The sequence below is a fragment of the Allobosea sp. Root483D1 genome (assembly GCF_001429505.1).
Lineage (GTDB): Bacteria > Pseudomonadota > Alphaproteobacteria > Rhizobiales > Beijerinckiaceae > Allobosea.
On the sequence record NZ_LMJW01000001.1, the window covers coordinates 414,700 to 471,295 of the forward strand.

Below are 56,596 nucleotides of genomic sequence, written 5' to 3' on the forward strand. Positions count from 1 at the left end.
GGGCGACACCATTGTGGACGACGCCCCAGATGTCGCAGAGGCAGAGCTCGTACTGGTCGATGATGGCGGAAACACTGGACAGAAGACGGGTCGAGAACGGCACGAGCTTAACTCCAGCGAACAGGCGCGGCCTGTCTACGCGCCTTCGCCGGCGCAGGCCAGCGCTTCCGTCCTATGGGAATTCTTCAGGCGGTGGCGCGGCGCAGGATATCGCGGAAGGGCACGCGCTTCACTGCCGGCGGCGGCGCCATGGCGGGATGGTCGACCACTTCGGCCAAGGCGGGCGGCGCCGCAATGGCGGCGGGCGCCGGAGCCGGAGCGGTTTCCGGCTGCGGCTCGGCGAAGACTTCGGGCCTCACCGGCCGAGGCGGCGAGAAGATGATGCCCTGGCCGAACGCAATGCCGAGATCGAGCATGTCGGCGACCATCGGGTCGTCCTCGACCTCTTCCGCGACGAGCTGGATCGAGCCGCGGGCGAGCTGGACCGCGATGTCGCCCGCCGCGATATCGGCCAGCGTGCTGCCGCGCGCTTCGGCCAGCAGCAGCGCGGCCGAGACCTTGACGAAGCGCACGCCGCGATCATGCAGCGAGATCGGATCGAAGCGCAGATCGGAAACATGGTCGAGCGCGAAGCGCACGCCATTGGCCGACATGGCGCCGAGCAGGCCGAGGCTCGCCGGCTCCAGCGCCCGGAAGACGCGCTGCGGCACCTCGATGACGAGATTGCCGATATGCTCGTGATACTTTTCCAGGATGCGCGACAGCGCGGCCAGGGCGCGTGACGATCCCCAGGTCGCCGCGCTGAAATTGCAGGAGACGAAGAGCTCTCCCGGCTTGCTGCCGAGATGGCGGGCGATGGCGAGCGCACGCGTCAGGACGAGCGCGTCGAGCGTCGGGCCGAAGCCGCGCTCCTCGACCGTGGTCAGGAATTCGGAGGGCAGCAGCAGCGTCGTCTCGTCGAGCCGCAGCCTGACGAGCGCTTCATAACCACGCGTCCGGCGCTGCGGCAGGCTGACGATTGGCTGGAGATGGACCTCGACCTGGCCCTTCGCCAGAGCTTCGCTGATCAGGACAGCGCGCTCCTCGGCGGCGCGGCGCTGTGCCGCCTCGGCCGGATCGTGCCGGGTCGCGATCAGAGGCTCCGGAGCACGGGGCTCGGTGCGCTCGGGAAGCAACGCGGCGATCCGTGCGGGCTGCGGCGGCGGCGGAGTGGCGAGCCGCCCCTCGATCCGGCTGAGCTGGTCGTCATGCTCGCCCAATGTCGTCGCGACCTGCTGCAGGAGATCCCCGAGCAGGCCAACCTCGGCGGTCAGCTCGTGCAGCATCGCCTTGGCCGGGGCGGCATCGGCCTCGCCCATCGGCGATTGGTCGAGGCGCTTCGCCATCGAATCGACGCGGATGGCGTTGGTGGCGAGGCGAACCTTGACCTCGCCGATCGCCGCGAGCAGTTGCTCGCGCTCGCGCGCCTGGCTCCGACGGGCCAGAGCCGCAGCCCCGGCAAGACCGAGCCCGGCGCTCAGCAGGCCGAGTGCATTGGCGAGGCTTCCCGGCAGAAGCAGGATCGCGACGGCGCCGAGCGAAAAGCCGGCGACGCCGCTGGCGGCCGGGGAGAGAGCGCTGAGGCGGATGCGAGCCAAGGGCTGAAATCGCGCAAGGGGTTGAGGGGCAACGCAACGCTACGAATCAGCTGCGACAAACACAGAATAGCGGCCTGATTCCGCAACTGCGAGGCCTATCGGCAAATCTCGCCGCTTCGCACAGAGAAGATCCGGGGCGCGCGCTATTGCGGCCGCAACCCGGCCTGTCCGATCGCGGCAAGAATGCGATCGCTGACCGACGAGGAGAAGCCCTTGCGGGCCAGATAGAGCCGCGCATCGAGAGCAAAGAGCGGCTCGGCCTGGCCCAGCAGCCGCAAGGCCGCTTCGAGATCGACGCGGTCCCCGCCGGCAGCACTCGCCACGGCGCGCGCGATCAGGGCGAGCGGGGTTTCTTCCGCCTTGAGCAGGGCGGCCTGGGTGTCCGCGAGCTTGGTCGCGCCGGTCAGATAGGCGGCGAAATAGAGAAAGACATCGTACCAGGAGGGACGGCCATTGCTCAGCGCGGCGGCGCGCTGGAGCAGAGGCAGCCCTTCCGCCGCCCGGTCGAGCTGGACATAGCGCGCTCCGAGATCGGCCATGATGTCGGGGTCGAAGGGGTTCCGCGTCAGGGCTTCCCGGCCGGATTTGAGCGCTTCCTCGGTCATGCCGCGCAGGAACTGCGCCTCCATCAATGCCTGGTGCGCCCGTGCGCTCGCGGGCGCCAACCGCACCGCAGTGATCGCAGCTGCGAGGGCCCGGTCGAGCGGCGAGCCGGGCCGGGCGTTCAGGCCGGAGGCGTATTCGTCCGCCGTGAGCAGCGCCAGATGCGACCAGGCCGGATGGAAATCGGGATCGCGCGCGACAAGAGTGTCGAGGCAGTTGCGCGCGGCAAGATGGTCGTCCGCCTTCATATGCCGGCGGACGTTGAGCGCCTGGTAGATGCAGGCGATCCCGGGCGGGAGCGTCGCCAGCCTGAGATCGGCGTGCAGGATGCCGAAGGGCTGGGCCAGCCGGATCGCCACCATTTGCGCCAGCTCGCGCAGCTCCGTGCCGTCGCTGACGGCCTCGAGGCTCCGTGCGCCGGAGGTGGTCCAGACGACGCGCCCGTCCTTCGCAGCGCTCAGCCGCACGAAGCCTTCGACCTTGTCGCCCGCCCGCGAGGTGTTGAGGCTCAGGACGTAATCGGCCCCCTCCTCCGGCCGCAGCGCCGTGCCCGGCGTCTTGACCACGAGCAGGTCGTCGAACCGGGCCATGGTGTCGACGAGATGGCGCATGAACAGCCGGGCGGCGTCATCAACGGCGGGATCGACGATATCCCCGGCGATCACGACGGCAATGACGGGCAGGCTCGCAGGCGCAGCGACCGGCTCGGCGGGTTGCGGCGAAGCGGGCTGATCGGGCGCGACAGCGGCTGCGGGCCGTGGCGCCTGCGTGTCCCCGCTCGACATGGCGATGCCCGGTTCCGGTCCGGTCCCGGTCCAATGCCAGGCGACGAGCGCGATCGCGGCGGTCAGAACCAGCGCGACAGCTGTGTAAGCCCAGACGCGCCAGGACCTTGCAGCGCCCGGAGCAGGCTGTGCCGACTCGGCGGCCAGGACGGCCGCCTCGGGTTCCGGGAAACCGGGCCGCGTGAAGCAAGGCACATAGGCGCCGACGGGAATCGCGATCCGTACGGGATCGCGTACGCCGTCAGCCGCAAAATAGAGATTGAGCGCCTTGCGCAGGCGGCCGGCCTCGACGCGCACGATCGGGTCCGATTGCGGATCGAAATCAGCGGAGCGACCAAACGCCTCGACGGCGATGTTGTAGCCTTTCAGCTCGCCGGCACGGCCGGCCAGCGCCTGCTCGACGACATAGCTCAGGAAGGCGGTCAACTGCGGTGCGCTGCGGAAGATGTCGGATGCGAGCACGCGATCGAGCTGCGCGCGGATTTCCTCCGCCGCGATAGGCGCGTTTCCGTCCGGACCAGCGACATCCTCAGCCATCGGGGCGTAGTCCAGTGTTAACCCCATTGGTTAGCCTACGCCACAAACGACGTTACGTCATCTTGCGCCAGCAGACAGGCTGCCGCTCGCCGGACGCAGGCATGCCCCGAGCCGACGCGGATTTACAGCCCCGACCGCGCTGCTAGGTTGAGGAAGCTTTAAAAAACTAAATGGGACCGGATCATGACCTCTGCGCCGCGCGCCATCAGCTCGCCGAACGATCTCGAAGCCTATTGGATGCCGTTCACGCCGAACCGGTCGTTCAAGCAGAATCCGCGCATGGTCGCCCGGGCCGAGGGCATGTTCTACTACACGCCCGAGGGCAAGCCGGTGATGGACGGCACGGCTGGCCTCTGGTGCTGCAATGCCGGGCATGCCCGTGAGCCGATCATCGAGGCGATCCAGGCGCAGGCGCGCGAGCTCGACTACGCTCCGTCCTTCCAGTACGGCCATCCCAAGGTCTTCGCCGCCGCCGCCCGCATCGCGGCGCTGGCGCCGGGCGATCTCGACCATGTCTTCTTCGCCGGGTCCGGCTCGGAAGCGGCGGATTCGGCGCTGAAGATCGCGCTCGCCTACTGGAATGTTTCGGGCAAGGGCTCGAAGACCCGCCTTATCGGCCGCGAGCGCGGCTATCACGGCGTCGGCTTCGGCGGCATCTCGGTCGGCGGCATGGTCAACAACCGCAAGTTCTTCGGCGGGCTGCTGACCGGCACCGACCACATCTCCCACACCTATGACCGCGAGAAGCAGGCCTTCAGCAAGGGCGAGCCGGACTACGGCGCGCACTTCGCCGATGACCTCGAGCGCGTCGTCGCGTTGCACGACGCCTCGACCATCGCCGCCGTGATCGTCGAGCCGATGGCGGGCTCGACCGGGGCGCTGCCGCCGCCGAAGGGCTATCTCAAGCGCCTGCGCGAGATCTGCGACAAGCACGGCATCCTGCTGATCTTCGACGAGGTCATCACCGGCTTCGGCCGCCTCGGCTTCGCCTTCGCCGCCGAGCGCTACGGCGTCATCCCCGACATGATCACCTTCGCCAAGGGCGTGACCTCGGGCACGGTGCCGATGGGCGGCGTGATCGTGCGCAAGCACATCTACGACGCCTTCATGGGCGGACCGGACAACGTCATCGAGCTGTTCCACGGCTACACCTATTCCGGCCACCCGCTGGCCGCCGCCGCCGCGCTGGCGACGCTCGACATCTATCGCGAGGAGGGCCTGTTCGAGCGCGTCCGGGCGATGGAGGATAGCTGGGCAGATGCGGTGATGAGCCTGAAGGGGGAGCCGAACGTGGTCGATATCCGCACGCTCGGCCTGGTCGGCGCGGTCGACCTCGCACCGCGGGCGGAAGGCGTCGGCAAGCGTGCCTACGAGGCGATGGATCGCCTGTTCCGCGAGGAAGGGCTGATGGTCCGTACCGCCGCCGACACGATCGCCTTCTCGCCGCCGCTGATCATCACGGAAGCCCAAGTCGAGGAGCTGATCGGCAAGCTGCGGCGGGTGATCAGGGCCGTGGCGAACTGACGGCTCCGAGCTATGGCGCGTATCGAAAAACTTGAGATCGGGCCTAGCGAAGGGAGCGTGCATCCCAGCAAAGTGCACGCTCGTGTCAAAGTTTTTGGCGATGAGCCAAACGGGCCAATCGACACCTTTGGTTCGGCCGATCGGGAAATACCTGGCAAGCTGAGCCAAACGACCCAGCTGGCCAAGACTACCGGACAAGAGCTTTTGGCGATTCTGCAGCGCGCTTACGGCTAATGTAACGCACCTTTCAGGGCGCTCACCCGCGCCCTAGCTTGTTGTAGCGGGCGATCAGCCGGTCGCGCTTCAGACGCGACAGGCGGTCGATCCAGAAGACGCCGTCGAGCTGGTCGATCTCGTGCTGATGGCAGACGGCGAGCAGGCCGTCCGCATCCTCGCTCTGCTCCGTCCCGTCGAGATCCTGATAGCGCACGCGGATGCGGGCGTGGCGTTCGAGCTCATCGGTCACGCCCGGCATCGAGACGCTGCCCTCGGTATGACGGATGGTTTCTCGCGAGACCTGGTCCAGCTCCGGATTGACATAGGTACGAACCTCCCCGGGCGTCAGCTCCAGGACGACGAGACGCGAGAGCACGCCGATATGCGGCGCGGTGATGCCGATTCCCGGCGCCGCCCGCATCGTGTCGAGCAAGTCTTCGGCAAGCGCGCGGAGGTCGGCGTCGAAGCGGGTGACCGGTGCCGCAGGTAAGCGCAGGCGCGGATCGGGGAAGCTCAGGATCGGTCGAACGGGCATGATGTCGTGATGGTCCTCGCAGCTCAGTGTTCCGGCCGAAGCACGGCCGCCGCCCGTCAGCGCGCGACGCGCCAGGCGACGAGAACCGCGAGCGCGGCCGGCACCAGGAAGACCACGGCCAGGATGGGCAATTCCTCGCGCACGGAATAGCCGGCCCTCGTGACGCCGACCCACATGTTGACCAGCGCGATCGCGAGCCAGGCCGGCACGAACAGCTTCGCCGCCGTGGCGAAGGCCGGCTCGGCCCCGCCCCAGAGCTTGCCGAAGAGCAGGAACAGGCCGAGCAGGACGCCCCCGCCGCCGATCACCATTGCCATATGCATGCTGTCTCTCCGCGCGGGAAACGCATTCCGTATCGTCTCGATATCCTCGCCAGGGTGAGTGGGAGCTGAACAAACGCACCCGCCCCGGGCGTGGCCGATGGCCGGCCGCCCTCAGCGAGAGCGGCCGGCCGGCTCACTCACTTCGTCGTGTAGCCGCCATTCACCAGGATGGTCTGGCCGGTCATCCACCAGCCGTCCGAGACGAGGAAGCGGATGAAGGGGACGATGTCCTCGATATCGGTCAGGCCGGTCCTGGAGAACTTCGACAGCGCAGCCGCGGTCTTGTGATAGGCGACCGCATCCGCCCCTTCCGCCGGATAGAAGAACGGCGTGTCCATCGGGCCGGGGCCGATCGCGGTGACCGAGATGCCGCGCTCGCCGAACTCCTTGGAGGCGGCGCGGGTGAAATGCTCGACCGGGGCTTTCATCCCGGCATAGGCCGCATAGAACGGGGTGAAGGCGCCGAGCAGCGAAGTCACCAGCGTGCAGATCTTGCCGTCGTCATTGACCGCCTTGCCGGCCTCCTTGAGGAAGAAGAAGGCGGATTTGGAGTTCACCGCGGCCATCTCGTCGTATTCGGCCTCGCTGATCTCGGCCATCGGCTTCTTCAGCACCTTGCCGACAGTGTTGATCGCGATGTCCGGCCGGCCGAGCGCGGCGTCCGCATCGGCAAAGAGCTTCTCGACCGCACCAGCGGTGGTCAGGTCGGCCTGGAAGGCGGCGGCCTCCGCGCCCGCGGCCTTCACCGCGGCGACGGTCGCATCGGCCTCCGCTTTGGTCGCGGCGCTGTTGTAATGAACAGCCACCGCCCTGGCGCCATGGGCGGCGAGGTCGCGGGCCAGAAGACCGCCGAGATTCTTGGCGCCACCGGCGATGATGACGGTCTTGCCCTTGATTGCGTGGTCGGCCATGGCCCTGTCTCCTGCTGTCGCTGCGAACTCTGTTCACCCTGTCAGCAAGGTAGTCGGCCGATTGTCCCGATAAAGCTGGATAAGTTGACATGACTTGTCAGCTGTAGCGAACAATCGCATCGTCCCGGCAATGGACCGGATCGATCTCTTCGCCACCTTCGCCCGCGTCGTCGAATGCGCCAGCTTCACGCGCGCCGCGGCGACGCTCGGCCAACCGCGTTCCTCGGTGTCGGCGGCGATCCGCCTGCTGGAGGACAGGCTCGGGACACGATTGCTCCACCGCACGACCCGCCATGTCGCACCGACGCAGGACGGCCTCGCCTTCTATGAGCGCTGCCTTCGGCTGATCGCCGATGTCGAAGACGCAGAGGCCTTGTTCCGCAGCTCCACCGATGGGCCGGCCGGCAAGCTCCGGATCGACGTGCCGGGCCGGATCGGCCGGCTGATCATCGCGCCGGCCCTGCCCGATTTCCTGGCGCGCTATCCGGATATCGCCATCGAGCTCGGCGTCACCGACCGAGCCGTCAATCTGATCGAGGACAGTGTCGACTGCGTGCTTCGTGTCGGGCCGCTCAGCGATTCCAGCCTGATCGCGCGCAATCTCGGCGAGCTCCGGCTGATCAATGTCGCGAGCCCGGCCTATCTCGCCCGGCATGGGGTTCCGGAGAGCCCGGAGGACCTCTCACGGCACGAGGCGGTGCACTACGCCTCGCCATCGACCGGCGCAGTCGAGGACTGGCAATGGCTGGATGGCGAGCGGCTGCACAGCCGGGCGATGGCCGGCCGCGTCACCGTCAACAGCGCCGAGGCCTATATCGCCTGCTGCCGGGCCGGGCTCGGACTGATCCAGATCCCGGCCTATGACGTCGCCGCGCATCTGGCCGCGGGCGAGCTGGTCGAGGTCATGCCCGACTACAGGGCCGAGCCGATGCCGGTCGCCCTGCTCTATCCGCACCGGCAGCATCTGTCGCGCCGCCTCAAGGTCTTCGCCGACTGGCTGGAGCCGCTCCTGAAGGAGCGGCTCTTCGCCTGATCAGGCCGCGGCCTTCTTCTCGGCGCTGCCGTAGAAGCTCTCGCCGGTCTTGGCCATGCGCTTCAAAAGCCGGTTCGGCTTGAAGCGCTCGCCATGCTTCTTCGCCAGCCCTTCGCAGAGCTTCACGAAGGCAGCCGCACCCATATTGTCGATGTAGCTCAGCGTGCCACCCGAATACGGCGCGAAACCGAAGCCGATGATCGAGCCGACATCGGCCTCGCGCGGATCGGTGACGACGCCTTCCTCATAGGTCCTGGCGGCTTCGAGCGCCTGGGTGACCAGGAGCCGGTGCTTCAGCTCCTCCATGTCGATCAGCTCGGGCTCGAGCTTGTTCTTGGTGAGCTCAGCAAGGCCGGGCCAGAGCCGCTTCGGCCCGGCTTCCGGATAATCGTAGAAGCCCTTCTTGTTCTTGCGGCCGAGGCGGCCATGCTTCTCGACCATCTCGGCAAGGAGCTTCTCCTGCGCCGGATCGACGGAGGCTTCGCCGAGCTGCGCCTTGGTCGCCTTCAATACCTTGTAGGCGAGATCGACCGCGACCTCGTCATTGAGCGAGAGCGGGCCGACCGGCATGCCGGCCTGCTTGCCGGCGGCCTCGATCATCGCCGGCGGCACGCCTTCCATCAGCATGAGGTGGCCCTCACGGATGTAATTGCCGACGCAGCGGTTGGCGTAGAAGCCGCGGGTGTCGTTGACGACGATCGGCGTCTTCTTGATGGCGCGGACGAAGTCGAGCGCCATGGCGAGCGCCTTCTTGCCGGTCTTCTTGGCCATGATGATCTCGACCAGCAGCATCTTCTCGACCGGCGAGAAGAAATGGATGCCGATGAAGTTCTTCGGGCGCTCGCTGTGCTCGGCGAGGCCGGTGATCGGCAGCGTCGAGGTGTTGGAGCCGAAGATGGTCTTGGGGCCGACCACGGCCTCGACCTTGGCGATGACCTCGGCCTTGACCTTGGGGTCCTCGAACACGGCCTCGACGATCAGGTCGCAGCCCTTGAGATCGGCATAATCGGCCGAGGCCTTGATGCGGCCCAGGAGCGCGTCGCGATCGGCGGTCTTGGCGCGGCCCTTGGTGATCTGGTCGGTGATCAGCTTGTGCGAATAGGCCTTGCCCTTCTCGGCCGCCTCGAGATCGCGATCGACGAGGACGACCTCGATGCCGGCATTGGCGGTGACATAGGCGATGCCGGCGCCCATGAAGCCGGCGCCGATGACACCGACCTTCTTCAGCTTCGAAGCCGGGACGTCGGCCGGACGGCGGGCACCCTTGTTCAGCTCCTGCATCGAGACGAAGAGCGAGCGGATCATCGAGGCCGCCTCCTTCGTCCGCAGGATCTTGGCGAAGTAGCGGCTCTCGACCTTGAGGGCGAGGTCGATAGGCAGCTGCAGGCCCTCATAGACCGCGCTCAGGATGGCGCGGGCGGCCGGGTAGTTGTCGTTGGTCTCGCGGCGATAGATCGCGCTGGCTGGCGGCCAGATCTGCATGCCGGCTGGCGAATGCACCTTGTTGGACGGGAGCTTGAACTTCGGGTCGTCCCAAAGCGCCTTGGCCTGCGGATTGGCTTTCAGCCATTCCTTGGCGGCGGCGACGATCTGATCACGCGGCACGACCGCATGGACGAGGCCGGAATTGCGGGCTGGCAGCGCCTTGATCTGCTCGCCCTTGAACATCATCTGCAGCGCGTCGCCGGTCTGCATCAGGCGCGAGACGCGCTGGGTGCCGCCGGCGCCGGGGAACAGTCCAACCTTGATCTCGGGCAGGCCGACGCGGGTCGAGGCATCGTCAGAGACGACGCGGAGCTGGCAGGAGAGCGCGAGCTCGAAGGCACCGCCGAGGCAGACGCCATGGATCGCGGCTGCGAACGGCTTCCCGCAGGTTTCGAGCTTGCGATAGAGCAGCGAGAGTTTGCGGCTCTCGTCGAAGAAGCGCTGCATCGCGATCTGCTCGCCCTGCTCCTTGGCGAGCCTGACGTAGAGGTCGCGCAGGCCCTGCAGCATGGTGAGGTCGGCGCCGCCGGAGAACGAATCCTTGCCGGAGACGATGACGCAACCCTTGATCGCCTCATCCGAGGCGACCTTGTCGACGACCTCATTGAGCTCGGCCATCACCTCGGGGGTGATCACGTTCATCGAGCGGCCGGGCATGTCCCAGGTCAGGGTGGCGATGCCATCGGCGTCGGTTTCGAAGCGGAAGCTGGTGAGGTTCATGGTGTCTCTCCTCAAACCCGTTCGATGATGGTGGCAACGCCCATGCCGACGGCGACGCAGAGGGTGACCAGCGCGACCTGCTTGTTCGTCCGCTCGAGCTCGTCGAGCACGGTGCCCAGGATCATCGCGCCGGTGGCGCCGAGCGGATGGCCCATGGCGATGGCGCCACCGTTGACGTTGAGCACCGCGTCGTCGATGTCGAAGGCCTGCTGGTAGCGCAGCACGACCGAGGAGAAAGCCTCGTTCAGCTCGAACAGGTCGATGTCCTTCACGCTCATCCCGGCCTTTTTCAGCACGAGCTCAGTGACGTCGACCGGGCCGGTCAGCATCAGCCCGAGATCGGAGCCGGTGGTGGCGAAGGCGCGTATACGGGCGCGGGGCTTCAGGCCCGACGCCTTGCCGGCCTTCTTCGAGCCGACGAGCACGGCCGCGGCGCCGTCGACGATGCCGGAGGAATTGCCGGCGTGATGGACGTGATTGACGAACTCGACATCCGGGTGAGCGGCTGTCGCGACCGCATCGAAGCCGCCCATCTCGCCCATCTGGACGAAGGAGGCCTTGAGCGAGGCGAGCGTCTGCATGTCGGTGTTCGGGCGAATGGTCTCGTCGCGGTCGAGCAGGATCAAGCCGTTGACGTCGGTGACCGGGATCACCGAGTTCTTGAAGCGGCCGTCAGCCCAGGCAGCGGCGGCGCGCTTGTGCGAGCGCACGGCATAGGCGTCGACGTCGTCGCGCGAGAAGCCGTATTTGGTCGCGATCAGGTCGGCCGAGACGCCCTGCGGCATGAAATAGGTGTCGATCGCGACGGACGGGTCGACCGCGATGCCGAAGCCCGAGGCGCCCATACCGATGCGGGACATGCTCTCGACGCCGCCGCCGATCGCCATCTCCTTCTGGCCGGACATGACCTGCGCCGCGGCAAGGTTCACCGCATCGAGGCCGGATGCGCAGAAGCGGTTGATCTGCACGCCCGGCACTTCCTTGCCGTAGCCGGCTTTCAGCGCGACGGTGCGGGCGATATCGGCACCGGCCTCGCCGACCGGATCGACGCAGCCAAAGACGACGTCCTCGACCAGCTTGGTGTCGAGATTGTTGCGCTCCTTGATGGCGCGCAGCGTCTGCGTGCCCAGTTCGATCGCGGTGACTTCGTGGAGCGAACCGTCGGCCTTGCCCTTGCCGCGCGGCGTCCGGACGTGATCGTAGATGAAGGCGTCAGCCATCAAGGCCTCCCATGTGGACTTTTGCGTTGAGCCTAGCCGTCATTGCGAGCGAAGCGAAGCAATCCAGCGGTCTGCGTGAGGCTTCTGGATTGCTTCGTCGGCCTTGCGGCCTTCTCGCAATGACGGTCGGTCAGAATAGTTCCGGCGCGAGCGCCATGGTCGAATCCGCGCCCGTGGTGATCCGCGCCAGATGGGCGGCGGTCTCGGGCAGCGAGCGCTCCATGAAGAAGCGGGCAGTGACGAGCTTGGCATTCATGCGCTCGGCCTGGCCATTGGCGCCGGCCTTGAGCTTGTCCTGCGCGACCTTGGCCATCTTCGCCCACATATAGCCGAGCGAGACCAGGCCGAGAAGGTGCATGTAGTCATGCGCGCCGGCGCCGGCATTGTCCGGCTTGGCCAGCGCGTTCTGCATGAACCACATCGTCGCCTGCTGGAGATGGCCGAGCGAGGTTGCGAGCGAAACCAGGAGCGGCTTCAGCGCCTCGTCAGCCTCGTTCTCCTTCACGAAAGCGCCGACCTCGTTGAAGAAGGCCATGATGGCGCGGCCACCGTCGCGGCCGAGCTTGCGGCCAACCAGGTCCATCGCCTGCACGCCATTGGCGCCCTCGTAGATCATGGCGATGCGGGCATCGCGGACGAACTGCTCCATGCCCCATTCGGCGATGTAGCCATGGCCGCCATACATCTGCTGGGCCTTCACCGCATTGTCGAAGCCGACATCGGTGAGCACGCCCTTGAGCACCGGCGTCATCAGGCCGAGCTGGTCGTCGGCGGCCTGGCGTTCGGCGGCGTCGGTCGAGCGGTGGGCGACGTCCGACTTGATCGCATTCCAGAGCACGAAGGCGCGTGCCGCCTCGTTGAAGGCCTTGATCGACATCAGCGTGCGGCGCACGTCCGGATGGACGATAATCGGGTCGGCGGCCTTGTCGGGGTTCTTGGCGCCGGTCAGCGCGCGGCCCTGCAGGCGGTCCTTGGCGTAGACGACGGCGTTCTGGTAGGCGACCTCGGACTGGGCCAGCCCCTGGATCGCGACGCCGAGGCGGGCCTCGTTCATCATCACGAACATGGCGTTGAGACCCTTGTTCTCGGTCCCGACCAGCCAGCCCTTCGCCCCGTCATAGTTCATGACGCAGGTCGAATTGGCGTGGATGCCCATCTTGTGCTCGATCGAGCCACAGGAGACCTTGTTGTTCTCTCCGACAGCACCGTCCGCGCCGATCGCATTGCGCGGCACGACGAAGAGCGAGATGCCCTTGACGCCCTGGGGCGCGCCCTCGATGCGGGCGAGCACAAGGTGGATGATGTTCTCGGTGATGTCCTGCTCGCCGGCCGAGATGAAGATCTTGGTGCCGGTGATGGAGTAGGAGCCGTCGCCGTTCGGCACGGCCTTGGTCTTGATCAGGCCGAGATCGGTGCCGCAATGCGGCTCGGTCAGGTTCATCGTGCCCGACCAGGTGCCTTCGGCCATCTTCGGCAGATAGGTGCGCTTCACCTCGTCGGAGCCATGGACATAGAGCGCAGCCATCGCACCCATGGTCAGGCCCGGATACATCGAGAAGGCCATGTTCGCCGACGATGAGAACTCGTTCATGATGGCGCCGAGCGTATAGGGCAGGCCCTGGCCGCCATATTCGGGATCCATGGCGAGCCCGACCCAACCGCCGGCGGCATAGGCCTCATAGGCTTGCTTGAAGCCCTTCGGCGTCGTCACCGAGCCGTCGTCGTTGCGCTTGCAGCCTTCCTTGTCACCGGAATGGTTGAGCGGCTGCAGCACCTCCTCGCAGAGCTTGGCGCCCTCACCGAGCACGGCCTCGACCAGGTCCGGCGTCGCCTCGGCGAAACCCGGGAGGTTGTTGTAGCGCTCGAACTGGAAGACGTCGTTGAGCAGGAACAGCGTGTCTTCGACGGGTGCCTTGTAGACCGGCATCGCATCCCTCCCTGGCGTTTCGTGCAGCCATCATGGCGAAGCTTGCCGGCTTGATATGACAGCGGCGCTTCGAGATAGTTCACATATAAACTATCTGGTCGCGACTTGCCAAGGGGCCACGTCAACTTTTTCGCCTGGACAGCGTCGTTGCGAGAGATTGGCGCGGCACACGCGGTGCTTGCAAACGAAAAATGCCCTGAACCGGAGAGGGTTCAGGGCATCGTGATTTTCCAAGGACGCCGGTCGGGCGACCGGGCCGTATCAGGCGTCGAGGCGCGCCAGGGTCGCCTCGAGCTCGGCGATGGCGGCTTCGATCTCGGCGCGCTGGCTGCGCAGCAAATCGAGCTGCTCGGCGATCTGGCTGCGGCTGAGCTGGAGGCCGCCGACCGAGGCGGACGGTTCCTTGCCCTTGATCTCCTTGCCTTCCTCGTTGGCGAGCATGGCGCGGATTTCGACCAGCGTGAAGCCGAGCTGCTTGCCCTTGAGGATGAGAGCGAGGCGGGCGCGGTCGCGGCTGGAATAGATCCGGGTCAGACCAGAGCGAGCCGGAGCGAGCAGGCCACGCGATTCATAGAAGCGCAGCGTGCGCAGCGTGACGCCGAATTCGCGGGCGAGATCGCTGATGGTGAAGCCATCGGCTTCGCTGGCATTCGTCGTCAGAGGGGAGGCGGAGCGGCCGTCGTGACTTGGTGTGGCCGCCAGAGCCGAGCTTTGGCGCGACATGTTCATTCCTTAGAGGTTGCGGGCGGGGCAGCGACCCGTTGGAGGCACCCCTGCGTTGCCGGCAATGTAGGCGCTGCGGCTCCCTTACGTCACGTCATTCTCCACCGGCCGGGGGTAAGTTACCGTTATGCCCGCCCCGGGCAACCTGCCGCGACAGGTGTTTCCGGAAAATTAACGCCCGGGCGCTCGATCTTAACGCTCTGTTTACCGTGACAGCGAAAAGTCGGTGCCGCGATCTCCAGCGTCAGCCGCATCAACCCGATGTTCATGATTGCCGAGATCGCAAGGGCGCCGCCGCCTGAGGGGGCAGCGAGTGCTCTTTGGTCAAGACTGCCCCTCGAGGCGAGCGTAACATGGCGACCAGCCTGCCCTGGAGCGTCAAGGGCGTCGATCCGCGCACACGTGACGCGGCGAAAACCGCCGCGCGTCGCGCCGGGATGACGCTCGGCGAGTGGCTCGACAGCAAGATTCGTGAAGAGGCAGGGGAGTCCGAGACCGTCACGCACGAGGCCGAGGAGCAGGACATCGTCGCCCTGTCGGAACGCCTCGCCCGCCTTTCCCAAGGCGGGATGCAGACGGCTGCGCCCCCCCAGGCCGCCCGGCCCGATCCGACGCGCGAGCGCATCGACGCCTTCATCACCCAGGCCGCCATGGCCGAGCGCCTGACCCGCGACAGCAACGCCCGCACGGCGAACGCACTCGATTCGATCGCGCAATGGATGGAGCGCACCGAGAGCCGCCTGTCGCAGGGCGAACGCGCCACGGTCGAGCGCCAGGAGCGCACCACCAGCGTGATCGCCGATTCCATCAAGGCGATGGGCGAGCGCCTCAGCGAGATCGAGCGCCGGGCCACGGAGGCCAACCGCCGGCCGGTGGTGCAGCCGGCGCGCCCGGCCTTGAGCCGTGATGGCCTCGCCGCTGCGGTTTCCGACATCCGCTCGCGCCAGCGCGCCCTGGACGAGGGGCCGAGGACGCCGGCTATCGAGCGTTCGAGCCACGCGCCGACGCTGGCGAACCTGCGCGACGATCTGCGCCAGCTGAGCGACCGGATCGCCCCGGCCCAGCCGGCGATGCGGGCCGAGGAGCAGCGCGCCGCCTACAAGCCGCTCGAACGGGCGATCGGCGAGATCGGGACCCGGCTCGACCGCCTCGACGGACGCGAACGGCTCGACCCCGTCCTGAAGCCGTTGGCCCGGATCGAGGCCGAGATCGGCCGCCTGTCGGAGACGCGCCCGCAGGAGAGCTACAGCCGCTTCGAGCTGGAGGTCGCCCATCTCGCTGCCAAGGTCGACGCCCTCGCTACGCGCGGCGGCGACCGCCAGGTGATCGCCCCGATCCTGAACGAGCTGGCCGAGCTGCGCGAGATCGTCTCCGCCCCGGACGGCCGGCGCTTCGACGATCTGTCGCTGCAGCTCAATGCCCTGACCTCGGATGTCGGCCGCCTGCGCGACGACACGCGCGACCTGCGCAGCCTGTCCCTGGCGATCGAGGACGTGCGCGAGAGCCTGCACAGCGACCGCGAGCGCTCCAGCGAAAGCGGGCCCATGCTCGCTTTGTCGCGCCAGGTCGAGTCGCTCGCCCATAAGATCGACTCGCTGCCGTCGATGAAGACGTCGGTCATCGATGGGCAGGTCGACCAGCTGGTCGCCCGCATCAGTGAGCTCGACGCCATCGGCCGCCCCGCCTCCAACGAACTCGCCGGGCGCATCGAAGCGCTGGTGATCAAGCTCGAGCATCTGGCCGAGCGGCCACCGAGCCGGCTCGAGGACCGGATCGAGGTCCTGACCGACCGCGTCGAGCAACTCGCAGCCTCGAGCACTCTCGCCCAGATGGTCGACGATGGCGGGGCTCCCCTCGCGCGGGTCGACATGCGCCCGGTCGAGGACATGCTGCGCGGCCTCGCCGCGAAGATCGACGAAGCCGGCCGGCCCGGCGCCGGCTCCGAGTCCTTCGACGCGCTCGAGCGCCAGATCGAGGGCCTGACCCAGCGGCTCGACCAGCAGGCCGCGACGCGCTCGGCCGAGCACGGCATCGAGCGGACGCTGCAGGACCTGGTCGTCCACCTCCAGAGCATGCGCGAGGACACCACCGCCGCCGCGGAACGCGCAGCGCGCGCCGCCATGGCCGACCTGCCCTCGTCGCGCGGCGCGAGCCTGTCCGAGCTCAGCGACCTGATGAGCGGCCTGCGCGAGAGCCATGTCTCGACCGGGCGCGAGACCCAGGATGCGATCGGCGCCGTGCATCGGACGCTGGAGACCATCATCGGCCGTCTCGGCGATCTCGAAGCCGAGCTGGGCGGCGAGCGCGAGCGCTACAGTGCCGAACCCGCCCCCGCACCGCGTGTCAGGGCGCCCGCCCCGGCCGAAGAGATCAAGGTGGCGACTCCCGCCATGCCGATGGCCGAGCGCTTCGCGGCCGAGCAGCGCCCGCCACGGATCGGCGGGCNGACATGCCGCTGGAGCCCGGCTCCGGCCGGCCGCGTCCCGATGCCCCGGCCCCGCAGGGCAACGATCCCCAGGCCGTGCGCCAGAGCCTGATCGCTGCGGCGCGCCGCTCGGCCAAGGCCGCCAGCGAGGCCGCCGCCGCCAACCCGGCCGCAGCGTCCGAGACTGCCAAGCCCGGCAAGCCCGCCTCCGGCGGACGCCTCAAGGCGATCCTCGAAAAGCGCCGGCGGCCGCTGCTGCTCGGCCTCGCCGCGCTGGTTCTCGCGATCGGCGCCGCGCAGGTGTTCTCCGGCGGCCAGAAGGGCAGCGCCGAGAAGCAGGTGGCGAACGAGAGCAGCGGGGCCAAGCCGACCGCTGCTGCTCCCGTCGAGGCCCCTGCGGCCAAGCCGGCGCCGCAGAGCGCCCCGGCCGAGCCGGCGACCCCGCCGGCCAAGGACCAAAGCTCGGCGCTGCAGATCGGCACGACACCGGCGCAGGCCGCCGCGCCCGCCCCGGCCCAGGCGGCGAGCGCCGAGCTCCCGCCGATCGCCTCGGTGCCATCGATGGTCGCCTCGCTGCCGCTGCAGAGCCCGTCCGAGGCGGTCGAGAGCGTCACCGGAATCGGCGAGTTGCCGGGCACTGCCGGCAGTGCCGGCATGCGCAAGGCGGCGCTCGCGGGCGATGCCCGCGCCGTCTACCAGATCGCCGCCCAGGCGGCCGACGGCCCGGGCAACCGCGATCCGAAGCTGGCGCTTCGCCTGTTCGAGCGCGCCGCCGTCGCCGGCCTTACGCCGGCGCAGTTCCGGCTCGGCAACATGTTCGAGAAGGGCATCGGCACCAATCGCGACCCGGCGCTCGCCAAGGTCTGGTACGGGCGCGCCGCCGAACGCGGCAACGCCAAGGCGATGCACAATCTCGCCGTGCTCTACGCCGAAGGCGCCGGCGGCAAGCCGGACTATACGACGGCGACCGAATGGTTCCGCCGCGCCGCCGAGCATGGCGTGCGCGACAGCCAGTACAATCTCGCCATCCTGCTCGGCCGAGGCCTCGGCGCGCCGGCCGATCTTAGCCAATCCTATCGCTGGTTCGCGATCGCTGCCGCCCAGGGCGACGAGGATGCGGGCCGCAAGCGCGACGAAGTGGCGGGCCGGCTTTCCGCGAGTGATCTCGCAGCGGCCAAGGCGACAGCGGAGAGCTGGAAGCCGAAGGCACTCGAGGCGAACGCCAACGAGGTCACGCCGCCGGCCAAGGGCTGGGACGAGGCGCCGGTTGCCGCCAAGAAGCCAGCCAAGCCCGGCCGCGGCTGAGCCCGACGGTGCAGGCCGAGGCCTGTACCCGAGATCGGTTCAAAGCTGCACAAATTGAAAAGGTTTCCGCTGTAGCGTCACGGCTACGGCGCGTTTTTCGTTCGGCCGGCTCCGGCCGAGCCAGAAATTCATGCCGGCTCAGCCGGTTGGGCATGTTCTCGTCGCAAAAGTCGTATCCACTTTTGCGAGACCATGCCCGACATGGGAAGGCACCGACGGCCGACGGGGTTTTGGAAGAGTGCAGATCTATCTCCCGATCGCGGAACTGCCGATCAGCATTTTCCTCGTCCTCGGGCTGAGCGGCGCGGTCGGCTTCATCTCGGGCCTGTTCGGCGTCGGCGGCGGCTTCCTGCTGACGCCGCTGCTGATCTTCCTCGACATTCCCCCCGCCGTCGCGGTCGCGACCGTCGCTGCGCAGGTCGCCGGCTCGTCGATGACCGGCGTGCTGACCTATTGGCGACGCAACGCGCTCGACTTCAAGCTCGGCGGCATCCTGGTCTCGGGCGGCATCTTCGGCACGATCATGGGCGTGCTGTTCTTCAACTCGATGCGGCGCCTCGGCCAGCTCGAGCTGGTCATCACCCTCTCTTACGTCACGCTCTTCACCTTGATCGGTGGGCTGATGCTGTTCGACGCGGTGCGCGCCGCGCTGCGCGACCGCCGCGGCAAGCCGGCCCGCCGGCTGCGCGAGGCCGGCTCGCACCCGCCCTGGATGGGCCTGCCGCTGCGCATGCGCTTCCCGCGTTCACAACTCTATGCCAGCGTGATCCCGATCGTCGGCCTTGCCGTCATCATCGGCTTCATCGGCGCGGTACTTGGCGTCGGCGGCGGCTTCATGCTCGTGCCGGCGCTGATCTACTTCTTCCGGATTCCGCCGGCAGTGGTGGTCGGCACCTCGCTGTTCCAGATCCTGGTCACCATGACCGGCGCGACGGTGCTGCACGCCGTCACCAACCAGTCGGTCGATATCATCCTCGCCATGCTGCTGCTGGTCGGCGGCGTCATCGGCGCGCAATTCGGCGGCCGGGCGGCGCGCAATCTCAACGTCTCATCGTTCCGGCTGCTGCTGGCGCTGCTGATCCTCGCGGTCGGCCTGCGCTTCGCGGTCGAGCTCTTCCTGCCGCCGAACGAGCCCTATTCGGTGGTCGTGCCGGAAGGAGCGCAGCGATGAGACGCGCGGCCCTCGCCCTCGCTGCGACCTGCCTCGCGGCACTCGCCAGCGTTCCGGCGAAGGCCGAGGCGCTGATTGCGGCACTGTCGACCCACCGGATCGCGATCGCCTCCAACTTTACCGGCGACCAGCTCGCCGTGTTCGGCCTGGTCGAGCGCGACGGGCGCTCGGTGGCGCGCGCCGACCCCTACGACATCGTCGTCACGGTGCGCGGGCCGCAGCGCATGCTGATCGTGCGCGAGAAGGAACGCGTCGGTCCGATCTGGATCAACCGCACCCAGCGGCGCTTTCCGGATCGCTCGATCTATCTGTCGGTCGCGACCAATCGGCCGATCAAGGAGATCCTGTCCGAGGAGGCGGCGCGGCGCGACCGCATCGGCCTCGCCAATGCGCAACGGCCGCAGGGGGGCTTCGACTTCGAGTTCGACATCGCCCGCTTCCGCGACGCGCTGATCCGGACGCTCGAAGGCAAGCAGCTCTATACGCTCGACGAGCGTGGCGTCACCTTCCTGTCGCCGGCGCTGTTCAGCTCGCAGATCAAGATCCCGGCGATCGCGCCGACCGGCCCCTATGAGGTCGAGGTGCTGCTCTATGCCGGCGGCTCGATCCTGGCGCGCCAGACCACCAATTTCGAGGTGGTGAAGACCGGCGCGGAACAGCGCATGACCTCGGCCGCGCATGACCGGCCGCTCCTCTACGGCCTGGCGACGGTCGCGGTGGCGCTGCTGCTGGGCTGGCTGGCGACGGTGATCTTCCGGCGCGACTGAGCTTTGGATTGCGCATCAGATTGTTCCGAAAAGTGGATTCCACTTTTCGGTCCGATGCTTCAGCCCGTCAGCATCTCATAAGCGAGGAAGGGCGCGATCGTACCTTCCGCGACGCTGGTCAGCTCGTCGGAGAGCTCGACCAGCCCGTCGGTCTCGGTCAGCGAGGTCAGCACGCCGGCCCCGTCGCGCGGATGCTTTCGCGCCACCGCGATGCCGTCGGGACCGGGCGCCAGCGAGACACGAACATATTCGCGCCGGCCCGCCTTCTTCTTGTAGGCAAAGCCGAGCCTGACGGGCAGCCCGGGCAGCCGCACGGGCTGCGTGCCCGAGAGAAGCGCGATCACGGTGCGGGCGACGAAGGCGAAGGTGACGAAGACCGCGACCGGATTGCCGGGCAGGCCGATGAAGGGGGTGCCAGCGACGAGCCCCATCGCCACCGGTCGGCCGGGCTTGATCGCGACGCGCCAGAAGGCGAGCTCGCCGGCGCGCTCGACCGCGGCCTTGACGTGATCCTCCTCCCCGGTCGAGACGCCGCCGGAGGTCAGGATCAAATCGCAGTCCGCAGCCGCCTCGCGCAGCCTCCGCACGAGGCTCTCGCGCTCATCTTTGAGAATGCCGAGATCGACGACCTCCGCGCCAGCATGGGTCACGAGCGCTCGCAGCAGGCTGCGATTGGCATCGTAGATGCCGGCTGGCGGCAGGGCCGTGCCGGGCTCGTTGAGTTCGTCGCCGGTCGAGAAGATCGCCACCCGGACGCGGCGGCGCACCGCGACCTTCGTCAGGCCGAGCGCAGCGAGCAGCGCCAGGTCCTGCGGACGCAGGCGCCGGCCCGCAGCGAGCGCCGTATCGCCCCGCGGCAGGTCCTCGCCCGCCGGCCGTGCGTTGGCGCCGCGCTTCAGCCCGGCCGGCAGGATGACCGCGCCGGCGTCCAGCCCAACGTCCTCCTGCATGAAGACCGTATCGGCGCCTGCTGGCATCGGCGCGCCGGTGAAGACGCGCACTGCGCGGTTCTCGGTCGTGACGTCGGCCGCATCCGCGCCTGCCGCGACGCGGCCGGAGAGCAGCAGGCGGGTTTCCCCCGCTGCCGCCAGATCGGCGAAGCGGACCGCATAGCCATCGACCGCCGAGTTGGCGAAGGGCGGCAGGTCGACCGGCGCGACGATGTCCGCGGCCAACACGCGCCCGTCCGCCGCGGCAAGCGGCACGGTCTCGGAGCCCGCCACTGCCGTGATGTGCTCGGCGGCGCGCTCGGCCGCCTGCTCGATCGTCAGCATCGGCCCGAAGGCGTCGGCATCCGCGCTGAGCTGCGCCATCGTCAGAAATCTCCTTTCGCCCGGGCCAGCACCGCGTCGAGCGGCTGCGCCTTGGCGAAGAGACAATCGGCGATGGCGGGGACGTCGTCGAGCCCGATCACCGGCCGCCCGGCGTCCGGAAGGGGTGTGTCGCTGGCGATCGCAACGATACTGGGATCATCCGGATGCAAGGGCGGCTTGCCGTTGGCGGCGCGATAGACCTCGAGCTTGGCGTGCCGATCGCGCTTGAAGCCCTCGACGATGACGAGGTCGACCGGCGACAGGCGCGCCAGCAGATCCGGCAGGGCCAATTCGGGCTCGTCGCGCAATTCGTGCAGCAGCGCCCAGCGCTTCGCCGACGAGATCAGCACCTCGGAGGCGCCGGCCTGCCGATGGGCCCATGAATCCTTGCCGGGGGTATCGAGATCGAAGGCGTGATGGGCGTGCTTGATCGTCGAGACCCGGACGCCGCGGCGGTTGAACTCCGGGATCAGCTTTGTGAGGAGGGTCGTCTTGCCGGCCCCGCTCCAGCCCGCCAGTCCGATCACGCGCATCGACAACGACATCCTCAAAAAGACAAAGCCGGGCGCAAGACGCGCCCGGCTGTCATCGTGCAAATGCCGTCAGCGGGTCAAGCGCGGCAAAAATTCACTCCGCCGGCTGCAGCTTGCCGCTCCCGGCATGTCCTTTGCGCATCTCTTCGGCGACCCAGAGCGAATGATGCTCCCTGGCCCAGTTGAGATCGACCTCGCCGCAGCCCATCGCATCGAAGGCGCCCTCCATGCCGATCGTGCCGATATAGATGTGGGCGAGGATGGCGGCGACCATCAGCACGCCGACGATGCCGTGGACCACGTTCCAGAACTGAAGGTTGAGCACACCGCCCGCGGTTGCCGGGAAGAGCAGATAGATGCCGGAGACGCTAAGCGCCGCGCCGCCGAGCACCACCGTCCAGAACACGATCTTCTGGCCGCCATTGAAGCGCTTTGCCGGCGGGTGCCCCTTGCCGACGATGCCGCCGCCGGCCGCGAACCAGCGGACGTCGATCATGCTGGGTATATTGTCCTTGATCCAGACCAGGAACATCAGGGCGATGCCGAGCATGAACGGCCAGGCGAGATAGTTGTGGGCCCATTTCGCCACGATCGAGATATTGGTGAACGCCTCCGGGCCGATCAGCGGCAGCAGCAGCGCCTTGCCGAAAGTGACGTTGAGCCCGGACAGCGCCAGCACGATGAAGCAGGCGGCGGTGAGCCAGTGCATGAAGCGCTCGAAGCCGTTGAAGCGCGTCAGGGTCTGCCCGGACGGGCCGCTCTCGATCCGGATGCGGCCGCGAATGAGATAGAAGGCGATCAGCACGATCAGCATGCCGAGCACGGAAACCGCGCCGATCTTGGTCATGGTGTTCTGGTGGAAGGCGCGCCACTCGCGCCCTGCCGGCCGCTCCAGCGTCGCCGCCTTGGTGTCGGGAATCGTGATGCGGCCCTGCAGCTCGGCGGAAGGATTGCCCTTCAGCGCGTCGAGGAACTGCTTCTCCTTGACCGAGTCAGCCGTCGGGTTGATCTGCTGAGCCGCGCCGGGCTGGGCGAAGCCGACCGCCGCAGCCAGAAGCAGGGCCGTGACCAGGAGATGGAGATGGGCGCGGAGCGACATGGCGGCATCCTTTCGCGAAGGCGTAGCGATCCGGGGAGGAACGCACCCGACCCTTTCGAGCCGTGATGCGCCCCCCTCCCCCAGCTCAGATCGTGATGGTTTCCCGGTAGGCCGTCTGCCAGCCCCAGGCTCCCGAGCCGTAGCCGCGCTTGACCACCCGTTCCTTGTAGATCTGCGCGATCACCTCGCCGTCGCCGGCGAGGAGCGACTTGGTCGAGCACATCTCGGCGCAGAGCGGCAGCTTGCCCTCGGCCAGGCGGTTCGAGCCGTATTTCTGGTACTCGGCCGGCGAGAGATCGACTTCCGGGCCGCCGGAGCAGTAGGTGCACTTGTCCATCTTGCCGCGCGAACCGAAGTTGCTGACCTTCGGATATTGCGGGGCGCCGAACGGGCAGGCGTAGAAGCAGTAGCCGCAGCCGATGCAGAGGTCCTTGCTGTGCAGCACCACGGCATCCGCCGTGGTGTAGAAGCAGTCGACCGGGCAGACCGCGGCGCAGGGCGCGTCGGTGCAATGCATGCAGGCCATCGAGACCGAGCGCTCGCCGGGCTTGCCGTCATTGATGGTGACGACGCGCCGGCGGTTGATGCCCCAGGGTACGTCGTTCTCGTTCTTGCAGGCAGTGACGCAGGCGTTGCACTCGATGCAGCGGTCGGCGTCGCAGAGGAATTTCATCCGGGCCATGATTCAGCTCCTCCTCACGCCGCTGCGATCTGGCAAAGCGTGGCCTTGCCTTCGTGCATGGCCGTCACCGGGTCGTAGCCATAGGTGGTTATGGTGTTGACGGACTCGCCGAGCACGATCGGATCCAGCCCCTTGGGGTAGTTGCCGCGCTGGTCGACGCCCTGGAAGACGCCGCCAAAATGGAAGGGCATGAAGGCCGCGCCCTTGCCGACGCGGTCGGTGACCAGCGCCTTCACCCTGGCCTTCGAGTTGTTCTCCGGGCCGGTGACCCAGACCATGGCTCCGTCCCTGATGCCGCGCTCGGCCGCGTCCGCCGTGTTGATCTCGACGAACATGTCCTGCTGCAGTTCGGCCAGCCACTTGTTCGAGCGCGTCTCCTCGCCACCGCCCTCGTACTCGACGAGACGGCCGGAGGTCAGGACGATCGGGAACGACTTGGCGATGCCCTTCTCGACCGCCGCCTTCTGCACGGAGGTGTGCAGGTTCGGGATGCGCAGCGTGCGCTCGTCGGGCCGGGCCGGCCATTTCGCCACGAGGTCGACGCGCGGCGAGTAGATCGGCTCGCGATGGACCGGCACCGGGTCCGGCAGGTTCCAGGCATTCGCCCTGGCCTTGCCATTGCCATAGGGCACGCAGCCATGATCCATCGCGACGCGCTGGATGCCGCCCGACAGGTCGGTCGACCAGGAGACGTTGTCGATCGTGTTGCCGCCGATCCAGGAGATGGTGGCCAGTTCCGCCGGCGTCAGGTCCTTGTCCCAGCCGAGCTTCTTCAGCACGCCCATGGTGAACTCGGGATAGCCGTCCTTGATGTCCGAGTTCAGCGAGTAGGAGCCGCCCTCGGCGAGCAGGGTATCCTCGACCTTGCTGCCGTCGGGCAGCGTGCGCTCGCGGGTCAGGCCGAAGCGCGGCCGGAACGTGCCGCCGCCATCCTTCGCGGCGAGCGAGGTGTTGTAGAGGATGTGCGTGCCGGGGTGCTTGTATTCGGGCGTGCCCCAGCACGGCCAAGGCAGCCCGTAGAAGTCGTTCTCGACCGGCGAGCCCTTGGCGCCGCGCAGCGTCACGATGTCGAACTTGTCCTGGTTCGCCATGTGCAGCTTCAGGCGCTCGGGCGACTGGCCGGTATAGCCGGTCGACCAGCCGCCGCGGTTGATCTCCTTGAGGATCGATTCCGCCGTCGGCTCCAGGCCGATCTTGCCCTGGACCATCTCGTAGGGCCGGAACATCTCGGTGGCGAAGCCGAGCTTCTGCGAGAATTTGTAGATGGCCGCGTAGTCGCTGGCGGATTCGAAGATCGGCTCGACGACCTTCTCGCCCCATTGCACCGAGCGGTTCGAGCAGGTGCGCGAGCCTGAGGTCTCGAACTGGGTGCAGATCGGCAGGATATAAGTGCCGTTCTTGCGCCCGCCGAGCGAGACGAAGTTGGTCGGGTGCGGATCGCAGACGACGAGCAGCTCGAGCTTCTCGAGGCCCTTCACGGCATCGGGCATGCGCGGGATGGTGTTGCCGCCATGGCCCATGACGAACATGGCCTTGAGGTTGTCCTTCTGGTCGACCTGCTCGGCCGGCAGGTTCGCCGCGTCGAACCAGCGGGTCGAGGTGTGGCCCGAGGTCTCCATGTTCTGCTTGCGGGTGCGGGCGGCGCGGCCGCCCTTGGCCGGGACTTCGTCGAAGCGCGAGACGAAATAGTCGTAGTCGACGCCCCAGACGCGGGCCCAATGGCGCCAGGCGCCTTCGACCAGGCCGTAATAGCAAGGCAGGTTCGAGATATCCAAGCCGAAGTCGGTCGCGCCCTGGACGTTGCAGTGGCCGCGGAAGATGTTGGCGCCGGTGCCGCGTGCGCCGACATTGCCGGTCGCCAGCAGCAAAGTGCAGATGGCGCGGACGTTCGCCGTGCCGACCGAGTGCTGGGTCACGCCCATGCACCAGACGAAGGTCGCCGGCTTCACCGTGGCGAAGGTCTGGGCGACGCGCTTCATCTGCTCGCCGGGGACGCCGGTGATGTCCTCGACCGTCTTGGGATCGTATTTCTCGACCTCCTTGCGGACGTCGTCCATGCCGTGGACGCGCGCGGCGATAAAGGCCTTGTCCTCCCAGCCGTTCTTGAAGATGTGCCACATCAGGCCCCAGATCACCGCGATGTCGGTGCCGGAACGGAAGCGGACATAGTCGGTAGCGTGCGCCGCAGTGCGGGTCAGGCGCGGATCGAAGACGATGACGTTGGCGCGCTGCTCCTCCTTGCCCGTCAGGATGTGTTGCATCGAGACCGGGTGCGCCTCAGCCGCGTTCGAGCCCATGAACAGCACGGTCTTCGAATTGCGGATGTCGTTGTAGGAATTGGTCATGGCGCCGTAGCCCCAGACGTTCGCGACGCCCGCGACCGTGGTCGAGTGGCAGATGCGCGCCTGGTGGTCGACGTTGTTGGTGCCCCAGAAGGCCGCGAACTTGCGGAACAGATAGGAGCCTTCGTTGGAGAACTTGGCCGAGCCGAGCAGGTAGACCGAATCCGCGCCGGACTTGGCCCGGATCTCCATCATCTTGTCGCCGATCTCGTTGACCGCCTGGTCCCAGGACAGGCGCTGCCACTGCCCGTCGACCAGCTTCATCGGATACTTGATGCGGCGATCGCCGTGGACGAGTTCGCGAACCGAGGCGCCCTTGGCGCAATGGCTGCCACGGTTGATCGGGCTCTCCCACGCCGGCTCCTGGCCGACCCAGACGCCGTTGTTGACCTCGGCGCGGACCGTGCAGCCCACCGAGCAGTGCGTGCAGATGTTCTTGATGACCTTGGTGCCGGTGGCCGGCCCGAAATCGGCGGCCTCGGCCTTGCGGACGGCGCCGATCTGCAGGGCGCCGGCGGCCGCGACGCCACCGGCGACGAGGCCAGAGCGGCGCAGGAAGGAGCGGCGGTCCATCACACCGGAGGCGAGGCCCCCGAGGGCACTCTGCAGGCGGCCGCGCTGGACGTCGGCGGATTTGCGCTTGATCAGCATGACGCCGGCCTCCTCAGTAACGGTTGACGCGGTAGAAGTCCTTGACGTGCTCGCTCTCGCGATAGCGCGCCTTCGTCTCCTCCTTGCCGGGGTCGACGGCGGCGGCAGGCGAGATCGCGACGGGGGCGACGGCCACGGTCGCGCCGGCGCCGAGCGCCTTGAAGAAGTTGCGGCGGTCGAGCCCCGCATCCTTGCTCTTTTGCGACATCGTCGTCTCCTCCGTGCCGGACATCATGCGGGCAGGCTCGCGGCCTGCGTCTCGATCGAAAGGTAAAGGCTGCCGACCCGTCCGACGGCGCGATAGAAGCGCGCCGCCTCGGCGGTTTCGAGATCGGCGAAGAAGCGGTCTGCCCAGGGCCGGATATGGCGGGCGAAGAAGGAGGCCTCGTCGACGCCCTCGCCTGAAACTTCGCCGCGGATCAGCTTCGCCTCGATATCCATCAGCACAGCGATGTGGTCCTCGGGCTCGCCGACGCGCTCGGCCCGGGCGAGAGCGAGCTTGCCCATGTCCTCGCGCACCAGAGCGAGCGGGCGCTCATGCAGGAAGCCGGTGAGATAATAGGAGGCGTAAGGCAGGAGCTCGCCGCGGCCGACGCCGATGAAGAGCTGGAAGAATTCGTCGCGGACCTGCTCGGGGCTCGCCTCGGCGGCCGCTTCCGCCAGCGCCAGATGGGCCATACCGAGCGGCGAGGCATCGCCGCGCAGGCCTTGCAGCGCGGCCAGCGTCTCGGCTGTCGGAGCGCGCCAGAGCAAGGCGCCGATCAGCTCGAACTCCTCGGCGCGGGCAGCGTCGATCTCGTCGATCGCGGGCGCGGCAGCCTCGACGATGATCGGCTCTTGCGGGTAGAGGTCGGGCCGCAGATCGCCACGCGAGACACCGGTCAAGGCTTCCACCGACAGGACGCGATCAGCCGGGACGCGCTTCCAGGTCGAGATCGCCGGCTGCGAGACACCGACCGCCCGCGCCAGCGCACGCACGCCGCCGGCCGCTTCGATCGCCCTTTCCAGAGCCTGGTCCCGCATGAACGAAGGCGTCTCCTAATTCCGCACCCGCGCACTCGAACGCGCCGGGGCACGCGGTGATAATGAGGCCTTATCGCCCTAGATTGCAATTGTTCTGAACTGGAACTCAGAGCGGCGTCGCGCCACCGCCGCGTCGCCTCTGGCGTGGGATTTCGGTGCGATTTTGCGGCGCAGCGGAAGACGCCTGGAGCAAAGACGCGGTTTCAGCGGCAATTTCGCTGGATTTTGCCGAGGCTTCCCGCCCACTCAGGCGGACCGGCGACGCCTCGGCCGCAACCTCCCGCTGCGGTGCAGCAGGATCATCATCCTCCGTCTCATTAGACGAAGGTTGAACAACTGCGACGTCGTTACGCACCGCCTCGGTCGGCTCGGCGGCCGGTTCCGGCGGCTTGCCGAAGATATTGGCCAGCATCTCCTCGACATTGTCCGACTCGCTGAGCGGCCCGTAGCCCGGCGCACCGCCCGGCGTGTTCCAGTCGAGCGCGTAATCGCGGGCGGGATCGAGATAGCCCGAGATCGCCGGATCGCTCTCCCAGGCGCGGCGCAGCGCCTTGAGCTTCCACTCCTCCGGCACGTTCTGCTTCAGCCAGTGGGCGAGGTCGAAATCCTTGTCGATGAGATCGAGCGAAGGCGGCTCGACCATCTCGGGTTCTGGTTGGGCGGGGGAGCCCTCCCCCCCTGTGGGCGAGGGTTGGGAGGGGGGTATCGCACCCGCAGTCCCCTCCGTGCCCGGCGCAACCTCTGTCGAGGGTGGCATACCCCCCTCTCCAACTCTCCCCCGCAAGGGGTGAGAGAGCAGGTCGTGGTTCTGAGCCTCTTTCTTGCGGCGCGCCCAGCGGCCGAGGAAGCCTTCGTCACGATCCTCGTCGTCGGAGCGCGACATCAGTCTTCTCCGCGATCGACGCCCGGCCGCGGCCGCAGCCCGCCCTTGCGCGGATCATGCTCGGTGCGCTTGCGCTTGATGAATTCGCGCTCGACATGGTGCGTCTCGAAGAAGGCGAGCACGGCCTCGGCGATCGCTGCCGGCATCGGCACGGCCTCGACGATGTCGTCGACATTCTCCAGGAAGACCTCGCCCTCGGACGGGTCGGCGGTGACGCCGACGAGCTCCAGCGCCGGCTCGATCCCGGTCGGCCTGACGGAGACCCAGAGCCTGGCCCGGCCGGTCGCAAAATTCTCGCGGAAATGGGCGGTGTCGACCGAGTGCAGCGTCAGCACGACCGAGCCGAGATAGAACTGTTCGCGCCTGTCATCGCCAGCGAGCCTGCTCCAGGGCGCCAGCGGCGGTGGCTCGGGGAGGACAGCGATCGGCATCCAGGCATGGTCGGCCCAGGGCGAATCGAGCTTGCGCCGCTCGACCACGACACCGACCTCGTGATGCTGCTGGGCCATCGCGCGGCTCCTCCTAGTTCGCCATCTCATGCGTCGCGAGGGGCAGGCCGGTCACCAGATTCTGCGGCTTCATTCTGACCAGCCGGTCGCCATCCATCGCCAGCATCAGATAGATAGGTGCTCCCTTGGCCGCCGGTAGCACCGGCACCTCCGGCGGCAGCGTCAGCCGATAAAGCGCGATCAGCTGCGAGGCCTTGTCCGCGTCGAGCGTCTCGCCCTTCCAGAGCGCATTGCCGATTGCCGTCGCCCGCGCGTCGAGGCCGACGAACCAGCGCCAATCGGCATCGCGCACGTTCTCGACGGCTTCGATCTCGGCCGAAAAGCCGTGAACCTGCCGGATCCAATGGGCAATCGCCTTGCCGAGTGCGGCACGGCCCGAGGGCTTGCCGCCGAGATCGAGCACCATGTCGAAGGCATCCGAGCGCTGCCAGTAGCGGTCGGCATCGGCGGGCTTGAGGATGTCGAGCGAGGTTACGGCCGGGCCGCCGAGCATGGCGAGCAAAGGCGAGGCATGCCGATCGGCCTCGTGCCCCTCGATCATCTCGGCATCGGCGAGCAGGGTCGTGTTCTCGTGCAGGGTTACGCGCTGCGGCCGGAACAGGCACTCGGCGGCGCGCACCACGAAGGGGTCGCTCTCCTCGTCGAGCCCGGCGCGCAGGATGACGTGGACGAGCTGGTCGAGGAAGACAGGCGGGATGCCGGAGACGCCGCCGCGGATGATGCCGGCATAGGCGCCCTGCAAGGTCGGCGCGCCCAGAAGCCGCTCGCGCCAGCCGAGCAGGAAACGCCAGTTCTCGCGCGCATCGGCATCGGCAATGGCCGCGATCTCGCGATCGGCGACCTCAGCCTGCGGCTCTGCCATCAGCTTCGCGTGCAGCGCCCTTTCGGCCGCGCAGGCCTCCTCCGGCGGCAGCACTTCCGGCCGCGCCAGATAGGCCTTCAGGAAATCGTCTGTGACGACGAGGCCGCCGCCCGGCTCGCGGTCGAGCAGGAGATGGCCGGAGCTCGCCCAGAAATGGGTCATCGCGGTTCCCTTGCCAGCTTCATCAGGTCGACCTGCTCCTGCGGCTCGTCCTCGCCATCGACCTCGACGAACTCGAAGGCGCGGAAGGCATCCTTCGGCGCGTCGCCGCGCGGCATCAGGCTGCGGAAGCGCTCGCGGATCTCGCCCTCCTCCAGCGTGCGGTGCAGAGCGAGCAAGGTCTGCGCCGGATGATCGCAGAGCGAGGCGGCAAAGGCGATCTCCTCCTCGGCAGCCGCGCGTGCGGCCACGAGATCAGGCGCGCCGAGCTTGTCGACGAGTTGCGCCGCAAGCTGCGCCGCCGCCTGTTCAAGTTCCTCCACCGTCACCTCGGTGACGACTGCGAGCGTGCTCCAGCCGAAGCTGCCGATGCCGAGGAAACCGGAGCGAAAGGCGACGCGCCCCTTGGTATCGAGCTCGGTGACACTCTCCGGCGTGAACAGGAAGGAGCCGGTGACCAGCCATTCGCCGGGTTCCGCGGCCTTGCGGAAGACGAAGCTGTCCGACGGATCGAGCCGGATCGCGCGTGGGAGCTTGGGGGCGCTCACAGCTTCGGCGCTCCGCTCTCCCGGTCGAGCCAGTCGACCTCGGCCAGCGCCTCGACCATGTTCCTGCGCTCGGTGCCGTGCTGCGAGGTCGCGATCAAATCGCCATTCGGCTCGATGCCGTGGCGCACGCCGACGACCTTCTCCAACCGGTCGAGCCAACGCCGCGCCGCCGCCCTGGCGCCCTCCGCCTGCCAGTGGCTGACGCCGAGCATGAGATGGCGGCAGAACGCCTCGATCAGATCGACCGCATCGACCTCCTCGAAGCCCTCCTCTGCCATGCCGACGCCGGTCTGGCCGAGCTCGAAGGGCGACATCGTCGTCGCCCGGACCATCGCGCCGAAGACGAGCCACTCCGGCACCTGGTTCTCCGGGCAATCCGCCGGCCAGCCGAGGCGCCCGCCGCCGATCAGACCGAGATCATAGGTCAGCGCATCCGGCCAGCGGAACAGCACCGGCCGCTCCGGCGGGGAATGCACGGCGAGCGCATCGGCGAGCGCGTTCATGGCGAGATAATGGGCGAGCCGGGCCTCGGCGAGGATCGCGTCGGGCTCGAGTACCACCGCGAACTCGACGATGTCGAAACGTCGCACCCAGACCAAAGTCGCAGCCCCGACTTCGGCAGCGATCGCCTGCGCATGGGCGAAGGCGTCGCCTGATTCGCGCAGGGTGACGAGCGAAAACCCCGGCGGCAGCACCGGCTCGCGCCTGAGATCGTCCTGCCTGACCGGCCCTGCCGCCATCGTCCCTGCCCTGCGCCTCAACTCAACGGAGAGGCTTGCTTCTTTGGAGCCATTCCAATTCCATATAAGATGAGATTATCGCAAGCGCGACCAAAGACGCTGCCGCGATCATGAGGATGCCTGCTCGATGACCGATGTCGCCCGCACGCTGATGGTCTGCTCGTGCGAGGACACGATGCCGCTCGACGGCGCGGCGCTCAGGCGCGGCTGCAGCGGTGCCGAGATCAGCGAGCATCGCCATCTCTGCCGCAGTCAGATCGAGCGCTTCCACGCCATGCTGGCAAAGAGCGAGGCGATCACCGTCGCCTGCACGCAGGAGGCACCGCTGTTCGAGGAGGTCGCCGCCGACCTCGATTATGCGGGTGACCTCACCTTCACCAACATCCGCGAGACGGCCGGCTGGTCGGATGACGCGAAAGCCGCCGGCCCTAAGATGGCCGCCCTGCTCGCCGCCGCGAGCGAGCCGCTGCCGCCGGCCTCCTTCACCACGCTGACCAGCAAGGGCGTCGCGCTGATCTATGGCCGCGACGAGGTCGCGATCTCATTGGCACACCGGCTCGCCGAGCATCTCGACGTCACCGTGCTGCTGTCGCGTCCCGGCGAGATCGCGCCGCCGCGTACCGACGAGTTCCCCGTGCTGAAGGGCACGATCGCGCAGGCGAGCGGCTGGCTCGGCGCTTTCGAGATCACCGTCAACGACTACGCGTCGCCCGCTCCCTCCTCGCGCGGCAAGCTCGTCTTCGATCTCCCGCGCAACGGCGCGGTCTCGCAATGCGATGTCGTCATCGATGTCTCCGGCGGCACGCCGCTCTTCCCGGCCGGCGATCTGCGTGCCGGCTATCTGCGCGCCGATCCGCGCGATGCAGCCGCGGTCGAGCGGCTCGCCTTCCAGGCGAGCGGGCTTATCGGTGAGTTCGACAAGCCGGCCTATGTCGCGCTGAACGAAGGGCTCTGCGCCCATGCGCGTTCCAAAAAGACCGGCTGCACGCGCTGCCTCGAGCTCTGCCCGACCGGCGCGATCACCCCCGCTGGTGACCATGTCGCGATCTCCGCCGAGATCTGCGCCGGCTGCGGCGCCTGCGCCGCCGTCTGCCCGACCGGCGCGGTGACCTACACGCTGCCGCCGGCCGACGCGCTGCTGCGGAAGCTGCGGACCCTGCTCGCCACCTATGCCGAGGCCGGCGGGCGCGAGCCGGTCGTGCTGCTGCACGACGGCGACCATGGCGAACCCCTGATCGAGGCGCTCGCCCGGCACGGCGCCGGCCTGCCGGCGCGGGTGCTGCCTTTGCGCGTCAACGAGATCACGCAGCTCGGCTTGGAAGCCTTCGCGGCCGCACTCGCCTTCGGCGCCTCCGCCATCCGCGTGCTCGGCCGAGCCAAGCCCAAGCACGATATCTCCGGCCTCACGCGCAATCTCGACTATGCAAACGCCCTTGCCGGCGCTCTCGGCTATGGCGAAGCCCGCGCCGCCCTGATCGAGACCGATGATCCCGATCTGCTGGGCGTCGCCCTCGCGAGGGTCGCGCCCGGCACGAGCACTTTGCAGCCCGCCCGCTTCCGGCCGATGGGAAGCGGACGCCCGCTGCTGCGCCAGACGATCGGCGAACTGCACGCCGCCGCACCGGCTCCGGTCGCAGCGATCCCGATGCCGCCGCTCGCGCCCTTCGGCACGGTCCATGTCGACATAGATGGCTGCACGCTTTGCCTCGCCTGCGTCTCGGCCTGCCCGGTCAGCGCGCTCGGCGATAATCCCGAGCGGCCGACGCTCACCTTCCAGGAGGACCTTTGCGTGCAGTGCGGGCTCTGCGCCGCGACCTGCCCGGAGAAGGTGATCACGCTGGAGCCGCGCATCGATTTCGACGCCTGGAACGGTGGTCGGCGGATCGTCAAGCAGGAGGAGCCGTTCCACTGCATTGCCTGCGCCAAGCCCTTCGGCGTCCGCAGCACGATCGAGAAGATCGCGGCCAAGCTCGAGAACAAGCACTGGATGTTCGCCGGCGAAGGGGCAAAGCGCGCCTCGATCCTGCGCATGTGTGAGGATTGCCGGGTCGAGGCCGTGGTCAACGAAAGCTTCGACCCGCACCTCTCGCCGCAGCGCCCACCGGTGCGCACCACCGACGATTATCTGCGCGAGCGGGCGGAGCGGGGCGAGGACCCGTTGGGCTAACCGACAATGGAATAGATGACCGGTATCTGCAGGATTCTCGCTATCGAAGGCGGATCAGACCCGCGTCGGTGGGCGTAAACTTGCAGGCCTCGAAATAGAAATCGCGCAGCTCGCGATCGAAATCCACGTGGAGCCATTCGCAGCCGGAAGGTTTCGCCTGCGTCACAGCCTCTTCTACCAGGCGGGTGGCATGTCCTTGGCGCCGCCAGGGTGTCGCAACCATGGTATCGAGCAGGAAAGCGTGAACGCCGCCATCCCAGGCGACATTGACGAAGCCGGTCAGCTGTCCTGCGACACGCATGCAGACCCAGCCGAGGCTGAAGGTATTGACCTGCTTCCACCAATCGTCGTCGAATAGCCGGTGCTCGAAGCACTCGGCATGCAAAGCGTTCAGTTCGTCGTTCGAGAAGGTCCCGCGCCATTCAAAGCGCGGATCGCCATCAGCTGTCCGGGTCGTCATGACGCTTTGTCAGCTGCGGCAGGGAAGCGGTCAAGGCAGGTTCGGATTCGCGACGCAACCATCGCGCCGGGTCTGTTGCCTCGCGGCCCGCTCAAGCTACCGCGTCACCTTTTCCAGCCAATCAACCAGCGCCTGCCGGTCTTCGGCCGAGCCGATCGTCTGCTCCGGCATCTTGGTGCCGGGCGTGTAGGTGTTCGGGCCGACCTCGAACAGCTTTGCCACGCTCTCCTTGCTCCAGACGATGTCCATGCCCTTGAGCGCGTCGGAATAGGCGTAAGCTGGTGCGGTGGCGATGCGACGGCCGAAGATGCCGTGCAGGGTCGGGCCGGCGCGATTGCCATCCGCCGGTGTCAATGTGTGACAAGCCGCGCAGGCGCGGAAGATCTGAGCGCCCCGCTCGCCCTGGAAGGCGGCAAGCGCATCCTCGCCGGCACGCGGCACCACCGCCCCGACATGCTCGCCGGTGACGGCATTCCAGCGCCGCACCAGCCGGTCGGCGCCGCCGGAGAGCAATTGCCTGCCATCCGGGAGGAAGGCGAGCGACCAGACCGGCAGTCCCGGCCCGACCAAAGTGGCGCGGATGGTTCGCGCCTTGCGGTCGACCAGCGCGACCTGGCCGCGCAGCCCGCCGGCGGCGATGGTCGCGCCATCGGGCGAGATGGCGAGTGCGATCAATGGGGTGTCGCCGACCGCAATCTCGGCACGCTGGGTGCCATCCGGCCCGAACAGGCGCAGGCGGCCATCGGCAGCGGCGACCGCGATCTCGCCATCGGGCGCAACGACCACGCCATTGAGCGGCGCAGGCGTGGTGACGATCAGCGGTGCGCCACCATCCGCCGGCCAGAGCCGCAAGGTCGCGTCATAGCCGGAGGAAACGACCATGCCGCCAGGCGCGAAAGCAACGCCGTTGACCGGCCCCTGATGGCCTTCGAGTACCCGCGCCGCGCCATCGGCGAGCGCAGTAACCCGGACCGTCCCGTCCCAGGAGGCGGAGGCGAGGTGTTGTCCTTCCGGCGAGACTGCCAGCCCCGCGACCGGCCCCTTATGGCCCTCCATCACCTTCACCGGCTCTGCCGCATCGCCGCGCCAGAGCGCGATCCTGCCATCCTCGCCGCCCGTGGCGAAGCCGAGGCGATTGACCGCGACGGCGGCGTTGACCGCGCGCTGATGGAAACGCAGGACCCTGATCGCGCTGCCGCGAGAAAGGTCCCAGAGGATCGCCGACTGGTCGAAGGAGCCGGTCAGGGCCACCGCGCCATCGGCCGAGACCGCAGCGGCGCGCACCGGCCCGCCATGGCCGCGCAGTTCCTGGGCAGGGGCAGGCAATGCAGCAACGACGAGCGCCAGAAGCGCAGCGCCTATCCTTCTCCCCTCGAGGGAGAAGGTGGCAGCGCGAAGCGCTGACGGATGAGGGAATGAAAGACGTCGGCGCATGACTTCCCTCATCCGTCGCCTGCGGCGACACCTTCTTCCCCGGGGGGAGAAGGATAGGTGCTGTTGCTCCCGCGTGAAAAGCCATCATATGAAGCGCAACAGTGTTCGATCGGCCTTCGCCTATGACGTCCATCCCGCTCAATCTGCGCGGCCTGAAATGCCCTCTTCCCGCTTTGCGCGTGCGCAAGGCGCTGAAAGGCGCAGCGCCCGGCGCTCTGTTCCTGGTTGAATGCACCGATCCGATGGCGGCGATCGACATCCCGAACCTGATGCGCGAGACCGGCGATGCGATCGAACTCAGCAGCAGCGAGGGCGAGCTGCTGGTCTTCCACATCCGCAAGGCCGCGGCCTAGCGTCGCGCAAACACTGGAACCCAGATCGTGGCCCTTTCGCAAAACGACATCCTGCGCGCGCTCGAGCTGGTGAAGCTGCCGGCGAGCGGGCAATCGCTGGCGGCGTCCGGCCGCATCGGCGACATCCTGATCAACGACGGCAAGGTCATCTTCGCGATCGGCATCGACGCCACTGAAGCCAGCGCGATGGAGCCGGTGCGCAAGGCGGCCGAAAGCGCAGTCGGCGGCATTCCCGGCGTGACCCAGGTGCTGGTCGGCCTCACCGCCGACAAGGCGCCGGGGCGTCCGGCGCCATCGCAAGCGGCGGAGGCACGCCGGCAGGCGCATGGCCAGCCTGGCCCTGGTGGGCCGGTGCCGAAGGCGGCCGGCATTCCCGGCGTCAAGCAGATCATCGCGGTGGCGAGCGGCAAGGGCGGCGTCGGCAAGTCTACCACCACGGCAAACCTCGCCGTGGCCCTCGCGACGCTCGGCCTCAAGGTCGGCGTGCTCGATGCCGACATCTACGGGCCGTCCGTGCCGAAGATCTTCGGCATCACCGGCAAGCCACGGCTGGTCTCGGGTCGCACGCTCGCGCCGATGGAGGCCTATGGCCTCAAGATCATGTCGATCGGCTTCCTGATCGACGAGGAAACGCCGATGATCTGGCGCGGGCCGATGGTGATCTCGGCGATCACCCAGATGCTGCGCGAGGTCGCCTGGGGCGAGCTCGACGTGCTCGTCGTCGACATGCCGCCGGGCACCGGCGACGCCCAGCTCACCATGGCCCAGCAGACGCCGCTCGCCGGCGCCGTCATCGTCTCGACGCCGCAGGACCTGGCCCTGCTCGATGCCCGCCGCGGCGTCGCCATGTTCAGGAAGGTCGAGGTGCCGATCCTCGGCATCGTCGAGAACATGAGCTATTTCATCTGCCCGGAATGCGGCCACCGCTCCGACATCTTCGCCCATGGCGGCGCCAGGCACGAGGCGGAGCGGCAGGGTGTGCCTTTCCTCGGCGAGATCCCGCTCGCCATGACGATCCGCGAGACCTCCGATGGCGGCCGCCCGATCGTGGCGAGCGACCCGGACAGCCCCCATGCCAAGGCCTATGTCGCCCTGGCGCGGCAGGTGAAGGCCGGCCTCGCCGGGCCGGCCCGGGCAGCGCCACGGATCGTGATCGAGTAAGACCAACCGGCTTCGAAGCTAGGCCCGGAGCGCCGAAACACCGGGCCTGTCGGCCTGCGCCACGAACTGGTCGGAAGACGCTCTCTCCGCTTCCGTCTGTCGCTCCGTCAGCATCCAGATATGGCCGAACGGATCGAAGAGCGAGGCGACCCGCCTGCCTTCGGTGTCGGTCTGGACGCGGTCACGCAGCGCGGCGCCAGCAACGATCGCTTGCGCGAAACAGGTCTCGATATCGGGAACCGTCAGCAGGATCGTCATGCTGACCGCCCCCGCCGCCTTGGGAAAGAACGGGCCACCATAGGACGGCTCCTCCTCGCGGCGCGGATTGGAACCGGCGACGGAAACACGGGTTCCACCGATGAGCATCTCGACCCCGGCAAGCTCGCCGTCGATCCTGTGTGTCTTGAATTGCCGCGCCTCGAAGGCCTCGCTGTAGAAATCCGCGGCCTGCTGCTCACGCCCGTGCTGCACGAAAATCGCCAGGCCCAAGCCGATGGTCTGCTTCATGTCGAATCTCCTGATCCGTCGCCGCTGGAATAGAGGGCGGGCGAAACCGGCGGATTCTTGATCGATCCGCGGCGAGCTCGCGCACGGCCCATCACCGATCCGCGATGACAAAGAATTTTGTTCATGTTATGTTCTAAGCGAAAATTACGGAGACGCGATCATGCCCGTCCTGCCAGCGCGCCATATCAGCATCTCGATCACCCGGCCGATCGAGGAGGTCTACGGCTTCCTCGCCGAACCCATGAACTTCCCGAAATGGGCGGAGGGACTTGGCGGCGAGTTCAGCCATGTCGAGGGCATGACCTATCGCGCCATGACCCCGATGGGGCCGATGCGCGTGATGTTCAGCGAGCCTAACCCCTACGGGATCCTCGACCACGCCGTCGTGCCCGACAGCGGCGCCACCATGCACAACCCGATGCGTGCGCTCGTAAATGGTAGCGGCAGCGAGGTGGTGTTCACGCTGTTCAGGCGGCCGGGAATGACCGACGACGATTTCGCCCGCGACGCCGAATGGGTCGCGACCGATCTTGCTCGCCTGAAGACGCTGCTGGAGGGCTAGAGCCGCACGCTGCTGGTCGCATAGGCGACGTCGACCGGGCGCTGATAGGTCGCCAGCACCAGGCTCGCCCCGTAGGCGGCAATGGCGGCGAAGGCGACGGCGATGGCAAAGGACTTCATGCGGCTTCCCCCAGGCAGGCGAATAAGCTTCGCTTATCAGCCCGAATCTAGGGGCGGCGCGGCGGCCGATCAAGCGTCGCCGAGCGCGGCATGGAGCCGCTCGGCCTCGGCGAGATCGTCCGGCCGGTTGGCGTTGAAGAAGGGATCGACCGGCACCGCCGGCCATTCGACCGAAACGACGCCATGGCGTGCCGTCCAGCGGTCGATCTTGCGCTCGTCCTCGACGGTGAGGGCATGGCGCAATTCCTCGCGTAGCGCGACCGGCCAGAGCCCGATCACCGGATGCGTCCAGCCGCCCGAGGCGGCGCAGGCGAGCGGGACATTCGCCGCCACACGCGCATCATGCAGCCGCGCCACCAGATCGCGCGGGATGAAGGGCGTGTCGGCAGCGACGCTGACCAGCCATTGCGCGCCCGGCCGGTTCGCGGCGAGCCAGTCGAGCCCGGCGAGGATGCCGGCGAGCGGCCCGGCGAAATTCGGGACACTGTCGGCGACGACCGGCAGACCATAGTCGGCGAAGCGTGCGGGATCGCCATTGGCGTTGAGCAGGAGCCCGTCGCATTGGGGGCTGAGCCGCTCGATCACATGGGCGAGGATGGTCCGACCGGCGATGGTGCGCAGCGGCTTGTCGCCGCCTCCCATGCGGCGAGCGAGCCCGCCGGCGAGCAGGAGACCGAGGGTTGCCGGACTGATATCAGTCATCGCCGCCCGATCCCTTGCGGCGATGCTTGCCGCCCTCGTCCTCGACACTGTCCGGGTCCTGGTCGAAGACGATGCGATCCTCGCCGGCGAGCGCCAGGAAGCGCTTGCCGCGGGCGCGGCCGATCAAAGTGAGCCCCGCCTTGCGGGCGAGCTCGACGCCCCATTCGGTAAAGCCCGAACGCGAGACCAGGATCGGAATGCCCATGCGCACCGTCTTGATCACCATCTCCGAGGTCAGCCGGCCGGTGGTGTAGAAGATCATCTTGCCGGGATCGACTTCGTGGCGGAAGAGCCAGCCGGCGACCTTGTCGACGGCGTTGTGGCGGCCGACATCCTCCATATAGACCAAGGGCTTGTCGCGCTCGCAGAGCACGCAGCCATGGATCGCGCCGGCCTCCAGATAAAGCGAGGGCGTGGTGTTGATCTTGCGGGTCAGCGCATAGAGCCAGCTCGTCCGCAACTCAGCCCTGGGCAGGACGATCTCGTCGATCGCCTCCATCAGGTCGCCGAAGGCGGTGCCTTGCGCGCATCCCGAGGTCAGCGTCTTCTTCTTCAGCTTCTGCTCGAAATCGGTGCGCTCGGGCGTGCGGACGACCACGACCTCGAGCTCCTCGTCATAATCGACCGCCTCGACCGGGTCGCCACGCCTGAGCATGTTCTGGTTGAGCAGATAACCGAGTGCGAGGTACTCGGGATGGTCGCCGATCGTCATCATCGTGACGATCTCCTGGCTGTTCAGATAGAGCGTCAACGCCCGCTCGGTGACGACGCGGGTCTCGACGCGGGCGCCGCTATGGTCGATGCCGGCGACGGTCGCGCCGAGCCGCGCGGCAGCCGGATCGGGCCGGACCAGATAGTCGTCGAGAAAATCACTGCCAACAGGCACGGAACGACTCCTTGCGGGCGTCAGGCCGGCTGGCGCAAAGCCGCCATCGCCCAGCCCGTCACCGCGGCGGGTTCGGGCGGCAGGCGCTGCCAGTCCTCGCCAGCGAACTCCGACCAGGCGGCGAGCATGTCGTCGCGCACCGCCGTCAGCAGCGGCAAGCCGGCGACGACGCCGGCGGCGATCTCGGCCCGCAGGCCCTGGCCGAGGACCTCCTGCTTGCCGAACTTGTTGACGATGACGAGATCGACCGGGCCGGAGAGCGCGCCGGAGACAGCGGCTCCGGCCGCGGCGAGCCCGGCTGCGTCGAGGCGGCAGCCGGCCGAGCCGGCACCGCGATCCTCGCTGATCGGAAAGAGCTGGCCGGAGGCCAGGTCCTCGAGCGCCATGCTGGCGCAGCCGCTCATGCAGTCGCCATTATTGTGCTGGACGACGCCGCCAAGCCGAACAGCCTCACGCTTCAGCGTATCGGCGACCTCCGCCATCAGTTCGTCGATGGGGAAGCCCGAAGAATAGACGATCGCGGCGAGCGGAGCAGTCATTGCCCTTTCATCTCACGGAACGGTCGGCGCAGCCAGTGAACTTTAGGTGTTCCAAACTGCATGAGATGCTTTGCCAGTGTTGCAGCGCACCTACAGTCGAAGCCTGCAACGAGCGCTAGGGTGAAATGGGCTGTTCCCGGCATCCCGGCCGGGCGTGGCTCGCCGAGTCCCTGCTTGCCCATGATCCGTCCGAACTCTCAGACGCCCCTCGATCCCGCGACCGACGCCGCGCTGCTCCTGCGCCGCATCGGTTTCGCGACGCTGGCACTCGCCTTGCCGCTGGCCTCGCTGGTCTCGCGCCGCGCCGCCGTCGTGCTGGTGCCGATCGGTGTGATCCTTCTTGCTATCGCCGCGCTGATCGAGGCGCCGCGCTGGTTCGCCGGCAATATCCGGGCTTCGATCTTCAGCCGCGCCGGGCTGACGCTGTGGGCGCTGGTCGGCTGGGCCGTGCTCTCGCTGGTCTGGAGTCCCTATACCGGCTCCGCCACCGAGAAGGCGGCCAATCTCTTCCTCGCCGTGGCGCTGGGCTTTGCCGGCGCGGCCGCGCTGCCCGAGCGCATGCGCGCCTCGAACCTCAACCTTGCGGCGCTCGGCGCCGGCATCGCCGCGATCTTCGCGCTGGGCCTGCTGCTGACCGAGGCGCTCGGCCCGGTCGATTCGCGCGCCGCCGATGCCGCCGGCAGTGTCGAGCGCGGCGTCAGCGTCGTGCTGATCATGGCCTGGCCGGCGCTCGCCTGGCTGCTCTCGCGCGAGCGTGGACTGACGGCGCTGGGGCTGGCGCTCGTCGTCGGCCTGCTCGCCCTCTCGCGCATCGAGGATGGCGAGGCGATGGCGATGCTCTGCGGCGCGATCGCTTTCGGCGCGGTCAGTGCCAACCGCATCGTCGGCGCCAGACTGATGGGCGGGATCATGGCGGGGCTGATGCTGCTCGCCCCGCTGCTGCCTTTCCTGCTGCTGCCCTTCTTCCGGCTCTCGCCGGCGGTGTTCAGCACGGTCGGCGCCGGTCTCGACATCTGGGCCGACATCATCTCCAGCCGCCCGCTGCAGCTCATCACCGGCCATGGGCTCGACACCGTGCTGCGCGGGCGTACCACCGGGGCACTGCCGATCGAGGTGCCGACCACCATCCTGTTCGAGACCTGGTACGAGCTCGGCCTGGTCGGCGCGGCGACGGCGGGGCTCTGCCTCTATTTCGCGGTCAGCGCCGCCGGCCGCATGCCGGGCGCGCTCGCGGCCGGCGGCGTCGCGGCCTATGTCACAGCCTTCGCGCTGGCGGCGCTCGGCTTCGCCTCGTTCCAGACCTGGTGGCTGATGACGCTGACCGCGGTCGCGCTGCTGTTCACCGCGATCGCGCGCGGCCAATACCGCACCGAACGGCCGGTGGCGCCGCTCGGCCGGCGACCGAAGGCGCCGAGCCTGCCAGCCGGGAAGTAGCGAGCGGCATCCGTCATGCTCGGGCTTGCCCCGAGCATCTCCGGCCAAAAGAGCCTCCGATCGGCGCCTTCTCGTCGGGAGATTCTCGGGTCTGCACTTCGCTTCGCCCGAGAATGACGCCGGTGGCTACGCTGCTACCCGACCCGCATTCACCGCGTGGCAGGCGACGCCGTCGACCACCGGCGGATTCTCGACGCGGCAACGATCGAAGACCAGCGGGCAGCGCGGGTGGAAGGTGCAGCCCGAGGGCGGATTGATCGGGTTCGGGATCTCGCCCTTCACGCCCTCGTGCGCCTTGCCGACCATGGCGAGGTCGGGCACCGCATCGAGCAGCATCCTGGTATAGGGATGGCGCGGGGCGGCGAAGAGCTGCTTGCCGTCGGAGACCTCGACGAGCCGGCCGAGGTACATCACGCCGATGCGCGTCGCCATGTGCCGGACGACCGCGAGATTGTGGCTGATGAAGAGATAGGTCAGCCCGAATTTCTGCTGCAGGTCGCGCATCAGGTTGAGGATCTGCGCCTGCACGGAGACGTCGAGCGCCGAGGTCGGCTCGTCGCAGACGATGAACTCGGCATTGGAGGCGAGCGCGCGGGCGATGGCGATGCGCTGGCGCTGGCCGCCGGAGAATTCGTGCGGGAACTTCTTGCCGTCATCCGGATGCAGGCCGACCAACGAGAGCAGTTCGCCGACGCGCTCCGTGATCGCTGCATCGCCCTGGATGATGCTGAAGGCACGGATCGGCTCGGCGATGATCCGCCCGACGCGCCAGCGCGGATTGAGCGAGGCGTAAGGGTCCTGGAAGATCATCTGGATGCGCCGGCGCAGGCGCTGGCGCTCCGCGGAAGCCGCCTGATCGGACATCGAGACGCCGTCGATCGAGACCGTGCCGCCGGAGGGATGCAGCAGGCCGACGACCATGCGCGCCACGGTCGACTTGCCCGAGCCGGACTCGCCGACGAGCGCGAAGGTCTCGCCCTTGCGGATGTCGAAGGAGACGCCGTCGACGGCCTTGAGATATTGCTTCGGGGCGCTCTCCAGCACCCGGTTGAGCCAGGGCTTGGAGACGTCGAAGACGCGCTTCAGGTCACGGACCTGGACGAAGGCTTTCTCGCTCACGCCGCGATCTCCGTCTTGCCGCTCGGCACCTTCGCCTGATCGTAGAGATGGCAGGCGACCTGGTGGCCGCCGACATCGATGAGCTCGGGCCGGTCGATATGGCACCGAGCGAAGACCTTGGAACAGCGCGGGTTGAAGGCGCAGCCCCTGGGGATGCTGGAGAGCCGCGGCATCGAGCCCGGGATCTGCACGAGACGCTCGGCATCGCCAGTGATCGAGGGGATCGCGCCCATCAGCCCCTGGGTGTAAGGGTGGAGCGGCTGCTTGATGACCTCGCGCACCGGGCCGATCTCGGCGACGCGCCCGGCATACATCACCGCGACGCGGTCGGCCGTCTCGGCGATCACACCCATATCGTGCGTGACCAGCATCACCGACGTCCCGCGCTCCTTGCAGAGCCGCTTGATCAGGCTGATGATCTGCGCTTGCACGGAGACGTCGAGCGCGGTCGTCGGCTCGTCGGCGATGATGAATTCCGGCTCGGCACAGAGCGCGAGCGCGATGACGACGCGCTGGCGCATGCCGCCGGAGAATTCGTGCGGATAGCCGTCGATGCGCCGATCAGGTGCGGGAATGCCGACCTCGTCGAGCAAAGCGATGGCGCGCTTGCGGGCATCCGCCGCGTTGAGATCGGTATGGGTCTGGATCGTCTCGATCAGCTGCTCGCCGACCCGGTAGAGCGGGTTGAGGCTGGTCAGCGGGTCCTGGAAGATCATGCCGATGCGCTTGCCGCGGACGCGGCGCATCTCCTCGGGCGAAAGGTTGTCGACGCGCTCGCCCGAGAGCACGACCTTGCCGCCCGCGATGCGGCCCGGCGGATCGATCAGGCCGATGATGGCCGAGCCGGTGACCGACTTGCCGGCACCGGATTCGCCGACGACGCCGAGCACCTCGCCGCGGGCGATGTCGAAGGAAATCTTGTCGAGCGCGCGCAGCGTGGCACGCCGCGTGACGAACTCGACGGTGAGGTCCTGAACCGAGAGGACGGGTTGGGTCATCGCAGCTCCACGGACACGAATGAAGACGAGAAACGTATCATCGTCACCTCAATTTCGGATTGAGCGCATCGCGCAGCCAGTCGCCGAACAGATTGATCGAGAGCGCGAACAGGATCAGCACGAGCGAAGGGAAGAGCAGGATCCACCACTCGCCGGAGAACAGGTATTGCTGGCCGAAGCGGATCAGCGTGCCGAGCGAAGGCTGGGTCGGTGGCATGCCGACGCCGAGGAAGGAAAGCGTTGCCTCCTCGATCACCGCCAGCGCGAGGTTGATCGTGGCGATGACCAGGACGGGACCGGCGACATTGGGCAGGACGTGCTTCAGCATCACCGGCCAGGCCTTGAGGCCGATCAGGCGGGCGGCGTCGACATAGACCTTGTTCTTCTCGACCAGGGTCGAGCCGCGTACGGTGCGGGCATATTGCGCCCAGTTCGACAGGCCGATGGCGATGACGAGGACGAGCAGCGTCATCTGCTCCTGCGCAGCCGGCGGGATCAGCCCGCGCGCCACGCCAAAGACGAGCAGCGCCACCAGGATCGCGGGAAAGGAGAGCTGGATGTCGGCGACGCGCATAATCAGCGCCTCGGTGCGGCCGCCGACATAGCCGGCGACGAGGCCAAGGCCGACGCCGAGCACCAGCGAGAACAGCACCGAGGCCGCGCCGACGATCAGCGAGACGCGCGAGCCGTAGAGGATCGCCGAGAAGATGTCGCGGCCCTGCCCGTCGGAGCCGAGCCAGAAGACCTTGCCGGTGATCTCGTTTGGCTGCATCGGCCGCGAGAAGCCGTCGGACAGATCGAGCGAGGCCGGATCGAACGGATCGTAGGGCGCGATCAGCGGCGCGAAGACGGCAGCCAACACCAGGAGCAGCGCCATGATGCTCGCAACCACCGTGATCGGCGAGGAGCGGAAGGAATAGACGAGATCGGAATCCCAGAGCTGCGCCAGACGGCTCGGCGGCAGGACGGGGAGCGGCTTGTCGGTCATCGCCGCCTCACTTCGCCAGAGCCGGGGTGCCGGTCCGCAGGCGCGGATCGAGCGCGACATAGACCAGATCGACCAGCAGCGAGGTCAGCACGAAGACGAAGGCGACGAAGAGCAGATAGGCCGACATCACGGGAACGTCGACGAACTGCACCGCGTTGACGAAGAGCGCGCCCAGCCCCGGCCACTGGAACACCGTCTCGGTGACGATGGCGAAGGCGATGACGCCGCCGAGCTGGACGCCGGCGATGGTGATCACCGGGATCATGGTGTTGCGCAGGGCATGGCGGAATTCGATCTTGCGCTCGGGAATGCCGCGGGCACGGGCGAAGCGGATGAAGTCGGCGCGCATCACCTCGAGCATCTCCGAGCGGACGAGCCGCATGATCAGGGTGAGCTGCAGGAAGCCGAGCGTCAGCACCGGCATGACCAGCGACTTCAGACCGCTCACAGTCAGCAGCCCGGTCGACCACCAGCCGATCTGCACGGTGTCGCCGCGCCCGAAGGAGGGCAGCCAGCGCAATTCGACGGCGAAGATGTAGATCAGCCCGATGCCGATCAGGAAGGTCGGCAGGCTGACCCCGATCAGGGAGACCGACATGACGAGATTGGCGATCCAGCCGTCGCGGCGGATCGCGGCGTAGACGCCGAAGGCGATGCCGGTGACGAAGGCGAAGATCGCCGAGAGCACGGCGAGCTCGACCGTCGCCGGCAGGCGCTCGAGAATCAGCGACGAGACCTTGCGGCCCTGGCGATAGGAGATGCCGAAATCGCCCCGCGCCGCATCGGCGACGAAGCGGGCGAACTGCAGCGGCACGGGATCGTTGAGGCCGAGCCGCTGCGTCAGCTCGGCCCGGTCCTGCAGCGTCGCCTCCTGGCCGAGCATGTTGACGACCGGGTCGCCGACGAAGCGGAACATCGAGAAGGCGATGAAGGCGACGGCGAGCATCACCACCAGCCCCTGCATCAGCGAGCGCAGGATATAGGCGAGCATCGCGTCGATAACCCCTCTACACGAACGACGTCGCGGGGCCGTCTTGGCGCGGCCCCTGCGACTGATGCCGGCTCTACGAGCCCTTGAACGAAACCATCTTCAGCTTCGGGTTGTTCGAAACGTCGACAGGTATGTCGAGCGTCGACTTCATGCCGTAGCTGAGGGACTGATGGTGGATCGGCAGGTAGATCGTCTCGTCCTTCACCTTCGCCCAGATCTTGGCGATGGTGGCATCGCGCTTGGCGATGTCGATCTCCTTGGAGAGCGTCTGGATCTGCGCGTCGACATCCTTGTCGGCATAGCCGGTCGCGTTCCAGCTACCCTGCGAGCCGGTGCGGCTGTGGTACATGTAGGAGAAGACGTAATCGCTGTCGAAGGTCGGGACGCCCCAGCCGACGAGGTAGAATTCGGTTTCCGGCGGGTTCTTCTGGATCAGGTTGAAGTGGATCGACTTCGACTGCGAGACCAGGTTCACCTTGACGCCGATCTGCCCGAACATGCCGACCGCCGACTGGCAGATGCCCTCGTCGTTGATGTAGCGGTCGTTCGAGCAGTGCAGCGTCACTGAGAAGCCGTTCTCATAGCCGGCCTCCTTCAGCAGCGCCTTCGCCTTGGCGACATCGACCGCGGGCGCTGCATCGAGCTCCTTGGTCCAGCCATTGGCGAAGGGCGGCAGGATGACGCCGGTCGGGATCGACTCGCCGCGCATCACGACGCGCTTGATGGCGTCGCGGTTGATCGCCATGTTCATCGCCTGGCGGACGCGCTTGTCGGCGAAGGGGTTCTTGCCCTCGACATTGTCGCTCTTCAGGTCCTTGGACGCGACATCCATGCCGAAGAAGATGGTGCGGTTCTCGGGACCGGAGGTGACGCGGAGCTTGGTATCGCCCTTCAGCCGGGCGATGTCCTGCACCGGCACGTCCTGGACGAAATCGACCTCGCCGGAGAGCAGCGCCGCGATACGCGTCGCGTCCTGCTTGATCGGCACATAGGTCAGCTCGGTGATCTCGAGCGGCACCTTCGCCTTGGCCCAGTAATTCTCGTTGCGCTTCATCACCGTCTTCACGTCGGCTTCGCGCGAGACGAGGACGAAGGGGCCGGTGCCGTTGGCATTGCGGACGGCGTAATTCTCTTCCTTGTTCTTGAAGTCCTGCGCCTTGGTGGCGTTGTTCTTCTCCGCCCAGGCCTTGCTCATGATGCGGATGGACGAGGTGTTGTTGACCAGCAGCGGGTTCGGCCCCTTGGTCTTGATCCGGACCGTCAGGTCGTCGGCCTTCGTAACCTTCTCGACCGAGGTCAGATAGCCCTTGAAGTCCGAGGTCGGCTGCATGGCGCGCTCATAGGAGAACACCACGTCGTCTGCAGTGAGGGGCGCGCCGTCATGGAACTTGACGCCCTCCTGCAGCTTGAATTCCCAGGTGGTCGGATCGTCCGGCAGCACCTTCCAGGACGAAGCCAGCAGCGGGTGGAGCTTGCCGGTATGATCGCGCTCGGTCAGGCTCTCATACATGTGCTGGTTGACCGAGGTCGTCAGGCCCTCGTTCTGACCGTGCGGATCGATCGTCAGCGCATCGCCCGCCGAGGCCCATTTCAGCGGCTTCGCCTCGACGGCGCCGAGCGCCAGCACGGAGACGCCGAACAGCGCAGCGGCAAACGCGAGATTACGCGGTTTCATCGGAATTGACCTCCCAGTCGCGGCCCGATTGCGGGCCAGCCGAAGCGCCGGATGTTAGGACCCGCCCCTTTGTCTGTCACGGGTCTAATCTGCGTAAAACACATGACTGCAGCAGGCATTTGCTGCGCAAAAAGGCAGCTTGCGCAGCAAATCCTGCTCATCGCAGCCTCGGATTGAGGGCATCGCGCAGCCAGTCGCCGAGCAGGTTCACCGCCAGCACCAGTATCGCCAGCGTCACGCCCGGGAAGGTGACGATCCACCAGTCACCCGAAAACAGATAGCGGTTGCCGATCGAGATCAGCGTGCCGAGCGAGGGCTGGGTCGCCGGCAGGCCGACCCCAAGAAACGAGAGCGTCGCCTCGGTGATGACGGCGAGCGCGAGATTGATGGTCAGGATGACCAGCACCGGGCCGATCACGTTGGGCAGGACATGGCGCAGCATGATCAGCGGCGCCGGCAGGCCGACGAGTCTGGCCGCCTGGACATAGTCCTTGTTGCGCTCGACCAGGGTCGAGCCGCGGATGGTGCGGGCGTACTGCACCCAGAAGGAAAGCCCGATCGAGATCACCAGCACGTAGAGAGCGGTGTCCTCGCGGTTTGCGCCCTTGAAGACGCCGCGGACGACGCCGTCGATCAGAAGCGCGATCAGGATCGCCGGGAAGGTCAATTGGACGTCGGCGATGCGCATGATCAGCGAATCGACCCTGCCGCCGAGATAGCCGGCGAGCAGGCCGAGCGTGATGCCGATCGTCGCCGCCAGCGCAACGCCGAGCAGACCGACGACCAGCGAGACGCGCAGGCCGTAGAGGATCGCCGAATAGAGGTCGCGGCCCTGGTCGTCGGTGCCGAGGATGAACTTGGGGTCGCCGCCATCCTGCCAGGCCGGCGGGATGTTGGCGTCGGCGAGGAAGACGGTCGCCGGATCGAACGGGTTGGTCGGGGCGATCCACGGCGAGAAGAAGGCGCCGATGAACAGCACCAGCACGATCACGGCCGCGACCATCGTCACCTTCGAGCGCAGGAAGCTCGCCAGGATGTCGCTGTCGAGGATGCGGGCCCAGAGCGAGGGCGGCTTCTTCGAGGGGGAAGCGGGTTGCGCGCTCATGACCGACCTCAATGCGCCCCGATCGTCGCGCGCAGGCGCGGATCGACCAATGCGTAGAGCAGGTCGACGATCAGGTTGATGCTGACGAACAGGAAGGAGATCAACATGAGATAGGCCGCCATGATCGGGATATCGACCTGCTGCACCGCCTTGAGGAAGAGCAGGCCCATGCCCGGCCACTGAAACACCGTCTCGGTGATGATGGCGAAAGCGATGATCGAGCCGAGCTGCAGGCCGGCGATGGTGATGACCGGCACCAGCGTGTTCTTCAGCGCATGACCGAAATGGATGGCGCGCGTCTTGAGGCCGCGGGCACGGGCGAACTTGATGTAGTCGGTGCGCAGCACCTCGAGCATCTCGGCCCGCACGAGGCGCATGATCAGCGTCATCTGGAACAGGCCGAGCGTGATCGACGGCAGGATCAGCGCCTTCCAGCCGGAGGCGGTCAAAAGCCCCGTCGTCCACCAGTTGCCGATCTTGACCACCTCGCCGCGCCCGAAGGAAGGCAGCCAGCCGAGCGTCACCGAGAACAGGTAGATCAGGAGGATGCCGATCAGGAAGGTCGGCAGGCTGATGCCGACGAGCGAGACCGTCTGGAAGATCTTCGCCAGCCAGCTGTCACGGCGAAGCGCCGTGTAGACGCCCATGGGTATGCCGACCAGCAGCGAGAACAGCGCCGACATGAAGGCGAGTTCCAGCGTCGCCGGCGCGCGTTCGCCGAGCAGCGAGATCACCGGCAGGCGGAACTGGTAGGAGACGCCGAATTCGAGCCGCGCCGCGTTGTAGATGTAGCGCGCGAACTGGACGACGACCGGCTCGTCGAGGCCGAGCGTCTGGCGCAGCTGCGCGACCTGCTCCTGCGGCGTGTCGACGCCGACCATCTGGTTCACCGGGTCGCCGACGAAGCGGAACATGGCGAAGGCGATGAGCGCGACCGCGAGCATCACGATCAGCGACTGGAACAGCCGACGCAGAACAAATGCGAGCATGTTCGCCCTTACAAGGAAACCGAAGCCGTCCCGCGCGGAACGGCGTTCTGAGCCGGACCCGATCGGATCGACTCGATCCGATCGATAGGCCCGTCTCTCACTGCAGATAGAGAAAGGGCGCGTGGGCTCGTCGCCCGCGCGCCCTTCAGGCCCTTACTGCTCCTTGGTGGCGTAGTAGAGCAGCACCGAATTGTCGGCGCGCTGGGCGAGCTTCACCTTCTTCGACACTCCCCAGGCCAAGGCCTGCTGATGCAGCGGGATGTAGGAGAACTCGTCGACGGTCATCTTGTAGGCCTCGCCAATCATCGCATTGCGCTTGGCGGTGTCCGACTCGACCAGGATCTTGTCGGTCAGCTCGTCGACCTTCTTGTTGCAGTAATTGCCGAGATTCGACTCACCGCGCGAGGAGCCGGCGACATCGCGGCAGCCGAGGATGTCATAGAGGACATTGTGGCTGTCGAAGGTGCCGGGGGTCCAGCCGAGCAGGTAGAACGAGGTCTTGTAGCCGCCGGGCTTCAGCACCTTGGCGAAGTACTGCGCCTTGGGCTGTGCGTTGAGGTTCACCTTGACGCCGATGCGGGCGAGCATGCCGACCACGGCCTGGCAGATCTGGCCGTCATTGACGTAGCGGTCGTTCGGGCAGTCCATGCCGAGCTCGAAGCCGTTCGGATAGCCGGCCTCGGCGAGCAGCTTCTTGGAGGCCTCGGCGTCGAACTTGGCGCGGGTGAAGCCGGCGGTCGGGAACAGCTCCGGCGCGATCATCAGCGGCGACGGGGTCGACAGCCCGCGCATGACGCGGCTCTTGATCGTCTCGATGTCGACGGCCTGGTAGAAGGCCTGACGGACCTTGACGTCCTTGAAGGGGTTCTTGCCCTTGACGCTCGACTCGAGCAGTTCGTCGCGGGTCTGATCGAAGCCGAGGAAGATGGTACGCAGCTCAGGACCGGTCAGGACCTGGGCGTTGCCCGAGGCGTTGACGCGCTGGATGTCCTGGATCGGAACCGGCTCGATCACGTCGACTTCGCCCGAAAGCAGCGCGGCGACGCGGGTCGCGTCCGAGGAGATCGGCGTGAAGATGATCTCCTTGATATTGCCGTCGATCTTCTTCCAGTAGTTCTCGTTGAACTTGAAGACGGTCTTCACGCCCGGCTGATGGCTCTCGATCTTGTAGGGGCCGGTGCCGTTCGCGTTGAGCGAGGCATGGCTCGGGGAGGTCGCGGCCGCCGGGGTCGGAGCGACGGCGTTGTTCGCCTCCGCCCACTTCTTCGACATGATGTACCAGGTGTCCCACTGCGCGTTCAGGATCGGGTTCGGCGCGGTCAGGACGACATCGACCGTGTGGTCGTCGACCTTGACGAACTTGGCGCTGGTCGGGATGCGGGTGGTGAAGTTCGAGCCCGTGGCGCGAACACGGTCAGCCGAGAAGAGCACGTCATCGGCGGTGAAATCCGAGCCGTCATGGAACTTGACGCCCTTGCGCAGGAAGAAGCGCCATTTCAGGCCGTCGTCGGAAACTTCCCACTTCTCGGCGAGCGCCGGCTCGATCTTGAGGTCCTTGCCGCGCGCCGTCAGGCCTTCATAGGGATGGCCGAGATGGGCGTTCGTGGTGGTTTCGTTGACGGTGTAGGGGTCGAGCGACTTGAGCTCGCCCTGGTTGGCGTATCGCAAGGTCTGGGCTTGCGCAGCCCCGCACATCAAGGCCAGGGCCGCTACGGCTGCCAGGCAATGGGTCTTGAACGACATGTGAGACTGCTCCCGATTGGTTAGAACCACTCCTCCCCAGGAGCGGTGCCGGCTGCCAGCTTATTTTGGCGGCACGCCGACGAAGGCGGCAGATTAATGACGGTTCGAAGCCCGCGTCCAGTGCGGCCGATCGACTTCGTTCCAGATCGAACTTTGTTGCGAATCTTACTAATACGACGCACGAAGCTGCGAAGGGCGGGTAGAAGCCTCGCAAGGAAGCGCCCCGCCCTGCATCCTCAGCGGGCCAGCTCCACGATCAGCGCACGGACGAAGGCCGTGCCGGCATCCAGCTGAGCCACCGTGAGGAACTCATCCGGCTGGTGCGCCTGGGCGATATCGCCGGGGCCGCAGACCACGGTCGACCAGCCTGCCGCCTGGAACAAGCCACCCTCGGTGCCGTAGGCAACGACATGGCTGGCGTTGTCGCCCGTGATACGGCGCGACAGCGTCTCGGCCATGCCCTCTTTCTCCGGCGCCAGCGGCGGCGTCTGCGAGGTGATCTCCATGATGATGCCGGTTTCGGGTGCGATCGCCTTCATCGGCGCCTCCAGCTCGGCGATCTTCGCCCGGTAGCGCGCGACGTAGTCGGTATCGTCGCCGGGCATGACCCGGACCTCGTGGCTGAAGCTGGCATGCTCGGCGGTGATGTTGACCGCCGTGCCGCCGGCGACGACGCCGACATGCAGCGTCGAGTAAGGCGGCTCGAACGCGATGCCGGGCTGCGCCTTCGCCTTGTTCTCCTGCATGACGTCGTCGTGCCAGGCGATCAGCTTGCCGGCGACCATCACGGCGGGAACGCCGATGTCGACGCGGCTCGAATGCACGGCGTGTCCGCGCACCGTCGTCTTCATGCGCGTACCGCCCTTATGGCCGGTGACGACCTGCATCATCGAGGGCTCGCCGACGATCACCGCGGACGGCGTCAATCCAGCCGCCGCCATGGCGTCGATCATGATCGCGGCACCGATGCAGCCGACCTCTTCGTCATAGGAGAGCGCGATGTGGAAGGGACGCTTCAGCCCGGCTTCGAGCATCTCCGGCACCAGAGCCAGTGCGATCGCGTCGAAACCCTTCATGTCGCAGCTGCCGCGGCCATAGAGCTTGCCGTCGCGCTCGGTCAGCGTCCATGGATCGGAACTCCAGTCCTGGCCTTCGACCGGCACCACGTCGGTATGGCCGGAGAGGACGACACCGCCGGCGACCTGCGGGCCGACCGTCGCGTAGAGATTGGCCTTCTCCCCGTCCGGGCTCGGCACGATCGTGCTCGCGACACCATGCGCGGCGAGGTAGTCGCGGCAGAAATTGATCAGCTCGAGATTGCTGCGCCAGGATTCGGTGTTGAACGACACCAGCTTGGCCAGCATCTCTTTCGGGGAATAACGCACGGGTGAAAATCTCCAGAAACTGGCCGACAGGCATGAACCGTGCCGGCAGGCTACGCTGGCATTGCCTGTCGTCAATCGGTTCTCGGCGCTTGACCGGGCTGCGCCCGACGCGCTGTTGTGCCGGCCAAGCACGGAGCCCTGTGAGTCCGCCATGAACTTCGACGTCACCCTCGCCGACATCCAGGCAGCCGCTACCCGCATCGCCGGCAAGGTCCGGCGCACACCGACCTTCATGAGCGCCGGCCTCTCGGCCAGGCTCGGGGTCGAGACCGTGGTCAAGGTCGAGAGCCTGCAGCTCGCCGGCTCTTTCAAGGTCCGCGGCTGCTACAACAAGCTGCTCGGCCTGTCCGAGGCCGAGAGGGCGCGCGGCGTCGTCACCGTCTCCGGCGGCAACCACGCCATCGCCGTCTCGCTGGTCGCCAGCATGCTCGGCATCAAGGCTCTGGTGCTGATGCCGAAGAATGTCGCCCCGCTGAACATCCGCCTGACGCAGGAGGCCGGCGGCGAGGTCGAGCTCTGCGAGGACGCGCTCGCCGCCTTCTCCAAAGCGGAGGAGTATGAGGGCAAGGGCAAGACCCATGTCCACTCCTATGACGATCCGGCGATCATCGCCGGGCACGGCACGGTCGGCCTCGAACTCGCGGCCGATGCCGGCGGGCGGATCGACCACGTCTTCATCTCGATCGGCGGCGGCGGCTTCTCGGCCGGCGTCGGCGCGGCGCTGAAAGGGCTCGATCCGGCCGTGCGCATCCACGGCGTCGAGACCGAGGGCGCCACCACTATGACGCAGGCGCTCGAAGCCGGAAAGCCGGTGCCGATCCGCCCGACCTCGATCGCCCGCACGCTCGGCGCTCCCTTCGCGACCGAGCGCACCATGGCGGCGGCGCGCCAGTTCCTCGAGGAGATCGTGGTCGTGCCCGACGCTGAAGCCGTGCGCGAGCTGGTCTGGGTGCTGCAGAACGGCCGCGTCCTGCTCGAACCGGCCGCCTCCTGCACGGTCGCCGCAGCGATGGCGCGCAAGGACCAGTTCAAGCCAGGCGAGCGCATCGCGCTGGTGCTGTGCGGCTCGAACGTGGCGCTCGACGACATCGAGCGCTGGCGGCAGGAATTCGGGGTCTGAACCGGCCCGAAGGCGCGCCGGCTACCGGCGTGCCTTCGATTTCATACGCCGTCCGGTCTCAAGGAATAACCGCCCCGCGAGCCCGCCCACCGGCAACGCGGCAGGAGCAGCCGGCGCCGAGATCGGACGGGTTGATCAGCTTGCAGGTGCGCACAGGCGTCTGACAATAGTCGCCGATGCCCGAGGACATCGGTGCGGCGTAGTAAGGCTCGGCATAATACTGCCGGCGGGGATAGTAGGGCGCGTCGTAATAGCCGGAGTCGCCGTAATAGTAGGGATACGCCGCCGCCGCGCCGAGGACCGTGCCGGCCGCCAGAGCTCCGGCGCCCCACCCCCAGCCGCCGCCGTAATAGCCGCGCCGCCCGTAATAACCACCACCACCATACCAGCGATTGGGCCGATAGCCCCAAGCCGCGCCGCCGCGATAGAAGCCGCCGCGATAACCATAGCCTCCGAGGCCCGCGCGGTATCCGCCAAAGCTTCGTCCGCCCAGACCGAAGCGATGCCCGCCGCCGAACGCACCGCCACCGGCGCGGATCCCCCCGCCGTGGAAGCCTCTGCCACCAAATCCTTGGGCCGAAGCGTCATTGGCGGCGAAGACGAACAAGGGAACGAGCGAAGCGGCAAGAACAATCAGGCGGCGCATGGCGGCCTCCCATTCGAGGCGAGGATGGTCGACCCTCAACGCGCGAGCGCCGCCGCGGTTCCCAGGCCCTCGCGGTGCGTCTCAGAAATAACGCGCCAGGTTCCGCCGGATGCGCTCCAGGGGCGGAACATCCGCAGCGGGTGGCACGAATGCCTGGCCAGTGATCGTCTCGAACGCCTTGATATAGACCTGCGAGGTCTGCTCGATCAGTTCGTCCGGAATCTCCGGGATCGGCTCGTTATAGGGGTCGCAGCGGGCCGCGACCCAGTTGCGGACGAAATCCTTGTCGAAGCTCTCGGGCTTTTCGCCTTTCGCGAAACGCCCGGGATAGCTGCCGGCGAACCAGTAACGGCTCGAATCGGGGGTGTGGATTTCGTCGGCCAGGATGATCCTGCCCTCGGCATCGGTGCCGAACTCGTATTTGGTGTCGGCGAGGATGAGGCCACGTTCGGTCGCGAGCTTCTGTCCGCGAGCGAACAGCGCCAGCGCATAGGCCGACAGCGTCTCCCACTGCGCCTTGGTCAGCAGGCCCTGCTCCAGGATCTCAGTCGGCGAGAGCGGCTCGTCATGACCCCCGTCGAAAGCCTTGCTGGTCGGCGTGATGATCGCCTGCGGCAAGGCCTCGTTGTCGCGCAACCCGTCAGGGAAGCTTGCGCCGTACATCTGCCGCTGGCCCTGCTTGTACATGGTCAGGATCGAGGTGCCGGTGGTGCCGGCGAGATAGCCGCGCACCACGATCTCGACCGGCAGGATGTCGAGCCGCTGTCCGACCACGACATTCGGGTCGGGATAGTCGAGCACGTGGTTCGGGCAGATGTCCGCCGTCTGCTCGAAGCAGAAGCGCGCCGTCTGCGTCAGCACCTGGCCCTTGAACGGGATGCAGGCGATGGCGCGGTCGAAGGCGCTGAGCCGGTCGGTCGCAATGATGATCCGGCGCCCGTCCGGCAGGTCGTAATTCTCGCGGACCTTGCCACGGTAGTGGTTGGGCAGCTCCGGGATGGTGACATCGCGGATGGTGTTCGCCTCGGACATGGCAGCACTCGTCAGGTCGGAATCGCGTCCGGAGCGACAATCTCCGGTCTTGCGGCTCTTAGCTCTTTCGCTGCGATGTGGACAGCGGTCCATGACGCATTCGCCAGCCTCCCACCCCTCATGCCGCAATCGGCTTGGACAGGACGCGCCCGGCCGCGCTAGCTTGCGGGCTGGCAACCCGTTTCCTGCCAACTAATTTCTGCAAAGCCGCGACCTGTCGAGGACACAATGCCCAAATCCGATCTCATCGCCGCGATCGAACCCGAGATCAGCGCGATCCGCCGCGACTTTCACCGCCATCCCGAGCTGCTCTTCGACGTCGAGCGCACCGCCGGCATCGTTGCCGACAAGCTGAAGGAGTGGGGCGTCGACGAGGTGGTGACCGGGATCGGGCGCACCGGTGTCGTCGGCGTCATCAAGGGCAAGGGCCAGGGTTCGGGCAAGGTCATCGGCCTGCGCGCCGACATGGACGCGCTGCCGATCCACGAGGAGACCAATCTCGAGCACCGCTCGACCGTGCCCGGCAAGATGCACGCCTGCGGCCATGACGGGCACACCGCGATGCTGCTCGGCGCCGCAAAGTATCTGGCCGACACTCGCGACTTCGACGGCACCGCGATCGTGATTTTCCAGCCGGCCGAAGAAGGCGGCGGCGGCGGCAAGGAGATGTGCAAGGACGGGCTGATGGAGCGCTTCGGTGTGCAGGAGGTCTATGGCCTGCACAATATGCCGGGCCTGCCGATCGGCCAGTTCGCCATCCGCAAGGGGCCGATGATGGCGGCCGCCGACAAGTTCCTGCTGAAGCTCGAGGGCCGCGGCGGCCATGCCGCCAAGCCGAACGAGACGATCGACCCGCTGGTCGCCGCCTGCCAGCTCGTCACGGCGCTGCAGACCATCGCCTCGCGCAATGCCGACCCGCTCGATTCCCTCGTGGTCTCGGTGACGGCGCTGCAGGCGGGCACGGCCTTCAACGTCATCCCGCAGCATGTCGAGATCAAGGGCACGGTGCGCACGCTCTCGACCGAGATGCGCGACCTCGCCGAGAAGCGGCTGCGCGAGATCGTCGCCGGCACGACCCAGGCTTTCGGCCTGACCTATACGCTCGAATATGACCGCGGCTACCCGGTCACTTTCAACCATGCCGGCCAGACCGACTTCGTCACCAGCGCGACCAAGAGCGCCTTTGGCAAGGACGCGATCGACACCTCCGTGCCGCCGACCATGGGCTCGGAGGACTTCTCCTTCATGCTCGAGGAGCGGCCGGGTGCCTACATCTTCATGGGCAATGGC

General features: G+C 67.2%; 53 protein-coding genes (2 of these 53 running past the window's edge). 13 read left to right on the forward strand and 40 right to left on the reverse strand.

Annotation, left to right across the window (positions count from 1 at the left end; translation table 11 throughout):
- The 3 genes from ASE66_RS02025 to ASE66_RS02035 all read right to left on the reverse strand — a co-directional run.
- Positions 1-103 carry the beginning of a TIGR01459 family HAD-type hydrolase gene (locus ASE66_RS02025; protein ID WP_057187899.1) on the reverse strand. Its footprint begins 755 nt before the window's first position, so only the first 103 of its 858 coding nucleotides appear in the window; the start codon lies at positions 101-103; the stop codon falls past the left edge of the window.
- Positions 104-185: 82 nt separating this feature from the next.
- Positions 186-1,637, reverse strand: a complete 1,452-nt coding sequence (locus ASE66_RS02030) for an EAL domain-containing protein (protein WP_057187900.1) — start codon at positions 1,635-1,637, stop codon at positions 186-188.
- Positions 1,638-1,780: 143 nt separating this feature from the next.
- Positions 1,781-3,562: a hypothetical protein gene (locus ASE66_RS02035; RefSeq protein ID WP_057187901.1), complete on the reverse strand. Its 1,782-nt coding sequence runs from the start codon at positions 3,560-3,562 to the stop codon at positions 1,781-1,783.
- A gap of 183 nt (positions 3,563-3,745) precedes the next feature.
- On the opposite strand from ASE66_RS02035, the gene ASE66_RS02040 reads away from it, so the two are divergent.
- Together ASE66_RS02040 and ASE66_RS02045 are read left to right on the forward strand one after the other, a co-directional pair.
- On the forward strand, positions 3,746-5,086 hold the full coding sequence (locus ASE66_RS02040) for an aspartate aminotransferase family protein (RefSeq protein WP_057187902.1): 1,341 nt from the start codon (positions 3,746-3,748) through the stop codon (positions 5,084-5,086).
- Between the two features lie 12 nt (positions 5,087-5,098).
- Positions 5,099-5,320 carry a hypothetical protein gene (locus ASE66_RS02045; RefSeq protein ID WP_057187903.1) on the forward strand — a complete coding sequence of 74 codons (222 nt, stop codon included), beginning with the start codon at positions 5,099-5,101 and terminating at the stop codon, positions 5,318-5,320.
- A gap of 22 nt (positions 5,321-5,342) precedes the next feature.
- Here ASE66_RS02045 and ASE66_RS02050 read toward each other — a convergent pair whose 3' ends face one another.
- From ASE66_RS02050 to ASE66_RS02060, 3 genes are all read right to left on the reverse strand, one after another.
- Positions 5,343-5,837 carry a peptide deformylase gene (locus ASE66_RS02050; RefSeq protein ID WP_057187904.1) on the reverse strand — a complete coding sequence of 165 codons (495 nt, stop codon included), beginning with the start codon at positions 5,835-5,837 and terminating at the stop codon, positions 5,343-5,345.
- Positions 5,838-5,893: 56 nt separating this feature from the next.
- The gene (locus tag ASE66_RS02055) at positions 5,894-6,160 is read right to left on the reverse strand and encodes a hypothetical protein (RefSeq protein ID WP_057187905.1); all 267 of its coding nucleotides are present in this window, start codon (positions 6,158-6,160) and stop codon (positions 5,894-5,896) included.
- A gap of 137 nt (positions 6,161-6,297) precedes the next feature.
- Positions 6,298-7,071, reverse strand: coding sequence for an SDR family oxidoreductase (locus tag ASE66_RS02060; protein WP_057187906.1), 774 nt, complete (start codon positions 7,069-7,071; stop codon positions 6,298-6,300).
- Positions 7,072-7,201: 130 nt separating this feature from the next.
- On the opposite strand from ASE66_RS02060, the gene ASE66_RS02065 reads away from it, so the two are divergent.
- Positions 7,202-8,104 (forward strand): LysR family transcriptional regulator, encoded by a 903-nt coding sequence (locus ASE66_RS02065; protein ID WP_057187907.1) that lies wholly within the window; start codon positions 7,202-7,204, stop codon positions 8,102-8,104.
- Here the strand turns inward: ASE66_RS02065 and ASE66_RS02070 are convergent, their stop codons facing one another.
- From ASE66_RS02070 to ASE66_RS02085, 4 genes are all read right to left on the reverse strand, one after another.
- Entirely contained in the window at positions 8,105-10,309 is a 2,205-nt protein-coding gene (locus ASE66_RS02070; protein WP_057187908.1) for an FAD-dependent oxidoreductase, read from the reverse strand.
- Positions 10,310-10,320: 11 nt separating this feature from the next.
- A complete protein-coding gene (locus ASE66_RS02075; protein ID WP_057187909.1) occupies positions 10,321-11,529 on the reverse strand; it encodes an acetyl-CoA C-acetyltransferase in 1,209 nt (402 codons plus the stop codon).
- A 130-nt stretch (positions 11,530-11,659) separates the two neighbouring features.
- Entirely contained in the window at positions 11,660-13,456 is a 1,797-nt protein-coding gene (locus tag ASE66_RS02080; RefSeq protein ID WP_057187910.1) for an acyl-CoA dehydrogenase C-terminal domain-containing protein, read from the reverse strand.
- A 261-nt stretch (positions 13,457-13,717) separates the two neighbouring features.
- Positions 13,718-14,179, reverse strand: a complete 462-nt coding sequence (locus ASE66_RS02085) for a MerR family transcriptional regulator (RefSeq protein WP_082613134.1) — start codon at positions 14,177-14,179, stop codon at positions 13,718-13,720.
- Positions 14,180-17,258: 3,079 nt separating this feature from the next.
- On the opposite strand from ASE66_RS02085, the gene ASE66_RS33900 reads away from it, so the two are divergent.
- From ASE66_RS33900 to ASE66_RS02105, 3 genes are all read left to right on the forward strand, one after another.
- Positions 17,259-17,909: a tetratricopeptide repeat protein gene (locus tag ASE66_RS33900; RefSeq protein WP_413814242.1), complete on the forward strand. Its 651-nt coding sequence runs from the start codon at positions 17,259-17,261 to the stop codon at positions 17,907-17,909.
- A gap of 238 nt (positions 17,910-18,147) precedes the next feature.
- Entirely contained in the window at positions 18,148-19,080 is a 933-nt protein-coding gene (locus tag ASE66_RS02100; protein WP_057187913.1) for a sulfite exporter TauE/SafE family protein, read from the forward strand.
- Positions 19,077-19,847 carry a TIGR02186 family protein gene (locus ASE66_RS02105; RefSeq protein WP_057187914.1) on the forward strand — a complete coding sequence of 257 codons (771 nt, stop codon included), beginning with the start codon at positions 19,077-19,079 and terminating at the stop codon, positions 19,845-19,847. The genes ASE66_RS02100 and ASE66_RS02105 overlap by 4 nt, the downstream gene beginning before the upstream one ends.
- A gap of 59 nt (positions 19,848-19,906) precedes the next feature.
- On the opposite strand, the gene glp is transcribed toward ASE66_RS02105, so the two are convergent.
- The 12 genes from glp to ASE66_RS02165 all read right to left on the reverse strand — a co-directional run bounded on the left by glp (position 19,907) and on the right by ASE66_RS02165 (position 31,191).
- A complete protein-coding gene (gene glp, locus ASE66_RS02110; RefSeq protein ID WP_057187915.1) occupies positions 19,907-21,160 on the reverse strand; it encodes a gephyrin-like molybdotransferase Glp in 1,254 nt (417 codons plus the stop codon).
- Positions 21,161-21,162: 2 nt separating this feature from the next.
- Positions 21,163-21,693, reverse strand: coding sequence for a molybdopterin-guanine dinucleotide biosynthesis protein B (gene mobB, locus ASE66_RS02115; protein ID WP_057187916.1), 531 nt, complete (start codon positions 21,691-21,693; stop codon positions 21,163-21,165).
- Positions 21,694-21,787: 94 nt separating this feature from the next.
- Positions 21,788-22,792, reverse strand: a complete 1,005-nt coding sequence (locus tag ASE66_RS02120; RefSeq protein WP_057187917.1) for a formate dehydrogenase subunit gamma — start codon at positions 22,790-22,792, stop codon at positions 21,788-21,790.
- Positions 22,793-22,877: 85 nt separating this feature from the next.
- A complete protein-coding gene (gene fdh3B / locus ASE66_RS02125; protein WP_057187918.1) occupies positions 22,878-23,474 on the reverse strand; it encodes a formate dehydrogenase FDH3 subunit beta in 597 nt (198 codons plus the stop codon).
- A gap of 14 nt (positions 23,475-23,488) precedes the next feature.
- Positions 23,489-26,467: a formate dehydrogenase subunit alpha gene (locus ASE66_RS02130; protein WP_057187919.1), complete on the reverse strand. Its 2,979-nt coding sequence runs from the start codon at positions 26,465-26,467 to the stop codon at positions 23,489-23,491.
- Between the two features lie 13 nt (positions 26,468-26,480).
- Positions 26,481-26,675, reverse strand: a complete 195-nt coding sequence (locus ASE66_RS02135; RefSeq protein WP_057188642.1) for a hypothetical protein — start codon at positions 26,673-26,675, stop codon at positions 26,481-26,483.
- A 23-nt stretch (positions 26,676-26,698) separates the two neighbouring features.
- The gene (locus ASE66_RS02140; RefSeq protein ID WP_057187920.1) at positions 26,699-27,490 is read right to left on the reverse strand and encodes a Cro/CI family transcriptional regulator; all 792 of its coding nucleotides are present in this window, start codon (positions 27,488-27,490) and stop codon (positions 26,699-26,701) included.
- Positions 27,491-27,596: 106 nt separating this feature from the next.
- Entirely contained in the window at positions 27,597-28,373 is a 777-nt protein-coding gene (locus ASE66_RS02145; RefSeq protein WP_082613135.1) for a DUF3306 domain-containing protein, read from the reverse strand.
- Positions 28,373-28,882, reverse strand: coding sequence for a DUF3305 domain-containing protein (locus ASE66_RS02150; RefSeq protein WP_057187922.1), 510 nt, complete (start codon positions 28,880-28,882; stop codon positions 28,373-28,375). Before ASE66_RS02150 ends, ASE66_RS02145 begins: the two co-directional genes overlap by 1 nt.
- 13 nt (positions 28,883-28,895) lie before the next feature.
- Positions 28,896-29,906 (reverse strand): DUF6352 family protein, encoded by a 1,011-nt coding sequence (locus ASE66_RS02155; RefSeq protein ID WP_057187923.1) that lies wholly within the window; start codon positions 29,904-29,906, stop codon positions 28,896-28,898.
- Entirely contained in the window at positions 29,903-30,451 is a 549-nt protein-coding gene (locus tag ASE66_RS02160) for a DUF6505 family protein (protein WP_057187924.1), read from the reverse strand. The genes ASE66_RS02155 and ASE66_RS02160 overlap by 4 nt, the downstream gene beginning before the upstream one ends.
- Complete coding sequence (locus tag ASE66_RS02165; protein WP_057187925.1) at positions 30,448-31,191, reverse strand: biotin/lipoate--protein ligase family protein; 744 nt, start codon at positions 31,189-31,191, stop codon at positions 30,448-30,450. Before ASE66_RS02165 ends, ASE66_RS02160 begins: the two co-directional genes overlap by 4 nt.
- 127 nt (positions 31,192-31,318) lie before the next feature.
- On the opposite strand from ASE66_RS02165, the gene ASE66_RS02170 reads away from it, so the two are divergent.
- Positions 31,319-33,358 carry a 4Fe-4S dicluster domain-containing protein gene (locus ASE66_RS02170; RefSeq protein ID WP_057187926.1) on the forward strand — a complete coding sequence of 680 codons (2,040 nt, stop codon included), beginning with the start codon at positions 31,319-31,321 and terminating at the stop codon, positions 33,356-33,358.
- A gap of 40 nt (positions 33,359-33,398) precedes the next feature.
- Here ASE66_RS02170 and ASE66_RS02175 read toward each other — a convergent pair whose 3' ends face one another.
- The gene (locus ASE66_RS02175; protein ID WP_057187927.1) at positions 33,399-33,818 is read right to left on the reverse strand and encodes a GNAT family N-acetyltransferase; all 420 of its coding nucleotides are present in this window, start codon (positions 33,816-33,818) and stop codon (positions 33,399-33,401) included.
- Positions 33,819-33,914: 96 nt separating this feature from the next.
- Positions 33,915-35,144 (reverse strand): c-type cytochrome, encoded by a 1,230-nt coding sequence (locus ASE66_RS02180; protein WP_244494772.1) that lies wholly within the window; start codon positions 35,142-35,144, stop codon positions 33,915-33,917.
- Between the two features lie 230 nt (positions 35,145-35,374).
- Between ASE66_RS02180 and ASE66_RS02185 the strand changes: the two genes are divergently transcribed.
- Entirely contained in the window at positions 35,375-35,605 is a 231-nt protein-coding gene (locus tag ASE66_RS02185; protein ID WP_057187929.1) for a sulfurtransferase TusA family protein, read from the forward strand.
- 27 nt (positions 35,606-35,632) lie between these two features.
- A complete protein-coding gene (locus ASE66_RS02190) occupies positions 35,633-36,766 on the forward strand; it encodes an Mrp/NBP35 family ATP-binding protein (protein WP_057187930.1) in 1,134 nt (377 codons plus the stop codon).
- 18 nt (positions 36,767-36,784) lie between these two features.
- Here the strand turns inward: ASE66_RS02190 and ASE66_RS02195 are convergent, their stop codons facing one another.
- Complete coding sequence (locus ASE66_RS02195; RefSeq protein WP_057187931.1) at positions 36,785-37,273, reverse strand: VOC family protein; 489 nt, start codon at positions 37,271-37,273, stop codon at positions 36,785-36,787.
- Positions 37,274-37,433: 160 nt separating this feature from the next.
- On the opposite strand from ASE66_RS02195, the gene ASE66_RS02200 reads away from it, so the two are divergent.
- Positions 37,434-37,835 carry a hypothetical protein gene (locus tag ASE66_RS02200; RefSeq protein WP_057187932.1) on the forward strand — a complete coding sequence of 134 codons (402 nt, stop codon included), beginning with the start codon at positions 37,434-37,436 and terminating at the stop codon, positions 37,833-37,835.
- Here the strand turns inward: ASE66_RS02200 and ASE66_RS33640 are convergent.
- The 4 genes from ASE66_RS33640 to ASE66_RS02215 all read right to left on the reverse strand — a co-directional run bounded on the left by ASE66_RS33640 (position 37,832) and on the right by ASE66_RS02215 (position 40,081).
- Positions 37,832-37,954 (reverse strand): hypothetical protein, encoded by a 123-nt coding sequence (locus tag ASE66_RS33640; RefSeq protein ID WP_274532920.1) that lies wholly within the window; start codon positions 37,952-37,954, stop codon positions 37,832-37,834. The two genes, ASE66_RS02200 and ASE66_RS33640, sit on opposite strands and share 4 nt — an antisense overlap.
- Before the next feature lie 69 nt (positions 37,955-38,023).
- On the reverse strand, positions 38,024-38,656 hold the full coding sequence (gene mobA / locus ASE66_RS02205) for a molybdenum cofactor guanylyltransferase MobA (RefSeq protein ID WP_057187933.1): 633 nt from the start codon (positions 38,654-38,656) through the stop codon (positions 38,024-38,026).
- Positions 38,649-39,542, reverse strand: a complete 894-nt coding sequence (locus tag ASE66_RS02210; protein WP_057187934.1) for a formate dehydrogenase accessory sulfurtransferase FdhD — start codon at positions 39,540-39,542, stop codon at positions 38,649-38,651. Before ASE66_RS02210 ends, mobA begins: the two co-directional genes overlap by 8 nt.
- Before the next feature lie 20 nt (positions 39,543-39,562).
- Complete coding sequence (locus ASE66_RS02215) at positions 39,563-40,081, reverse strand: DUF2478 domain-containing protein (RefSeq protein WP_057187935.1); 519 nt, start codon at positions 40,079-40,081, stop codon at positions 39,563-39,565.
- A 174-nt stretch (positions 40,082-40,255) separates the two neighbouring features.
- Between ASE66_RS02215 and ASE66_RS02220 the strand changes: the two genes are divergently transcribed.
- Positions 40,256-41,515 carry a peptide ABC transporter permease gene (locus ASE66_RS02220; protein WP_156411989.1) on the forward strand — a complete coding sequence of 420 codons (1,260 nt, stop codon included), beginning with the start codon at positions 40,256-40,258 and terminating at the stop codon, positions 41,513-41,515.
- A 126-nt stretch (positions 41,516-41,641) separates the two neighbouring features.
- Here the strand turns inward: ASE66_RS02220 and ASE66_RS02225 are convergent, their stop codons facing one another.
- From ASE66_RS02225 to argE, 9 genes are all read right to left on the reverse strand, one after another.
- Positions 41,642-42,634, reverse strand: a complete 993-nt coding sequence (locus ASE66_RS02225) for an ABC transporter ATP-binding protein (RefSeq protein WP_057187937.1) — start codon at positions 42,632-42,634, stop codon at positions 41,642-41,644.
- Positions 42,631-43,632, reverse strand: a complete 1,002-nt coding sequence (locus ASE66_RS02230) for an ABC transporter ATP-binding protein (RefSeq protein WP_057187938.1) — start codon at positions 43,630-43,632, stop codon at positions 42,631-42,633. The genes ASE66_RS02225 and ASE66_RS02230 overlap by 4 nt, the downstream gene beginning before the upstream one ends.
- Before the next feature lie 43 nt (positions 43,633-43,675).
- The gene (locus ASE66_RS02235) at positions 43,676-44,620 is read right to left on the reverse strand and encodes an ABC transporter permease (RefSeq protein ID WP_057188644.1); all 945 of its coding nucleotides are present in this window, start codon (positions 44,618-44,620) and stop codon (positions 43,676-43,678) included.
- Between the two features lie 7 nt (positions 44,621-44,627).
- Positions 44,628-45,611, reverse strand: a complete 984-nt coding sequence (locus ASE66_RS02240; protein WP_057187939.1) for an ABC transporter permease — start codon at positions 45,609-45,611, stop codon at positions 44,628-44,630.
- Positions 45,612-45,684: 73 nt separating this feature from the next.
- On the reverse strand, positions 45,685-47,286 hold the full coding sequence (locus ASE66_RS02245) for an ABC transporter substrate-binding protein (RefSeq protein ID WP_057187940.1): 1,602 nt from the start codon (positions 47,284-47,286) through the stop codon (positions 45,685-45,687).
- Positions 47,287-47,443: 157 nt separating this feature from the next.
- Positions 47,444-48,391, reverse strand: coding sequence for an ABC transporter permease (locus ASE66_RS02250; protein ID WP_057187941.1), 948 nt, complete (start codon positions 48,389-48,391; stop codon positions 47,444-47,446).
- An 8-nt stretch (positions 48,392-48,399) separates the two neighbouring features.
- Entirely contained in the window at positions 48,400-49,380 is a 981-nt protein-coding gene (locus ASE66_RS02255) for an ABC transporter permease (protein ID WP_057187942.1), read from the reverse strand.
- Positions 49,381-49,533: 153 nt separating this feature from the next.
- Entirely contained in the window at positions 49,534-51,123 is a 1,590-nt protein-coding gene (locus ASE66_RS02260; protein WP_057187943.1) for an ABC transporter substrate-binding protein, read from the reverse strand.
- 236 nt (positions 51,124-51,359) lie between these two features.
- The gene (gene argE / locus ASE66_RS02265; RefSeq protein WP_244494773.1) at positions 51,360-52,508 is read right to left on the reverse strand and encodes an acetylornithine deacetylase; all 1,149 of its coding nucleotides are present in this window, start codon (positions 52,506-52,508) and stop codon (positions 51,360-51,362) included.
- A gap of 151 nt (positions 52,509-52,659) precedes the next feature.
- Between argE and ASE66_RS02270 the strand changes: the two genes are divergently transcribed.
- Positions 52,660-53,628, forward strand: a complete 969-nt coding sequence (locus tag ASE66_RS02270) for a threonine/serine dehydratase (RefSeq protein WP_057187945.1) — start codon at positions 52,660-52,662, stop codon at positions 53,626-53,628.
- A 58-nt stretch (positions 53,629-53,686) separates the two neighbouring features.
- On the opposite strand, the gene ASE66_RS02275 is transcribed toward ASE66_RS02270, so the two are convergent.
- A complete protein-coding gene (locus ASE66_RS02275) occupies positions 53,687-54,274 on the reverse strand; it encodes a hypothetical protein (RefSeq protein WP_057187946.1) in 588 nt (195 codons plus the stop codon).
- A gap of 81 nt (positions 54,275-54,355) precedes the next feature.
- Positions 54,356-55,306, reverse strand: a complete 951-nt coding sequence (locus ASE66_RS02280) for a phosphoribosylaminoimidazolesuccinocarboxamide synthase (RefSeq protein ID WP_057187947.1) — start codon at positions 55,304-55,306, stop codon at positions 54,356-54,358.
- A gap of 228 nt (positions 55,307-55,534) precedes the next feature.
- Between ASE66_RS02280 and ASE66_RS02285 the strand changes: the two genes are divergently transcribed.
- The coding region annotated (locus ASE66_RS02285) for a M20 aminoacylase family protein (RefSeq protein WP_156412025.1) crosses the window boundary (this coding region is incomplete at its 3' end): on the forward strand, positions 55,535-56,596 show 1,062 of its 1,081 nt. Its footprint extends 19 nt past the window's final position.

Coding starts and splice junctions, on each gene's coding strand:
- ASE66_RS02035 (WP_057187901.1), bottom strand. CDS start 3,562: ATGGCTGAGGATGTCGCTGGTCCGGACGGAAACGCGCCTATCGCGGCG.
- ASE66_RS02040 (WP_057187902.1), top strand. CDS start 3,746: ATGACCTCTGCGCCGCGCGCCATCAGCTCGCCGAACGATCTCGAAGCC.
- ASE66_RS02045 (WP_057187903.1), top strand. CDS start 5,099: ATGGCGCGTATCGAAAAACTTGAGATCGGGCCTAGCGAAGGGAGCGTG.
- ASE66_RS02050 (WP_057187904.1), bottom strand. CDS start 5,837: ATGCCCGTTCGACCGATCCTGAGCTTCCCCGATCCGCGCCTGCGCTTA.
- ASE66_RS02055 (WP_057187905.1), bottom strand. CDS start 6,160: ATGCATATGGCAATGGTGATCGGCGGCGGGGGCGTCCTGCTCGGCCTG.
- ASE66_RS02060 (WP_057187906.1), bottom strand. CDS start 7,071: ATGGCCGACCACGCAATCAAGGGCAAGACCGTCATCATCGCCGGTGGC.
- ASE66_RS02065 (WP_057187907.1), top strand. CDS start 7,202: ATGGACCGGATCGATCTCTTCGCCACCTTCGCCCGCGTCGTCGAATGC.
- ASE66_RS02070 (WP_057187908.1), bottom strand. CDS start 10,309: ATGAACCTCACCAGCTTCCGCTTCGAAACCGACGCCGATGGCATCGCC.
- ASE66_RS02075 (WP_057187909.1), bottom strand. CDS start 11,529: ATGGCTGACGCCTTCATCTACGATCACGTCCGGACGCCGCGCGGCAAG.
- ASE66_RS02080 (WP_057187910.1), bottom strand. CDS start 13,456: ATGCCGGTCTACAAGGCACCCGTCGAAGACACGCTGTTCCTGCTCAAC.
- ASE66_RS02085 (WP_082613134.1), bottom strand. CDS start 14,179: ATGTCGCGCCAAAGCTCGGCTCTGGCGGCCACACCAAGTCACGACGGC.
- ASE66_RS33900 (WP_413814242.1), top strand. CDS start 17,259: ATGCGCAAGGCGGCGCTCGCGGGCGATGCCCGCGCCGTCTACCAGATC.
- ASE66_RS02105 (WP_057187914.1), top strand. CDS start 19,077: ATGAGACGCGCGGCCCTCGCCCTCGCTGCGACCTGCCTCGCGGCACTC.
- glp (WP_057187915.1), bottom strand. CDS start 21,160: ATGGCGCAGCTCAGCGCGGATGCCGACGCCTTCGGGCCGATGCTGACG.
- mobB (WP_057187916.1), bottom strand. CDS start 21,693: ATGCGCGTGATCGGACTGGCGGGCTGGAGCGGGGCCGGCAAGACGACC.
- ASE66_RS02120 (WP_057187917.1), bottom strand. CDS start 22,792: ATGTCGCTCCGCGCCCATCTCCATCTCCTGGTCACGGCCCTGCTTCTG.
- fdh3B (WP_057187918.1), bottom strand. CDS start 23,474: ATGGCCCGGATGAAATTCCTCTGCGACGCCGACCGCTGCATCGAGTGC.
- ASE66_RS02130 (WP_057187919.1), bottom strand. CDS start 26,467: ATGCTGATCAAGCGCAAATCCGCCGACGTCCAGCGCGGCCGCCTGCAG.
- ASE66_RS02135 (WP_057188642.1), bottom strand. CDS start 26,675: ATGTCGCAAAAGAGCAAGGATGCGGGGCTCGACCGCCGCAACTTCTTC.
- ASE66_RS02140 (WP_057187920.1), bottom strand. CDS start 27,490: ATGCGGGACCAGGCTCTGGAAAGGGCGATCGAAGCGGCCGGCGGCGTG.
- ASE66_RS02145 (WP_082613135.1), bottom strand. CDS start 28,373: ATGTCGCGCTCCGACGACGAGGATCGTGACGAAGGCTTCCTCGGCCGC.
- ASE66_RS02150 (WP_057187922.1), bottom strand. CDS start 28,882: ATGGCCCAGCAGCATCACGAGGTCGGTGTCGTGGTCGAGCGGCGCAAG.
- ASE66_RS02155 (WP_057187923.1), bottom strand. CDS start 29,906: ATGACCCATTTCTGGGCGAGCTCCGGCCATCTCCTGCTCGACCGCGAG.
- ASE66_RS02165 (WP_057187925.1), bottom strand. CDS start 31,191: ATGGCGGCAGGGCCGGTCAGGCAGGACGATCTCAGGCGCGAGCCGGTG.
- ASE66_RS02170 (WP_057187926.1), top strand. CDS start 31,319: ATGACCGATGTCGCCCGCACGCTGATGGTCTGCTCGTGCGAGGACACG.
- ASE66_RS02175 (WP_057187927.1), bottom strand. CDS start 33,818: ATGACGACCCGGACAGCTGATGGCGATCCGCGCTTTGAATGGCGCGGG.
- ASE66_RS02185 (WP_057187929.1), top strand. CDS start 35,375: ATGACGTCCATCCCGCTCAATCTGCGCGGCCTGAAATGCCCTCTTCCC.
- ASE66_RS02195 (WP_057187931.1), bottom strand. CDS start 37,273: ATGAAGCAGACCATCGGCTTGGGCCTGGCGATTTTCGTGCAGCACGGG.
- ASE66_RS02200 (WP_057187932.1), top strand. CDS start 37,434: ATGCCCGTCCTGCCAGCGCGCCATATCAGCATCTCGATCACCCGGCCG.
- ASE66_RS33640 (WP_274532920.1), bottom strand. CDS start 37,954: ATGAAGTCCTTTGCCATCGCCGTCGCCTTCGCCGCCATTGCCGCCTAC.
- mobA (WP_057187933.1), bottom strand. CDS start 38,656: ATGACTGATATCAGTCCGGCAACCCTCGGTCTCCTGCTCGCCGGCGGG.
- ASE66_RS02215 (WP_057187935.1), bottom strand. CDS start 40,081: ATGACTGCTCCGCTCGCCGCGATCGTCTATTCTTCGGGCTTCCCCATC.
- ASE66_RS02230 (WP_057187938.1), bottom strand. CDS start 43,632: ATGACCCAACCCGTCCTCTCGGTTCAGGACCTCACCGTCGAGTTCGTC.
- ASE66_RS02235 (WP_057188644.1), bottom strand. CDS start 44,620: ATGACCGACAAGCCGCTCCCCGTCCTGCCGCCGAGCCGTCTGGCGCAG.
- ASE66_RS02240 (WP_057187939.1), bottom strand. CDS start 45,611: ATGCTCGCCTATATCCTGCGCTCGCTGATGCAGGGGCTGGTGGTGATG.
- ASE66_RS02245 (WP_057187940.1), bottom strand. CDS start 47,286: ATGAAACCGCGTAATCTCGCGTTTGCCGCTGCGCTGTTCGGCGTCTCC.
- ASE66_RS02250 (WP_057187941.1), bottom strand. CDS start 48,391: ATGAGCGCGCAACCCGCTTCCCCCTCGAAGAAGCCGCCCTCGCTCTGG.
- ASE66_RS02255 (WP_057187942.1), bottom strand. CDS start 49,380: ATGCTCGCATTTGTTCTGCGTCGGCTGTTCCAGTCGCTGATCGTGATG.
- ASE66_RS02260 (WP_057187943.1), bottom strand. CDS start 51,123: ATGTCGTTCAAGACCCATTGCCTGGCAGCCGTAGCGGCCCTGGCCTTG.
- ASE66_RS02270 (WP_057187945.1), top strand. CDS start 52,660: ATGAACTTCGACGTCACCCTCGCCGACATCCAGGCAGCCGCTACCCGC.
- ASE66_RS02275 (WP_057187946.1), bottom strand. CDS start 54,274: ATGCGCCGCCTGATTGTTCTTGCCGCTTCGCTCGTTCCCTTGTTCGTC.
- ASE66_RS02280 (WP_057187947.1), bottom strand. CDS start 55,306: ATGTCCGAGGCGAACACCATCCGCGATGTCACCATCCCGGAGCTGCCC.